Source organism: Clostridium sp. AM34-11AC (genome assembly GCF_003435375.1).
GTDB classification, from domain to species: domain Bacteria; phylum Bacillota; class Clostridia; order Lachnospirales; family Lachnospiraceae; genus Pilosibacter; species Pilosibacter fragilis.
Genome location: NZ_QWGL01000001.1, coordinates 519,043 through 576,713 on the forward strand (window position 1 = coordinate 519,043; position 57,671 = coordinate 576,713).

The following is a 57,671-nucleotide window of genomic DNA, read 5'->3' on the forward strand; positions in this document are numbered from 1 at the left end:
TCGTAATTGTAGGACCGCTGTTCAAAGTTGTTGAACCGGTTTGTCGATGTGTTCCGGGTCTGTCTCGATGCCGCGCCGGATTTTTTCGCCTGTTTCTCCTGACGAAGTTTATCTAAGGCCTCAACGTCCTGTAAGGTCCGCACGCCGTTTTCCTTCCAGCCTGTGAGGATCTTGTCGGCATATGGGAAGCTCGCCGCTCCCGTGGCTGTGAGCGTCCTGTTGCATGCCTCCGTGACGATCGCAGCGTCGAAGCCGAACTCCTTGAACCAGCGGCGCATAAACTCCTGCTCCGCGGTTCCGGCGTTCCGGCCCATGATGCCGAAGGCTTTCATGACAGCGGAGGTGTCTTTTGAGTATCTCGTGGAGTGCTCTCTCGCCTCGTCGCGGGTATGGATCCCGGCCTGATACCAGTTCAGTGCCACTTTTTCTATGTAACGGATGCTGGTGTGACCGCCCTCAGCGCAGTATTCCGCCAGGTATTCCAGAAGCTCGCAGGACATGTGGAGAACGTCATAGAAATAGGCGAATTTCTCGCACTCGATGGCGCTGAACGTCTTTCCGAGGTACTGTTGGACCGCGTAGAGGAGAGCAGAGAATTCTTCATCTGCCGACAGACGCTTCATGCGGTCGTAGCTGTTGCCGGCGTCCGGGATATCCGGGGTTCCGGATTGCTGCTTCGCCATGCCGCGGTCGCTGCTCTGCGGCTGTTTTCCGTTGTCCGCCATAGTCTCTTCCGGCATTCTTCCCTCCACATCAGTATCCCCGTAATTTCTCCGTGATTCCGGTGCCATGTATCCGGTGTCTGTCATGTTTTCTCTCGTAACCGCAGATTCACTCACCACCGTTTCCTCTTTCTCCGGTGCAAGCACACCGGCGCGCTCCCAGTATGCCAAGGCACGGCGGACATCTGCCTCTGTGTGGTTCAAAGCGTCCGCGATATCCGGGATCTCCACGCTTTCCCCGGCGTGGCGCAGAAGATATAAGTACACCTTTACATATTCTCCGCTGGCTGTCCCCATGTATTCGTCAATAAATGTATTGGAAACGGCGGTCACTGCCGCATTTATGTTGTTTTTGTAGCCTAAACCCATTCTTTTTTCACCCTTTATGTTCACGTTCCATTTCAAATCTGCCTGATATATCCGCCTTCTGCCCTATCGGTCGTTCTCTCCATCGGCCACTTACGTCTCACATTTTCAGTTTTCCGGGCAGCACCGCACTTTCCGGCACACTCGTTATCTCTTCTCATCTTGAAATATCATAACATACCCCCACAAAAAATGAAATAGCCGGAATTATCCACTGCGCTGATTGTGGATAATGTGGATAACGTGGATAAATGCGTTACATAATTATCAATGAAACTCGAAAAATTCCCGTTTTTCCTTATTTTTCCCTACTTTCCGGCATTTTCAAATTTACAGTTATGTAAATCAAAAAATCCACAGGGTATTCAACAGGATTCTGTTGAAAACTCTGTGGATAATGTGGATAACTTACTGTCCAAGGAGCTTTTCGCCCACTTTTACAATATCTCCGGCCCCCATAGTTATCAACAGGTCGCCGTTGACACAATTTTCAAGAAGAAATGTCTCGATCGCATCGAAACTCGGGAAATAGTGGGTATCCGTACCGAATGCCGCGATCTTTTCCGCCAAAGTCCCGGAGCTGATTCCCAGATTGTCCGTCTCACGAGCCGCGTAAATGTCAGCGAGGACCACATGGTCCGCTACGGATAACGCCTTCGCAAAGTCCTCCATCAGCGCCTTGGTTCTCGTATATGTATGCGGCTGGAAGACGCACCAGATCTCACGGTGTGGGTAATTTTTCGCCGCTGCCAGAGTTGCCGCGATCTCCTGCGGATGATGCGCGTAGTCATCAATGACGGTCACGCCGCCGATCATGCCTTTTTTCTCGAATCTGCGGTGTGTGCCCGTAAATTTTAAGAGTCCGTTCCTGACCCCCTCGCCGCGGATTCCCAGCTCATGAGCCGCCGCGATGGCCGCCAGGGAATTATATACATTGTGGATTCCCGGAACGCCCAGTGTAATTGTATCAATTGCTTTTCCGTCTTCTAAAAGTGTGTATGTCGCGCAGGCGTTCTCGTTGAATGTCACGTCCGCGGCGCTGTAATGGCTCTTTGCCGGGTCACTTCCGACGGTGATCACCTTGATCGGAAGTCCGTCGCAGATCTCCTTATAGTCGCGGATATCGCTGTTGATGATCAGGATGCCGTTTTCCGGAAGAAGCTCCGCAAATTTGCGGAAAGAATGGCGGATATCTTCGATGTCTTTGAAGAAATCGAGATGATCTGCTTCTATATTTAATATGATCTCCATGTTCGGGAAGAAGGACAGGAAGCTGTTTGTGTACTCACAGGCCTCTGTCACGAAGAGCTCCGGACCGCCGACACGGATGTTGCCGCCGATAGAGTCCAGCATTCCGCCGACAGAGATCGTCGGGTTCTTCTTCTCGTCCATAAGGATCTCCGTCAGCATGGAGGTCGTCGTTGTCTTTCCGTGGGTACCGGATACGGCGATGGATTTCTCATAGTTTTTCATGAGCTGTCCGAGAAGCTCTGCTCTGGAAAGGATCGGCAGATTCTTCGCCGCTGCCGCCGCGTACTCCGGGTTATCCGGGTGGACTGCCGCTGTATATACAACAGCGTCGATATCGTCAGTAATGTTCTCCGCCCGCTGCCCGTAGACAACCTTTGCGCCGTGGGCGGTGAGCTTATCGGTGAGCTCGGATTCATGGGCATCGGAGCCGCTTACTGTAAATCCCCTCTCCAGCAGGATCTCAGCCAGTCCGCTCATGCTGATTCCGCCGATTCCGATAAAGTGAATGTGTTCTGGTTTATTAAAATCGATATGATACATCGTTGTCTCCTTTCGGATGTTTGATCTCTATTTTAAATGTTTTACACTGTATACATTTAAGCACGTATAAAATATGTGTTTAAATATACACAGTCTTTTACACATGATATCACAAAAATTAAAGAAAATCTATCCTCGAGGGAAAATTAACATGCGGCGAAATTCACGCAGATCTTTTCTTTTCTGCGCAGCACTTTCTATATAAAAGGGGCGTGTGAAAAAATGAGAAATCATTTGGCCCTTCTTTTTTATAGGCTATGTTTTTTCACAGCCCCTCGCGCGGTCACTTGCGACAATCTACATCTTCGCGCGAGTGCGCATCTTTGGCACGTTAGTGCCTTTTTATGGAACAGGGAATTTCTCGAAATTTCCTGTTCCATAAAAAATCCCGCATCTACTGGATTTTTCATCCAACAGATACGGGATCACTAATTTTACGCTGCAGCTTTTCCAAAAATCACATGCTGATACCGGATCAGAACGGATAACAGGATCTGACCAAGAAGGCCGATAGCCAGGATCTCTCCGATTCCGACTGTGATCGTGGAAAACCAGATCATGTCCTCAGAACCGTATGCGAAGCGGAGCACCCACGGAACAATGATCATGTTCGCGAGGATCGGCGGAACAGATACCAGATAGCGGTTTTTCCGGAGCAGGTAAGAACCTACCGCACCGATCAGGGTCGCAATACTTCCAAAGATCACATCGAGAGCCGCCGCGCCGCCAAGGAAGTTGGCAAGCAGGCATCCGATAAAGAGTCCCGGAATTGCCGCCGGGGTAAAGTACGGAAGTACGCAGAGAAGCTCAGAGATCCGAAACTGGATCGGTCCAAAGCTGATCGGCAGGAACACCATCGTCAGCACCACATAGATCGCCGCGATAGCCGCCCCGTATACAAGTGTCAGTACCGGGCTGTTTGTTGCGTTGTTTTTCATATTCAGTTTCTCCTTTAGTTTTGTTTTACGAGTGGAAGGTCACGAACACTCGATTCATTTTCGCGCAGCAATGAGTCAGGCGGACATGCTCGTATGTACATCTGACGAATGCCGCGGAAGGCATATACTGCAAGTATATGACCTTACGCCGGGAATCGGCGAAAGCCCTTTAAGACCTTGGTTTTTGCGGGCTTAGCAACGTTTGAAAGTATATCACTGCCTTTCTAAGATTTCAAGTTAAAAATTCAATTTTTCCAGAAGATAAATGGGTACGGTCTCTATTTTTCCTTCCTGCCCCCCTAACGTATCACCTTTCAAATACAATAAACAATCAGCTTTTCCCGATTCCAATACTTTTTTTGCCGTATTTCCAATGTGTTTTCCAGTTTTCACTTCTATTGCATATCTCCGGGAGGACTTCAGACCTTGTACCACAAAATCTACTTCTCCACCCTTAAAAGTCGCAAATGCTGGCATTTCAAAGGCAATTTCTTCTGGAAAATCCTGCCGCTTCTTCAAATTAATATATACAAAGTTTTCACTCAGCATGCCTGCAATTTCTGTTTGTGCAGCCCCAACTCGCGCCATATAATAACTTGCTAATCCCAGATCCATAAAATAACATCTGCATCCTGGTTTAAAATTTAGAATGTCCATTTCTATAATTTTCCCACAAAATCCAATTACGCCGCAAAAACGTAACCAACTAATTGCCCGGTTGCAGACTGCCTTGCTAATATTGCTGGAATAGTCTCTTGTTACCAATTTTTGAAGTTCTTCACTGATACTATCTTCTTCAAGTCCCTTTTTTTCTCTGCCAAGTATCCTGCAAATTGAAAGAAAAATATCCGTAAATACCTGAGTGTCAAGAACATCTGTAAAATAACGAATTGATTCATTCATAAAGGTATCAATGATTCTAATCAATTCACTCCGTGCTCGCTCTATACTTTTTGAATTTAAGTATTCACGAACAACAGATGGATAACCACCAATTTGACAATATATATCATACCATGATTTTAATTCTGCCCCTGTCACTGAATCCAGTTTTTTTCCAAGCAGCTTATATTTTTCAAATAGATCCGTATCTGCTGCTTCCAGAAATTCTTCATATGATAAGGTATAGATTTGAATACTTGTAACATCCCCACTTGAATACCGAAATTCCGGTTCATAGATTCTTCCAAGATAGCTGCCTGTAACAATAAAGCGGCACCGAAACTGTCGTGTGAATTCACGAATTCGGTTATAAATTTCTGCTGACTCTTGAATTTCATCTATGATAATAACGGTGTCCTCTGTGTCTGAAAAATTTTCATCAAACAGACGAAATGCATCATGCAGCGGAGCTTGAGGGCGCGGTCCCTCTCCCGGCTGCCAATCGCATGCCTTTTGATAACAGGAAAGGAACTGTTCTCCGCTCAGTTCAAATAAGTTTATATACACTTTATGACTAAAATTCTCATTTGCAAATTTGTTAATGATATACGTCTTTCCTACCTGCCTCGCACCATTAACCTCTAGTGTCGTATGACAATTGTCATTTTTCCATTTGAGTAATCTCTGGTAAACATGCCTTTTAATATCCATACCTTCACTTCCTATTTTAATTTTATTGGCTTTCCCTTCTTCAGCTGCTTTCATATTTAACAGGTTATATTTTTTTGTACTCAACAGGAGTATAATTTCCTATTACCACTGCTGCATTGAGTGCTGCCAATTTTACAAGAGCGGATACTGACAATTTTTTATCTTCCCAAAACAATTCCATAGGAATATAAAATTCCGGGAAAAATTCTCTTGAATTTGAATGCCAATAGCCATATTTTCTCGCAAACACAGGAGCTACCTCATATTCCAAGTTAAATGCATTTCTATGAGTCTCATCTCCGCCTGATCTTCCCCGCGTCAAAGAAAGCACAAATGCACAAATCCAAACAGCAGCAAACTCTTCTTCCTTTTCACAAGAACATAACAAGGCAGCCGTTCTAATTGTTCCTTTGCTCCACCCTGCTTCAATTTCCATTCGTCCTGAAGTTAGGGCCGCTACATCAGATTCAATAGATTCCTTCTCTCTTTCTTTTTCAATCCAGTTGAAGCTGTAACACGGTCCAAATCGCGGTTTAGAAATTTCTGTTTTAAACAGTACTTTTGAGCTGATAAAACAGGAAATTTACACATTTCCCATTTCCAGACTTTATAAATGTCTTCCCATTTCATTGTATCATTTTTATTCATACTATCTCCCTAAATCTTACACTATCTCTTATTCATTATCCATATAAAATTGCTGTTCATTCCAATGCGTGAAAAAATACGGATGATCTTCCTCTAAATTACTATTGGAATATAAAAAAGTAATAATATCTTCATCATCAAACATGTCAAAAACCCAGTCCTCTGAATAGCCCAAATTTTTACTATCTGTTGCTACCCGTTCATCGCTGACTTCCATAAACGCCATTGCTTCCTCATTACATAAATAAATAATGAGTTCTTCCATAACTGTATGTGCTTTAACCATTCTCCCAGTACTTAAACTTCTGCGCAAATGAACAAGTGTACATTTCATTTGATAAAGAAAATCATACGTATATCTCATCAGAAACTGTGCAGGAAGATCCATCTTAATAAACGATGTGTTTAATTGACCAATATGAGAATCCACAGGCATAGATGCAAGATCTGATAGATCCTGTTCAATATAATCAAGCAGGACATCACTGCCTACGGCAAAAGACACAGCTGCTTTAACTCCATAGTTATCTGCTAAAAACTGTGACCATGCTTTATGTCCCTTGTATTCTTCAATCAAATTTTTCCCCGGCTCACTGCCTGCATTGTCAGGAAAACTGCGCCAGTTTAGAGCCTTACAAATTCCTTTACATTTATCTTTTCGAATAGAGCCTCCTGATTCATAGCGGCACCAGGTTTTTACACCTACGCCCGCTCGCGAAGCCGCTTCTTCAATTGTGAGTCTAAGTTCATTGCGCCTGACTTTTATTTTTTTTCCAAGATCCTCATTGCTTAATATTGTTTTAGGAGCCATATTCACTTTCCTCCTTGGCATTTATTGACATGTTATTATATAGTCATTATGTCATTATGTATTATAATTGTCAAGTTAAAATTCTCCTCAACTATAAAAGACCTCCATTCCCAATTGACATTTCCCTACTAATCTGCTATGCTGAATAATATTGGTTAGTTATAGCTAATTGAAAGGAGTTTTACTTTGACTTATCTATGGATCAATCCAGTATCGGAGAGGATGATCTCGGTGGAGGCACTGGAGAGGATGCTGGAAAAGCATGACCTGACGCGAGTGGTCTGTCGGGAAAGCTGGGGCGAGATCGTGCTTCGGAAGTATCGGGAGCTTTTGGAACATGCAGATGGAACTTTTGCGGACGCGAGATGTCCGGAGGCGGTATCTCTGGTACATTCCCTGCAGCCTGAGATCCAGATCGCGGATATTGAGCCGATTCTGATCCACTGTGCGAGAGAACTGGCAGAACGTCCGGATCTCGCGGACGGTGAAAAGATCATCACAACTCCATGCCGGATCTTAGCCGACATGGGAAATAAGTTGGAATTAAAAGACACACATTTCGTACCATGGAACCGCTTTCTCGCTGCACTTGGCGAGCCAATGGAACCCGCGCCGGACGCAAGTCCGATTCCACCGGGATTCTTTAAGGATCTGCCGTTTTCCGTTGTCAGCCGATCCGGCCGTCCGGCTATTGAATCCTATGTGACCGGAAATGACTGGAAAAACGCAAAACTGATCGAGCTTTTGTACTGTGTTCAGGGCTGTCACAGAGGAGATGGAGTGCGATGAATCAGAGGTTTAAAAAATATTTCCCACCGCTCATCGGTATCCTGGCGGTCTTCGCCGTCTGGTATATCGTCTGCCGCGCGGGCATCTTAAGTTCCTATGTGCTCCCGTCCCCGGGGCGGGTCTTCCAGAGCTTCTGCAAAATGCTGCAAAGCGGTGAACTCTTCCGTGACTTAAGGATCAGCTTCCTGCGCGTCGGAAAAGGCTTTGTAATCGCCTTTATCCTGGCATTTGCCTTCGGCATGCTGCGGGCGATGATTCCGGCCTCCGCAGGTTACTATGAGTACCTGGTGCAGTTCTTCAAGAACGTACCGCCGCTCAGCATGATCCCGCTACTTATTTTATGGTGCGGAATCGGCGAAACTACAAAGACGGTCATCATCGTTCTGGCCTCCTTTTTCCCTATGTACTTAAACATCGTCAAGGGATTTACGGGCTGTGACCGGAAGCTTCTGGAGGTTGGAACCATGTTTGGCTACACAGAACGCCAGAAATTTTTCCGCATCATGCTGCCCTACGCCATGGCGGACATTCTCGTAGGAATGCGCATCGGTCTGGGCTACAGCTGGCGCGCTATCATCGGTGCGGAGATGGTCGCAGCGTCCACCGGTCTGGGGCACATGATCCTGTTTGCCCAGCAGATGTCCCGAACCGACAAGGTCATCGTCGGCATCTTCGCCATCGGCATCGCAGGTTATCTGACAGACCGGATCTTCGGTCTTCTCATCAGCATCTTTCTGAAAGGAGCCGGTGAAAATGGCTGGAATTAGATTAAAAGACATTCATAAAACATATCAGGTTGACGGCCGGACGTTTCCTGTCTTAAACGGCGTCGATCTCGAGATCCCGGAAGGAAAGATCACCGTGATCTTAGGTCAGAGCGGCTGCGGAAAAACGACTCTGCTACGGCTCACCGGCGGTCTGGAATCCGCCGACAGCGGTGAGGTTCGCTGGGACGGCGCCCACAAGACCGCCTTTGTGTTCCAGGAACCGCGGCTCATGCCATGGCTCAATGTCTGGAACAATATTATTTTCGGTTTGAAGAAAAATCAGGTCGATCAGGAGAAGATCCAGGACATCGTCTCCACGGTGAACCTGTCCGGCTTTGAAAAGGCATACCCATCACAGCTTTCCGGCGGCATGCAACAGCGCGCGGCTATCGCGCGGGCACTGGCATATGAACCGACCTTCATCCTGATGGATGAACCATTTGCGGCTCTCGACTATTTCACGAGGGAACAGATGCAGAGGGAACTTCTCCGCGTTCAGCAGAAGGAACATTCCAGCATCATGTTCGTGACCCACAGCATCGACGAAGCACTGATCCTCGGTGACCAGATCGTGATGATCGAAAAAGGGCTTGTGAAGCATGTTTATCCGGTGAAGGCGCCGTCCAAGGAAAGAAATCTTCTGGATGAGGAGTTTATTGCGCTCAAGAGAGATATCATTGAGAATCTGAATTTTATAAATTAAATATATTTTATATGTAATTTAATACATTCTAATTTTTATGATATTATTCTTACGCTATTTCCAGCAGATATAACATTCAAAGCATAAACATAATGTTATGAGCTGTCCCACAAAAAATTTTAATAGATGGTTTGTAACTGTTCGGTAGGTCTGCGCACTTGCTGCGCTGACCGTAAGAAAACATAAGCCGGAAAGCAAAAATCCCATCGGCGCAGCCGATTTGAATGGATTTTTGCTTGTAACTATGAAGGTACTGAATAGTTACAATGGTTTCCTTATTTAAAGGATTCCTATCATTTCGTTAAGTTCGGATATCTGCCTATTAACTTAGGCGTATCATACACTTATTTTTCAACTTACATGAGGAGGACAAAACAAAATGAAAAAACTGATCGCATTAGGACTCGCGGCATGCATGACATTTTCCCTTGCAGGCTGCTCCGGATCTGCGGGCAAAGAGACTGAGGCTGCTTCTGCTACCGAGACAACCGCTGAGACTTCCGCTGAGGCTGAAACTTCTGCCGAGGCTACAGCTGACGCTGAGACATCCATCGACAAACTCACCGTTACCTATGTAACGTCCCCGTTAAATGTACCGACTATCATCGAGAAGGACCAGGAAATCTTCGCGAAAGAACTCGGCGTTCCGGTTGAGTACGCAGAGCTTACTTCCGGTGCTGACCAGACACAGGCTCTCGCTTCCGGTGATGTTCAGGCTCTCTACGCAGTAGGCGCAACTTCCGTGATCCTGTCCGCAGCAAACGGCGCAGATATCAAGGTCTTAAACATGTACAGCCGTTCCCCGAAGGCATTCTGCATGTACTCAAAGGATGAGTCCCTCACAACTCCAGAGAGTTTAAAAGGAAAGACCATCGCAGGCCCGACCGGCACAAACCTTCATGAGCTCCTTGTCTCCTATCTTGCGCAGGCTGACATGACTCTTGACGATGTAAATTATGTAAACATGAGCATTCCTGACGCAAAGGCAGGTCTTGATGGCGGCAGCGTTGACGTTGCCCTGCTCGCAGGCGCAACTGCTTACAATGCAGAACAGCAGGGCTATCACCTTGTTGCAGACGGCGAGGGCCTGATCAGCGCACTGATCGCAGTTGCAACGACCCAGAAGTTCTACGACGAGCATCCGGATGTCATTAAAAAATTAAACGCTGCACAGGAAGAGATCGCATCCTACATGGCTGATAACCAGGAGGCAACCATGGAGACTGTTGCCGCAGCACTTGACCTTGATGTTGACGCGGTAAAGGAAATGTACGGTTTCTATGACTTCTCCACAGAGATCACAGACGCCGACAAAGAAGGTTTCCAGAAGACAGCCGATTTCATGTATGAGTCCGGCATGATTGAGAATGAGCTTGATGTGAACACGCTGTTCATTCAGTAATTTCGACATTCGGGAATCTTCCGCCGGAGTATTTTAAGCAGTACGGGAAAAGAGATCTAGCATATTTTGTCTGGGTCTCTTTTTGTTTCTATTCTGCAATCAGCAAAACCTCTTTCTATTCCTACGATTTTACGGTATACTAAACCATGCGCGCATTTTCCTGCGCCAGTCTGAACCTCAATTTACCAGAAAAGATAGAAAGGACACGTACATGACACATTCCCCCCTCACAAGACTCCAGAAGTTCCGTCTTCTGTCCCTGATCCCCCTCTATTTCATGATCGTCGGACTGTTTTTACAGCCTATCAAGGAAATTCTTCCGGGACTCTGGACACTGATCAGGGAGCCGGACTTTCTGATCACAGACTATTTTCTGGTCGGCGGCATCGGAACTTCCTTTATCAACGCCGGACTGCTGACACTTTTATGTATCTGGACCATCTATTTCCTCGATATGGACATGGACGGACATACAATCACGTCCAGCTGCCTGATGTTTGGCTTCTCCCTGTTCGGAAAGAACCTCTTAAACATCTGGGCGATCCTGCTCGGTGTGTATATCTATGCCCACTATCACAAAATGCACCTGTCACGCTATGTTTATATCGGTTTTTACGGTACCAGCCTGTCCCCGATCATCACGCAGATCATGTACATCTCGAATCTGCCCTATCTCCTGCGGCTTCTCATCAGCCTCTCCGTCGGGCTCATGATTGGCTTTGTGCTGCCGCCATTATCCACCCATGTTCATTATTCCCACAAAGGTTACTCCCTGTATAACGTAGGTTTTTCCGCCGGGATCATCGCCACCGTCGTGGTCTCCGTGCTGAAGTCCTTCGGCATCACCACTGAGTCTCGCCTGATCTGGTCAGAAGGCAACAACCAGCTGCTCTTTGCTATCCTCTGCGGTCTCTTTGCTGCCATGATCCTCGCGGCGTTTCTCTTTGGAGGGAAGGAGGTCAGCGCGTCCTACCGGAATATCCTGTCCTGCTCCGGAATCGGTGGAACCGATTATCTCCGGGATAACGGGGGCGCGGCAACAATCCTCAATATGGCCATCAACGGCCTCTTTGCCACGATCTTTGTTCTCGGAGTCGGGGGTGAACTGAACGGACCGACGATCGGCGGAATCTTTACGATCGTTGGCTTTTCCGCCACAGGAAAACATATCCGCAACATCTCCCCGATCATGTTCGGTGTGCTTTTCGCAAGCTTTACAAAGCATTGGACCATCAATTCTCCGTCGCCGATCCTGGCACTTTTATTTTCGACAACACTGGCGCCGATTGCTGGGGAATTCGGAGTCTTCATGGGGCTTCTCGCAGGTTTTCTTCACTCCTCTGTCGCCCTGAATGTCGGAATTGTGTATGGTGGCATGAATTTATATAATAATGGATTTGCTGGTGGAATTGTAGCAATTTTCATGGTTCCGGTGATCCACTCGATCCGTGACCGGAGAGCGAGAGCGAAAGGAGAGATTTCGCTGTAATGCATATGATATCTGAAAAAGGAAATATGAAGCATAAAAAAGATTATCCCGCTGCCGTAAAGCTGCTTTTCTGGCTTCCGGCAGCATGCATCGCCGCCGCCATCTTCTGGTTTTCCGCCCAGCCGGCGGCGGAGTCCACGGAGATGAGCGACACCGTAAGCCACTTAATTCTTTTACTCGGCACAAAGCTCGGCTTTTTCCACGGAAATCCGGCGCAGTATGCTGACCTCATCGAGCTCATGAGCTTCCCCGTCCGAAAAACCGCCCACATGACGGAATATCTTGTATTTTACTGTGCTGTCCGTTTCGGACTCCATTTTACATACCAGCCATTAAACGTGAAACGCCGTCTTCTCACCGCTCTCGCCATCGTCTTCCTCTACGCCTGCACCGACGAATTCCACCAGTTCTTCGTCCCTGGCCGCGCAGGACGGTTTACAGACGTGCTGATCGACTGCTTTGGGTGCGCAGTCGTAACGCTGATTTGTACAATAAAAAAGTCTTCTTCCCAGCGATGACCATTTTGCTGACGTCAGCAAAATGGTCATCTGTTTTTATTTCATTATTTTCTTATCGCATAAAAATGGGAGTCCCACATTTCAGAGACTCCCGCACCAAACAATCTTATTTTATTTTCATTCGCTTCTCTACATCTGCAAGCAACGGCATCGATGGAATTCCACCGAAATTTTCTACACATAGTGATGCCGCTGCATTTGCAAATCCGGCATATTCTACCGCCATATCTAATGTAATTTTTTCGATAGATTCATTTGACTGACTGAGTTTATAAAGAAATGTTCCCCAAAATGCATCTCCAGCTCCGGTCGTATCTACCACATTACTTTCAAATCCGGGAACTCTCTTTCCGCCTTCTGCATTTGCTATATATGCGCCATCTTTTCCAAGGGTAACTGCTACAAGTTTTACTCCCTTCTCCATCAGCACTTTTGCAGCCTGCTCCGGTTTCTTCTCATCTGTTAGAAGTTCTGTTTCCTCATCCGAAATTTTCATTACATCCACAAATGGAATCAAACTTTTCATTTCGCGCTTTGCTGTTTCCACATTCTCCCACAACGTTGCTCTGTAGTTCGGATCATAAGAGATGACTGCGCCTGCTGACTTGGCTGCCTTTATTGCTGCAAACGTAGTGCTGCGTGCCGGTTCCGACGTCAAAGACAGAGAACCAACATGGAATATCTTCGTGTTCCCAAGAATTTCCATATCCAGTTCTTTCTCTGTGATCTGCGTATCTGCCCCTGGCTTTCTCGCAAATGAGAAGGTACGTTCTCCTTCCGGTGACAGATCCACGAACGCGAGCGTTGTAAAATATCTTTCATCCAGAATAAAGCCTCTCGTATCGATCTGTTCCTTCTCTAAAATCTCCTTTAAAAACCGTCCATGCATATCCGTTCCGGCTTTTCCCAGAAATGCGGTTTTTGCCCCAAAACGAGCCGCTGATGTCAACGCATTCGCCGGCGCTCCACCTGGATTCTGTGCAAATAGTTTTTGTCCGTTTCTGCCGATTCCCTGATACGTAAAATCAATCAGGATTTCACCCAATGCTGTTATATCGTACATGCCTTCTCCTCCATAAATTTTACTCTCTCCAGAGCTGTCCCGGACAAGTAGTCATTTCCTCCGAGAATAAGCCTCTCAATTACCGGATGTCTCTGGACAGAAAGTTCCGGTAAATCATGAAATTTATAAATCTCAATTACCGTCTCACCGGCAGCAACCATACAGCAGAGAATCGTATGTCCGTCCACATGATTTACAACCGGATCAAAGCACGCGGTGAATCCCAGATTCTCATAAAATTGAATTGCAGCAGACAGGTCTGAAACCTGTAGTCCCACATGTTCAAGACCACAGATCGGTGTCCTGTTCGGCGGAATCTTTTTGTGCAGCTTCTGGCTGACCTCTATCGTAAATCCATATCCCGATATAATGTTGAAATAATTCATTCCTGTTCCATATACTTTTCCACTATACCGCGGTCCTCCGTTTTCTCCGAGCTGCAGATTTAATCCCCGGCTTTCGCAATATGCAATCGCCGCCTCGATGTCATGTGTCTCCAACGCAATATGTCGGAATCCCAGACACATATCATCCGGCCCGTATTTGTCTGCAAGATGTTCTTTGTCTTCTCTTAAAACCAACCGGAAATTTCCATTACGCAGACAAATCATCCCTTTATGATCTTCTTCCACAAAAAACAAATTTTCACAAAGCCACCTTTTCGCACCGGGCACATCTTCTACCAGAAGCTGCACTCCCCAAATGTACCTGTCGCCCATCCACTTTCACCTCTATATTCTCTGTCAGCCTGCCTTCTCTGTTATATTTCTGTTTCAGCCGTCATAGCGGATACTTCCGTCTTCATTTCTGCGGAAATGGCACATAAAGTGATCCCACGTAAGCTGCGCCATTTCTGCTGTGTAGGTATGCGGGCAGCTTCGAATGACTGTAAAGCACACCATCGGAGCATGATTTTGATCATACATTACCAATGTATGATATTTTCCATTATCGTACCAATTCTCAAACCTCGGTTCTACTCCGTTGCTGTGGCAGTAATTTTCAAGTGTTGCTCTCGCAATTGTGCCCGGATCCAGCGATACGGAAGCGATGTCATATTCTCCAAGCATAAACCATACCGGTCTCTGTGCGCAGCCTTCCAATGGCCGTACCTGTGGAGCCCAACCGTCCATTGCTCCGGTTGGTGCAAAAGCTGCAAACCGTTCCGGGATCCTCCGCGCCAGTTCCTGCGTCATATGTGAACCGTTAGAATGTCCTGTCACATAGATCCTGGATGGATCAATCGAATATGTCTTTTCCATGTAATCCAGCATTTTCTCAAAATAAGGCACCTCATCATGAAGCGGAACTCCCATTGATTCCAACGCCCAGTGCGGAACCGGAAATTTTGCCAGTCCGTCATTATAAGGATATGCCGACGCAAAGCATACAAAGAAATCTCTCTCTTCCGCAAGGCGATACCAGTCACTGGTACGTTCAAAATATTCTGCATTGCAGGACATGCCGTGAATCGCCACAACGAGAGGATACTTTTTTCCATCTCCAGATCGATATCCGGACGGAACATAGATATTCCAATATCTTGGCAGACCTTCTACGATTTGTTCTACTCGTACAACCCCAATCTCCTCCTGCGTTCTCATAGGCCTTAAACAGTTATTTCCAAAACTGCCCCAGCGTGAAAACCGCAGGACAAATTTTATCATTTCTTCATTAAGTGTTTCCCGTGATACCTCACTCACACTCTCGGAATTTCCAAGCCATGCCTGTGCAACAGGCTGTGCATTAACATAATACTGTCCGCGCTCCGGCTGCTCCAGATAAACTTCTCCATATGCATTTGCCAGACCTTCTTCTTTAGCCCGAAGAATCGTCCTCATATATTCGAATGTTTCCTTTGCTTTTCCACTTCGGTCAATCAGGAATCCGGGAATCGCAATATCTGTTTTCTTTAATGTCAAATCTCCATCCGATGGAAGTTTTCCGAGTATCTCCAGCAATTCAGGATCTACCGCACAGTTTCCATCAGCCGCAAAAGCTGCAAACGTCGCACTGTACGTCAGGGCAAATGCCGCGGCAATTTCCGCACCGGCACCGAATCCCATAACATACATATAGGATTCACAGATATCGACTGTCAGCCGCTGCACAAATTCTAATGTGATGATCTCCCACGCATAATCAAATTCTTTATCAATCTGTTCTCTGTCCCATTGGCTGCTTTCAAATACTACCAAAGCTGTATGATATTTTTCCGCCAGTGCGATCCAGTTTTCAGAATGAATAAATGCTTCCGCGTTCGTCCCATTTTCCGGGAATACAAAAATCCCTGCTCCCTTTGAGATCATTCCATCCGGCACATAGATTGCATATTTCCGCTCCTGGCCATTTATCACGATCGTTTTTTCTGTAATTCCAAGATTACACTGATAATACGGGCTGCTATGATTTAATTTATCTTCCGGGATCGGCGGAAACAATTCTCTGTGTCTGTTCCGTTTCGGCGGGTGATATTCTGTTCCTCTTGGTGCCCGTGGCATTAAGATCGATCGGTTATTTTCCGGGCTAAAATGAAAGCTCTCATATTTTCCCATAATCTTTACCTCTTCCTGCATTGCAGCAGTCATTATCCATGATATTGAATACTTCCGTCAGCCTCTCTTGTAAAATGGCATAAGAATGTATCCCAGGTAAGCTGTGCCATCTCTCCGGTATAGGTATGCGGGCAGCCTTTCATGATCGTATATCGGATCATAGGAACATGATCCTTATCATACATCACCAACGTATGATAAATTCCATTATCATACCAGTTTTCAAATTGCGGCGTCATATGGTTTGCACGGCAGTATGCTTTCAAAGTCTCTCGGGCAATACTTCCTTCCTCCACTGACGGAGAAGCCATATCATACTCGCCCATCATAAACGCAATTGGGCATTTCATATGATCATCGATCGGTTCGATTGCGTCCGCCAACTTGCCGCCCAGTGCACCCGTCGGCCCAAATGCCGCAAATCGTTCCGGCATTGTCCTTGAAAGCCTCTGTGTCATCCGGCCGCCATTAGAATGTCCAACTGCATAAATCCGTTTCTTATCGATCGGATACTTTTCTTCCATATCATCCAGCATTACCTTGAAATATTCGGATTCGTCCACACCTTCCTGATCCATCGGCCAAACACACCAGCCTGGAAGTGGAAATCTGCTTCTCCCTACATTTCTCGGATACGCGGCTGGATAAACTACAAAAAATCCACGTTCCTCGGCAAGCCGGTGCCAGTCACTTGTCTGTTCAAAATATTCCGGGCTGCAGGAAAATCCATGAATTGCTACAACAAGCGGATATTCCTTTTTGTCATCCGGCCTATAGCAGGAAGGTACATAGATATCCCAGTACCTTGGCAGTCCTGCGATTTCTTTCTCTACTCTTATTACTCCGATTTCCTCCCAGCTTCTCTTCGTCCGCAGATGGTTATTTCCAGATCCGCCCCACAGGGAAAAACGAAGGACAAACCGAAGCATCGCTTCATTTATTTCATTCTGGTCAAATTTCTTTGTACTATTTTCATCCGCAAGCCATACCTGCGAAATCGGCTGCTCGTTTACATAATAAGCTCCGCGTCTCGGCTGCTCCAGATATACGCTTCCATACTGATTGATCAGATTTTCTTCTTTCACGCGGTTGATCTCTTTTATATACTCGAATACAGCTTCAGCATTTCCCTTCTTATCAATGAGAAATCCCGGCATTGCAATTTCTGTTTTCTTCCATGTATCAATTCCATCGGACGGTAATTTTCTCAACACATTAAGGAGTTCTGGATCCACGCTGCAGTCTCCGCATACCGCAAATGCCGGAAATGTCGCACTATATGTAAGCGCAAACGCGGCAGCTATGCCAGCGGCGTCCCCCAAACCGATCGGATAGAAAAACGACTCACAAATATCGACCGTTGGTCTCTTACTGAATTCGTGATAAACAGTCGTCCATGCATAGTCAAATTCTCTTTCAATCTGTTCTTTTTCCCACTTCGGGCTCTCCAGGATCAGCAGCGAGACAAGATATTTATCTGCTAGTTGTTTCCAGTTTCCTGTCTTTATAAATTCTCCTGCTGTAACACCACTTTCCGCAAAAATTACTACACAGGCACCTTTTGACCAAAGATTCTGCGGTGCATAAAGTCCATACGGCCGTTTTGCGCCTTCCAGTTCTATCTCCTTCTTGAAAAATCCGGAATTCAACAGGCTATATGGATCTCTTCCCTTCAGTACTTCCTCCGGAATCGGTTCAAACGGGTTTACAAGCCTGCTGCTGTCCACATGATACTCTGTTCCTTTTGGAATTCTAGGCATCAGCATCGAACGGTTATTAAGCGGACTGAAATGAAAGCTCTGATATTTTTCCATGATGACCTCCCTGTTTATCTCAACTCACAACTTTTAAAGAGAATTGATCTCACGTACTCTGCAGCAGGATACAAAATGTCCTGGTTTGATCTCCTCAAGTTTCTGTGGCTTTCTGCAGTTTTCTGTCGCATAAACGCAGCGATCTGCAAACCGGCAGCCCGGCGGCGGATCGATCGGTGATGTGATCTCTCCCTTTAATACGATTCTTTCCTTTGGATGCAGAATATCTGTTGTCGGAATTGCGGACAAAAGAGCTTTTGTATACGGGTGAAGCGGCTCCGCAAACAATTCTTTCGTCGGACTTGTCTCTACCAGCTGCCCCAGATACATAACAGAAATATTATGTGAAATATGGCGTACTACAGACATATTATGCGTAATAAACATATACGCAAGTCCATGTTCTTCCTGCAGATCCATCAAAAGATTTAAAATTTGTGCCTGAATGGAAACGTCCAGTGCGGATACCGGCTCATCACATACGATGAACTTTGGATCCAGAGCCAACGCTCTCGCAATTCCTACTCTCTGTCTTCTTCCGCCATCCAGTTCGTGCGGGTAGCTCATCTTGATTCGTCTCGCAATACCCACCATATCCATCAGACGTTCTGTCTCTGCGTCTACATTCTGCTTGTCGCATTTTCCACTAATTAAGAGCGGTTCCTTAATCGTATCCTCGACTGTCATTCGAGGATTCAGGGATGAATACGGATCCTGGAAAATGATCTGAACATCACTTCTCAATTTTTTCAGTTCCTGCGGTGTCGGATTTGTAATATCTTTTCCATTAAAATGAACAGATCCCCCCGTACTCTTCTGAAGATGGATGATCGTTCTTCCAAGAGTTGACTTTCCACAGCCGGATTCTCCTACAACACCCATTGTCTCTCCGGCATCAATATTCATCGTTACGTCGTCTACCGCATGAACAGCACCTTTGGGACCATAGAAATATTTTTTTAAGTTTTTTACCTCTACAAGTGCCATACTAATCCTCCTTTTCTGCTGCTTCACAATATGGGCAGCTGCAGAAATGCCCCGGTCTTACTTCTGTCAGCGGGAATTTTATCGTTCTGCATTTATCCGTCGCATGCGGACATCTCGGATTAAAACAGCATCCTGTCGGAAGATCTGTCGGATCCGGTGGGAGTCCTTCAATATTGGCAAGTCTCCGCGTATCTACAGAAAGATCCGGAATTGCTCCGAAAAGGCCGATGGTGTATGGATGCTGCGGGTGAAGGAATATCTCCTCTTTTGAACCATATTCCAAAACTTCACCGGCATAGATCACTGCCACATTGTCGCACATTCTTCCAACAACACCGAGATCATGGGTGATCAGGATCATGGCTGTATTGTATTTCTTCTTCAGGTCATCCATCATATCGAGAACCTGAGCCTGAATCGTTACATCCAACGCGGTCGTCGGTTCATCTGCCAGAAGAAGATGTGGATTGCAGGCCAGTGCCATTGCGATAACAACTCGCTGCTTCATTCCACCTGAAAACTGATGCGGGTATTCTCCATAACGTTCTCTCGGAATACCAACCATAGCAAGCATATCTTCGGCCATCTCTCTTGCGGTTTTATCTTCTCTTGTCTGATGTTTTCGAATTACTTCCGCAATCTGCTCTCCAACCTTCATGATCGGGTTTAACGCTGTCATCGGATCCTGAAATACCATCGTGACCTGTCCGCCGCGGACCTTTCTCATTGCTGCCTCGCTGAGAGATAAAAGATCCACACCATCCAGAATGACCTTTCCACTCTTGACCTTCGCCTGAGCGTCCGGAAGAACACGAAGAATCGTTTTCGCAATGGTTGTCTTTCCTGCGCCGGTCTCGCCCACAAGTCCTAAAGTTTTTCCTCTTTCCAATTCAAAGGAAACATTGTTGACTGCATGTACAACTTTTCCACCTGTACGATACTCAACAACGAGATCCTCCACCTTTAAAAATTTTTCGCTCATAACATGTCCCCCTCTTTAGTCCTTTAACTTCGGATCAAGTGCATCGCGCAGTCCATCACCAAACATGTTCAGGCAGAGAACTGAAATTGCGATAAATAATCCAGGGAAAATCAGCATGTACGGATAATCACGAAGGAATCCTCTTGCGCCTGCCAGCATTGCTCCCCATTCAGGAGTCGGCGGCTGTACGCCAAGACCTATGTAACTCAAAGCTGCCAGTTCCAGGATCGCTTTTGCAACGCCCATTGTCGCAGAGACAATCAACGGAGACCAGCTGTTGGGAATAACATACTTCATAATTCTTCTTGCGGTACTGCAGCCGATTGCTTCTGCAGCTTCCAGATACTGGTTTTCACGTGTCTGCATAACCGTTCCTCTTAAGAGGCGGACATTGCCAGGAATCGTTCCGACTGCAATCGCAATAATTGTTTTATCAATTCCAACACCGAGAGCCGCGGAAATAATGATCGTTAAAAGCATAGACGGAATTGCCTGGATAACATCCAGAAGTCTCATAATGACCGTATCGGCTGCACCACCGAAATATCCTGCGATTGCTCCAACGACTGTACCGATAGCGGTTGAAAATAATACTGCCGCAATACTGATACTTAAGGAATATCTTCCACCGTAAAAGACTCTGGTAAAAATATCTCTTCCGAGATCATCTGTGCCAAACAGGTGCGCAGATGACGGTCCCTGCTTGATTGCCATGACGTCCATCTTATCATACTGATACGGAGAAACGATCGGGACAATGATAATCGCCAGAACCAGGATCACAAATAATGTCAGACCAAACATTGCGTTTTTGTTTCTGGACATCCGTTTTGCGAGGACCAAAAACGCATTTTCTTTTTTATATGTATTGTCCTTCGCCATCATTTTCCCTCCTTGCTCGGTTTCTTCTTTTTGCCCTGATTCTCGTAACGCGCCTTAATTCGCGGATCATTAAACGCGTAACAGAGATCAACTAACAGCATAATTACCGCGAATACTACTGCAAGCATGACAACGCAGCCACGAACGATCGGATAGTCACGCTGATTGATCGCTGTAATCATATACTGGCCGATTCCTGGAAATGAGAATACGTTTTCGATAACAATGGAACCGCCGAAAATAACCGCAAGGTTTGTTCCTGCCAGTGTAATGATCGGGTTCAATGCATTCGGAAGTGCATGTTTTAAGATAACTTCTCGCTGGGTCAGTCCTTTTGAACGCGCTGTGACAACATAATCCGCACGGATGACCTCAAGCATACTTGATCTCGCCTGTCGTGCCTGAGTGGCAAGACCACCGAAACAAAGTGAAACTGTCGGAAGTACATAATACTCCCAACCGCCGATTCCGCTTGCCGGGAACCAGCCAAGTTTTAATGAAAATAAGAGTACAAACAGCATTGCAAGCCAGAATGTCGGAATCGAAACGCCGAGAAGTGCAATGATCATGCTGATTCTGTCTCCCCAGCCATTCTGGTGAACCGCTGCCGTTACGCCAAGCGGGATTCCGATACCAAACGCTAATACCATTGAGGCAATTCCCAGAATCAATGTTCTCGGAAGTCTCTGCATAATTTCTCCCGCAACCGGAGCACCTGTCAGATAAGATTCACCCAAATCAAAATGAAGAAATACATCCGATAAAAATTCTCCAAGCTGCACGATAAATGGTCTGTTTAAGCCAAGCTGTTCTCTCATCTCCGCAAGTTCATATTCCGACGCTGTACTCCCCAGCATGATCTGCGCCGGATCACCGGGAACCAGGTACAGAATACCGAAGATCAATGTCGCAACGAGCAGTACTACAGGTATCATCTGCAGAATTCGTTTGCCAATAAATCTGATCATTCTTCTTCCTCCCAAATACCTCTGTTTTTAGGAATCGGCGTGCCGAATCCAAATATATGGTTCCTGCACGCCGATGCTTGTTGTCATGTAACTATAAAAACTGCATTGCAATTTTCATTGATTTTTATTCCATAAGCTTAGTTCCAAACGTAAGTAGATGCGCCCGGAAGGAAGTTGGAACGGATGCTGTATTTTGCACCTGTAATCTTATTCTTATTTGTAATATAGTAGTTGTCTTTATGGAAGAGACCATAATGGTAAGCTTCCTCGACCATGTACTGCTTTGCGGCATCAATGTCCGCAGCGTCCTGAGAAACGGCTGCTGTCATCAGAAGATTGTCCAGTTTGTCATCTCTTACCATTGCCATGTTATGCTCTGCGTAACGTGTGCTGTTTAACTGGTTCCAGATACGGGTAATATAACCGTATGCGGAGTTATAAGAAATATTAAGATCGAACTTAGTCGGGTCTGTCTGATATGTATTCCAGAGAGCCTGTTCAAAGGATGTAACCTCACTGTCAATTCCAACTTCTTTTAAGTATGCCTGAATGATCTGTGCAGTCTTTACACGAACCTCATCTGTATCGCAAAGAATTGTAAGTTTCAGACTTCCATCAGCAACTCCGGCTTCCTTTAAGAGTTCTTTTGCTTTTTCCGGATTATAGTTATAATAATCCTCTGTTTTCCATTTTTCCTGGAATCCAATGTTCAAATCACTGCCATAGCAGTAAACCGGCTCACCATGGCCTTCCATAACCACATTGATCAGTCCCTGCTGGTCAATTGCGTAAAGAACAGCCTGCGCAATTTTAAGATCGTTTAACGGACTTTCTGTAGAACGGTTGATCCACATCTGCTGAATGTAGTTATCGCGGGCTTCTTCTACATTAAAGTTCGCAGCACTCTCTCCGCCCTCCATAAAGCGGCCTGCATTTGAATAGTTCAGAGAGGTCGCAACATCATAAATACCGGTCTCAAGTCCGATTGCGATCTGAGAGGACTCTGTAACGAAATAATATTCGATCTTATCGACATTCTGTTCCTGACACTCAACACGAAGATCTTCCTTCTGCCAGTAGTCTTCATTCTTTACAAGTGTAAGGGAAGAACCTGTTACCCAGGACTCAACCTTGTATGGGCCGGTTGCAACCGGCATGGTTCTCATGCAGTCTCCGCTGTCCTTGTATGCTTTCTCTGAAACGATCATAACCTGAGTCAGCATATTCTCAACTTCTCCTGCTGCCTCACTATTGCACACAAGTTTTACTGTATAATCGCCGGTCTTTTCAATTGATACAAGGGAACCGGTCAATGCTGTATGCTGGTTTCCCTTACCATTTTCAAGACACTCGTTAAAGCTGAATACTACATCGTCTGCGGTAATATTGTTTCCCGCTGTATCTTTAATATAATCGTAAAGTTCGATATCCCATACCACGTTTGTCGGAGTAGATTCCGCTTCGTTCTTTGCCCAGTTTTTCGCAAGTATTCCGTAGTACTCACCATCACCACCCATATAGATCAGGTTCTCATATGTATACGCCAGAACTGTCCAACGTCCGCTGGAAGATCCCTCATCGAATGTTCCAAGGGAACCCGGGTCTGAAGTATATGCAATTTTAACAACCTTCTCCTGATCACCTGCCGGTGCTGCTGTCTCAGTTCCAGCTGCTGCCGTTGTTGCCGCCGCCGTTGTTTCCGTTGAACTGCCTCCGCCGCATGCTGTCAACGAAAGCATCATTGCCGCTGCCATAGCGCCTGCAAAAATTCGTTTCGCACTCTTCTTCATATCGTCCTCTCCTTTTTTGTTATCTAGTCCCCGATGGACCATTACTCGTTCTGTCAAACGTTTGCGTAAACGTTTAACTTGTTCTGTGGTTTCATTATACCCCCGCCATATATGTATTGTCAATTATTACTAATTTACAAATGCTTTTTCGCTTTTTTGTGTACTTTTTACATATTCCTCAGTTTTGCGTTATGGTTAATTTGTCTTGTTTTATTTAATTGACATCAATATTTTTGGGTGATATACTTATGTTAAACGTTTTACAGTGTTGTGAAGGGGGAATAAATGCATATGTCAAAAGTTAGTATTCGTGATGTCGCTGCCCTTGCCGGCGTATCTACTGCCACCGTCAGCCATGTCATCAATAATACCCGTTATGTAAAAGAAGAAACGAAACGGCTTGTTCTGAAAAGTATCGAAGAACTTCACTACAGTCCTGATGCGACTGCACGAAGTTTTAAGACGGGAAAGAGAAATTTAATTGCATTTATTGTACCTGATATTTCAAATCCCTTCTTTGCGACAATGATCGAGGAAGTTGAAAACGTTATCTCCAAAGAAGGCTTCAAGCTTCTCGTTATTAATACAAAGGAAACGAAAGAGCGCGAGATCGACAACCTGAGAATTTTATCCAGCGGTATTGTCGATGGTTTTGTTCTGGCCTCTACGGTTGAAAACTACTCTGATATTTCAGGAATCGTTCCTCCCAGTATTCCTGTTGTCTTAGTTGACCGCTCCCCTTTAGGCGCTCCCTATGATTCCGTGATCTCCGCAAACTATCAGGCCATGTCCGATGGAGTGGAATACCTTATAAAGAAAGGACATTCTAAAATCGGATTCATCACCGGGATTCCCCGCATTTCCACAACAAAAGAACGTCTTGATGCCTATCGCGATACGATGGAAAAACATGGAATCTTTTCTGAAGCCCTGATCCGTACCGGAACGTCTATGACTTCTCTGGTAGTTGAGAATCTCGATGCGCTTCTGGCGCTTGGCTGTACTGCTCTGGTTATTTCCAACAATATTATGGCGATTGAGACTATGATGATTTTAAATCAGCGTGGAATCCGCCCCCACCATGATATTGATCTGATCGGTTACAAAGACAGTGAACAGGCACAGTATGGTCTTCAGCATATGAGCCTGATCAAGCAGCCAGTTGCCGAAATGGGGCGCGCGACAGGAAAGCAGCTTCTGGAACGCCTTTCCCATCCTGATATGCCGATTCAAAGAATCATACTCCCAGCAGAATTTCTTCCGGTCGATTGAGTCCTCCCATTTTTATATCATTTTCTCATACATAGGCAGTTCTATTTGAACTTCCACGCAAACAAAAAAGCTTTTTCAGCATCAGTTTTATTCCTCTAAAACATGTACTGAAAAAGCTTTTTGATTTACAGCATCGGCACCACCACATTCCCCCAGAACCAGCTCACCGGCATGACGAGCACCATCGCGGGGATCATATCGGCGACCGGGAAGTTGTGGATCTTTGCGATGCGGAAACCTGTGGCCAGAAGAAGAAAACCACCGCAGGCCTTGAAGTCCGCGATCATATCCGGTGTGGTAAGCGGAAAGATGAACTTCGCCGCAGCGAAGATTGCGAGAAAGATCACGCACTGCGGGATTGCAACAGCCGCGACCACCATTCCCAGGGTTCCTCCAAAAATCATCGCAGTAAAGAAGTCCAGAATGGACTTGGAGATCAGAATCGTGTGGTCACCACTCATTCCGGAATCCAGAGATCCATAGATTCCTGTTCCGCTGGCACAGAACAGCACGATGATCGTCACGAGCATCGTCATATACTCTTCTCTGGACATGGACGCATTCTTATTCGGGAAGATCTTTCCGACCGGCTTCTCCATGCACGCCGCGCCGCTGTTGATGATCCCGCCGAGATTCACCGCCAGCCCAAACGCGGTCCCAATGATCACCGCAAAGATAACGGCGGGCATATTTTTCATAAGGCCGATGGAGCTCACGCCCATTCCCATGGAGCAGACGCCGAAGATCTTCGTGAGCTCTGAATTGATCCTTGTGGGCAGCTTATGCCCAAATAAAGCCCCGACCACACCGCCGCTGGCGACGGACAGGGCATTGATGATAATTCCTACTGGCATACATCTTTCTCCTTTGCAAAAAGGAATGTGCCTTGGCACATTCGTGCGTCTCGCGCGGTTGCTTGCGACAACCTACATCTTTGCGCAAGTAACACAAACAACTGCGGTGCAAAGGAGTCCCTGCACCGCAGAATTGACAGTTCGTTATTTAATTTTAGCACAAAGTACGGTACAACGCAAACACTTTACCTCGCAAAAGTGCATGTGAAGTGCATGTTCCCAATTACCATTTTGACAACATTCTTCTCATTTAAGTCGAACGACCGTGAAACTTGGCGCGTGATTCTGGTCAGCGAAGCTGACTTATTCCTATCAAAATCACTGCGCATCCTCGCGGAGCGTTTCCCAGCCGCTTCTTAGATCCCATGCACCGCGTCACACATGGACTTCACATACTCTTTCACATACGGAACCGCATCTTTTCCATACGTTCCGCAGAGCTTCACGATCGCGGAACCAACGATAGCGCCGTCGGAGAGACCTGCCATCTTCTTTGCCTGCTCCGGGGTGGAGATTCCGAAGCCAACCGCGCACGGGATATCTTTCGCCTTTTTCACAAGCTTCACCATCGCGCCGATATCCGTTGTGATCTCGCTTCTCGTTCCGGTAACGCCAAGAGAGGATACGCAGTATACAAAGCCGGACGCCTCTTTCGCGATCATGCTGATTCTCTCATGGGAGGTCGGGGCAATGAGGGAGATCAGATCCATATCATACTTTTTGCATACCGAATCAAACTCTTCTTTCTCCTCATACGGCACATCCGGCAGGATCAGTCCGTCCATGCCAAGCTCAGACGCCTTCTTAATAAAGCGCTCTGTTCCGTAGGAGAACACAACATTCGCGTATGTCATGAATACCATCGGAATTTGTGTATTTTTCCGAATTTTTTCAACCATTGCAAAAATTTTGTCGGTGGTCACGCCGCCGGACAGGGCGCGGATATTTGCCGCCTGGATCACCGGTCCCTCTGCCGTCGGATCGGAGAACGGGATACCAAGCTCGATGAGGTTTGCGCCTGCCTCCTCCATTGCGTATACAAGCTGCTCCGTGACCTCTAAGGACGGGTCACCGCAGGTGATAAACGGGATAAATGCCTTTCCATTTCCGCCTTTGAAGGCGTTTGCGATCTTACTCATGAATATCCTCCCCTCTGTATCTTGCGATTGCTGCACAGTCCTTGTCTCCTCTTCCGGAAACATTGACAACAATGATCTTATCCTTTCCCATCGTCGGTGCGAGCTTCATTGCGTATGCGATGGCATGGGCGCTCTCGATCGCCGGGATGATTCCCTCGATTCTGGAGAGATACTCGAACGCATCGACTGCCTCGTCGTCAGTGATCGCCACATACTGGGCCCGTCCGGTATCGTAAAGGTTCGCATGTTCCGGTCCGATTCCCGGGTAATCAAGGCCTGCAGAGATGGAATATACCGGGGCAATTTGGCCGTACTCATCCTGGCAGAAGTAAGATTTCATGCCGTGGAAGATTCCGAGACGTCCTGTGGCGATGGTCGCCGCTGTCTCTGCCGTGTTCACACCGCGTCCTGCTGCCTCACAGCCGATGAGCTGAACGTCTTTATCTTCAATAAAGTTGTAGAATGCGCCGATGGCATTGGATCCGCCGCCAACACAGGCAAGAACTGCATCCGGAAGACGTCCCTCTTTCTCTAACATCTGCTCCTTGATCTCCTTGGAGATAACCGCCTGGAAGTCACGGACGATAGTCGGGAACGGATGTGGTCCCATACAGGAGCCGAGAACATAGTGGGTGTCCTCGATCCGGTTCGTCCACTCTCTCATTGCCTCCGAAACAGCATCTTTGAGGGTTCCTGTTCCGGTTGTCACCGCATGCACCTTTGCTCCGAGAAGGCGCATTTTGTAAACATTTAATGCCTGACGTTTTGTGTCCTCCTCGCCCATGTAGATCTCGCATTCCATGCCGAAGAGCGCTGCCGCTGTCGCTGTCGCTACACCGTGCTGGCCTGCGCCTGTCTCAGCGATGACACGGGTCTTTCCCATCTTCTTCGCGAGAAGCACCTGACCGAGCACGTTGTTGATCTTGTGGGCACCGGTATGGTTTAAGTCCTCTCTCTTTAAATAGATCTTCGCTCCGCCGAGATCCTTTGTCATGTGCTCCGCGTAGTAGAGTCTTGATGGTCTGCCCGCGTATTCATTTAAAAGTATTGTGAGTTCTTTCTGGAATTCCGGGTCATTTTTGTAATGGTTGTATGCCTCTTCGAGTTCCAGTACCGCATTCATAAGCGTCTCAGGAATGTACTGACCGCCATGCGCGCCAAATCTGCCTTTTGACATATTTTTTTCCTCCTCGTGTAAACTGGTTTATTGTCTGTAACTGTCCATACCCATATTTCCGGAGTGATTTTTCAAATCTCCGCCAGACAGTCATCGAAATCGTGATTTTGTAGCAGCGGAAATGTTACTTAACCGTTATCATATTTTCTATTTTTGCAGACCACAGGTGTGAAAAAATCACGGCTGCCGACTGACTTTTATCTGCTGTAAAACTCTCTTACCAACGGATAAATGTTCTTATATTTCTGATAGATCCCGTGGTATTTCTCCGAGACTGCCGGATCCGGCTCCACCGTATCACAGTGTCCCTGGCTCTCCAGTGTCTCGATAAAGGACTTGTAATCCGGGATCACGCCCTCCGCCACAAACACCGCCGAGGCGATGGCCAGTGCCGGTAAAAGGTCCGGATCCTTGTATACAAAGATCTTCTGTCCCATGACATTGCTTAAGATCCGGCACCATCGCCGTTCCCTCGCTCCGCCTCCGATCAGCGTGATCTTTAACGCCGGATGGTCGAACAGTTCCAGTCCCTGACGGATGGAAAATGCCACGCCCTCGAGGACACTCTGTGCCATATCCGCCGCCGTGGTCTCCTGGGAGAGACCTAAGAAGCTTCCCCGGACGCTGCTGTCCATGATCGGGAACCGCTCACCTGCCACATAGGGCAGGAAGAACAGTCCGTGACTTCCGGGTTCCGCTTTCTCAAGAAGCTCTGAGATATACCCGAAATCCGGTGCCCCGTCGGGATCCCTGGACAGGATCTTCGCGATCAGCCGGTGGGCGTTTCCGCCGTTTAGGAACGGGACTACATTGATGAGCAGGTCCTTCTGCATCGCCGCCAGATTGAATCCGCCGCCTTCACTCTCCATCCTTTGGTTGGACACGGCTGCCACCCAGCCGGAGGTTCCGAGGTTGATGTTGTACTCCCCCGGTGCCAGGATGCCGCTGGCAAGTGTCGTCGCTCCCGCATCCCCGGTTCCGGCATAGACCTTTGTTCCTACCGGATAACCACTCTCCGTCGCCCCGGTCTCCGTGACCGTGCCGACACACTCATGGGCGTAAAAAAGTTTTGGGAACTTCTTAATATCGACTCCCGCCGCTCCAATCAGCTCCTCCGACCAGATCTTCCTGTCCAGATCCATGGCCCCCGCCGTGGAGCAGGCGGTCATGTCTCCGGCGAACACACTGGTAAGTCTACCTATTATATAGTCCTTCGAGCTGATGAGAAAACATGCGGTCTTCTCATAAATCTCCGGCTCATTTTCTTTTAACCACAGGATCTTCGCAAGCGGCATCGATCCGTCAAAGTGGTTTCCCGTAATCTCCGCAATATACGCATCCCCGAGAGGCACTACATTCCGCCTTGCCGCCTCTCTTATGATCACCCGTGCCTGCTCGTCCGCCCGACCGTCGGAATAAAGGATCGCATTCCGGAGTGCTTTTCCTTCTGCCCCAACCGAGATCACATCCTGCATCTGTCCGGAGAAGATAATAGCCCCAATCTCCTTTGGCGGGATGATCTCAAACATCTCTTTTGACAGCTTACAGAACGACCCATACCACTCATCCGGATCCTGTTCCTTGAAGTTTCCCGTTTCGATGGTGTGGATCACGGAGCTTCCGGTAAAGACGGGCTCTCCATTTTCGTTCACGACCACTGCCTTGACGGCTGTCGTTCCGATATCAAAGGTTGCTGCTAACATCTATTCCCTCCCCGTTCCGTACCGTTACACAGTACTGGGGATTTTGCCAATCCTTCGCATCCTAAATTGGTAAAATCCGCTCTCTCAATGTTATTTTACGGTATTTTCGGTACCAAAAATCCCTACCGTGAACCATGACCCGCGCCGAGTTTCTGGAGCACGACCGCGAGAATGATGATTCCGCCGGTGATAATGTTCTGCATGAAGCTCGGCATCTGAAGGATCGTGAGTCCGTTCGCCAGAACCGCCAGAATGATGGTTCCGACTAAGGTTCCGACCACGCAGGGAACACCGCTCTTTGAAACGGTGCATCCGATAAATACCGCTGCGTAGGACTGCAAGAAATATCCCTGCCCCGCTGTGGTATTCGCGGAACCTACACGAGATGCCACGAGAGCGCCTGCAAGACCTGCCATTGCCGCGCTGAGCGCAAAAGCGAGAATCCGGTAACGGAAGATCCGGATGCCTGCCGTCTCCGCAGCCTCCTTGCTTCCACCGATGGCATAAAGCTTTCTTCCGGCTGACATGTGGTTCATAAACATGTGGAATACGATGTAAAGCACCGCCGCAACAATGGTGATAAACGGGATGCCCGCGATTTTTAAGATCCCGGGGATCGTAAACGCCTTCGGGATCCCATGAAATACGGTCGTTCCTCCGGTAAGTCCGTAAATCACGCCGTCCAGCACGGTTCCCATACCAAGTGTTGTAATAAAGGAAAGGATCCCGAACTTTGCTACGATCCCTCCGTTCACGCAGCCGACGATCAGACCGGCCACTACCGCTGCCAGAAAGCAGACTGGGATCGGAACACCCTGAATCGATAAAAGCGCTGCAACCACGCCGCCAAGGCTCACGATATTTCCGATGGAAAGATCGAATTCATTGATGGTCATGACAAATGTCGCTCCTAAAGCCACCATGGCGAGGGGCGCTGCCTGACGCGTTATATTAAGGAAGTTTTTCAGTGTAAAAAACGACGCAGGTCTCAGGAGTCCGAAAATTCCGATGATGACAACCAATGCCGCCACCGTTCCGTAATTCTTTAATGTTTTTCCTTTCATCAGTCGCTTTCCTCTCTCTCCGCCTCATAACAGCACGCCAGCACGTCCGTCGGTTTCAGGTCTTTATTCTCAAATGTCTTTCGTACTCTTCCGTATGCCATGACGGCAACCTCATCGGCAACCTCTAAAAGTTCCGTGAGATCGGACGACACGTAAAGGACGGCTTTGCCCTTTTTTGCCTCTTCCTTCAGAAGCCTGTGGATCTCCTGCCGTGTTGCCACATCCACCGCCTGAGTCGGCTCATCGCAGAGCCAGATCGACGGCTCTGTAAGGAGTGCCTTCGCGAAGACAACCTTCTGCTGGTTTCCGCCGGACAGCTCCTTCGCCGGCTGGCTCACACCAACACATTTGATCTTTAATGCCTCGATCATGTCCATCGCCTTTTTGTCGGCCGCCCGCTTTTGAAACCAGCCGCTTTTCGTGTAGCGATCGATGGATGAAAGCATCATGTTCTCCTCGACGGTAAATGCGGGGATCATGGCTTTTCCTCTCCGGTCCTCACAGATAAACGCCATTCCCTGGCGGATGGATTCCGACGGGGTAGGACGGGTTGTGGTCTTTCCGTCTATCGTAACCTCACCGCCTGCCAGCTTTCTCGTTCCGTAGATGCATTCCAGGAATTCTGTCCGCCCGCTTCCGCAGAGCCCGAACATTCCGGTGATCAGCCCGGTCTTTATTTCCAGATCGACACCGCGGACGATTCCGTCCCCGGAGCGGATCCCGTGGATTTCCAGAGCTGTTTTTCCGATCTTTCCGTCGGCACCTGTTCCCAACAGCTCAGCTCCCTGAATATCCGTCTTTTCTGCTTCACTGCTCACTGTCTGCTTTACTCCGCCTTTACCAGATGCCTTATCTGCCGCTCCGCCCTGAAGCTCCGCCTCAGCATCCTTTCCAGCTTTTCCGACGCCATCCGCGACTTCATTTCCACTCATCAGCCGTACCAGCTCTTTTCTGCTGGTTCCTGCCGTATCCACCGTGGACACCAGCGTTCCGTTTCTCAAGACCGTGACCCGGTCTGCCAGCTCCATGATCTCTTCCAACCGGTGTGTCACATAGAGGACCGAGGTTCCTTTTGCCTTTAAGTTTCTCACGATGGAAAATAACAGATTCGTCTCCTTATCGGAAAGGGACGCTGTCGGCTCATCGAGGATCAAAAGCTTACAGTCACTCATCATCGCCCGGACGATCTCCACGCATTTTTTCTGTGCCGGGGTCATCATGGAAACCGGTTTCTTAAGGTCAAGATGGATCCCAAACTCCTCTGCTTTCGCCGCGGCTTCCCGTTCCATCTCTTTCCATCGGATCAGCCCGCCTTTTACCGGATAGGGTCTTCCGAGACAGATATTTTCCATTCCCGTAAATGCCGGGATCAGGACGTTGTCCTGAAAGATAATGTTGATCCCCAGCTTCCGGCTCTCTTCCGGTCGGATCACCTCCGGAAGATCTTTTCCGTTCCACAGGATACTGCCGCCGTCTCTCTTGTAGACACCGCCTAGGATCTTGATGAACGTGGACTTTCCGGCTCCGTTCTCACCGATGAGGCCATGGACCTCCCCCTCACCGAGAGAGAAGTCCAGACCTTTTAATGCGTATACACCGTTAAATTTTTTATCTACGCCCTTTACATCCAGCAACATCCTGTTTACCTGCCTTAATTTTTGTTTCTATTCTCCGTTTTATGCCTGTTCAGCGTTTTTAGTATCATGCCCGTTGAAACAGCACTTCTAAAATTTTTCGACATTTTTATCCGGATTCATTTGCTTACTGTGCATTCTCCTGCGTGATCAGCTCTGCCGGTGCATACATCTCACCTTTTTCGATCTCTTCACCGTCAAAGTACTTCTCCATCTGCTCACAAACGATACCAGCCATTCCTTCGAAGTTCTGCTTTACCGTCGCTTTTAAGTTTGTTCCGTCCTTGATCATCTCGACTGCCTGCTCGTTTCCGTCAACGCCTGTGACGATGACCTCGTCACGTCCTGCCTCCTGAAGTGCCTTTGCAGCGCCGATGGCCGGTTCATCCCATGCCGCAAATACGGCTGTGATGGAATCCTTGTCCGGATTTGCCGTTAAGAGATTTGCAACGATGTCCTGCGCGTCGTTGATCGGCTGCTCTGCCGGAACGTGCTGCTCTGTGATCAGCTTGATATCCGGATATTCCTTAATAACATCGTCAAATGCCTCGCTGCGCTTTACAACGCCCGGATGCGGTCTGTGGGTCAGGGCGATCACGGTTCCCTTTCCACCCATCAGATCGTCAAATAAGTACCTCACAATGAGCTCGCCCATCTGGTAGTTGTCGCTTGTCGCATTGATCTGCATTCCATCGATAAATCCACTGTCACATCCGAATACCGGGATGTCCGCGTCAAAAGCGTCCTGAAGCTGGTTTGCTACCTGGTTCGGGTCAGCGCTCACAAGGACGATCCCATCGGTTCCGGAAGAAACAACATCCTCGATCCGGCTCGCAAGCTCCGCAAAATCGTTTGCCGTATCGATCACGAATACTTCCGCGCCCTCAGCTTCCAGATCTTCCTTAATATATCCTGCCATCTGGTTGGTCGTGACAGATGTGAGATACGGAGTCATAACGGAGATCTTCTTTCCGGCAAGTGCACCGCCTTCCGTCTTTTCTTCCGTTGCTGTCGAACCGGCTGTTGTTGTCTCCGCTGCGGTCGTTGTTGTCTCTGTCACTGCCGTCTTCTCATCCGCCTCTGTGGAGCATCCGATAAGCAGGATTCCTGCAAGAGCTGCGGCTGCAGCAAGGCTCATGATGGTTTTCATTTTTCTCATAATCATTTCCTCCTCGTTTTTGTCGACTGCCTCTTGCGGGAATCAGTAAGGGGGTAGAACAGCACGTTGAAAATAAGTAAAAAAGAATGTGCTTTGGCACGTTAGTGCCTTTTTATGTAACAGGGAATTCCTCGGAATTTCCTGTTACATAAAAAAAGTCCCGGACATAGTTTTCACTATGCCGGGACGAAATTGTTCGTGGTGCCACCCGATTTCACAGATCAGTCTTCCTCGAAAGCCAACTGCTCCGTGCCTACGGCACTCCCACAGTTGCCGCCTCCATTCGTAATCCGGGCTATCGCCCTACTTACTCATGCAGGCTTGGTTGTCAAATGTCTATCCAGCCTGACGTGCAAGCACGTCATTCTGGCTATCCGCTTGACAACACTTTCAAACAAAAATAGCAGCTATCCCACATCGGAATATCTGCCACCAATCTGTCTCATTTCAGAGTACGGAAATCTCTTTCGATACTCTTATCCTTTAACGCAGGAATCACGGCCGCAGCTACTCGGATCTCTTTCACCTGGCGTCTCACAAACCCATTCCATAGGGAATTCCATACTGTCTTCCACCACCGACAGCTCTCTGTGATTTCATTCCGAATGTACTCTCTTTGCTCATCGACTTTTTGTTTTTAATTTTTATGGATTAAAGATTAGCACACTTCTTTCCATATGTCAATTTTATTTTCAGAATATTTGCTATTAAAAATTCCTATACCCAGTCACTATTTTTTCCAATCATATCCGGTTCGAACAAAAATCGGCTCCTGAAAGACTTTCCAAGATCAGATCTATCATCTCTTTGTTGACAGTTTTTTCCATTTTGTAGAAACAAAAGTTACATAATTCTCATTTTTTGATTATTATGCCGAATTAAGTAAAGTGAATTTAAAAAATACTTGACTTTTTTAAGTTATGGTTTTATTCTTTAGCACATAATTTTATTAACGATCCATTCCAACTATCAAAGGCGATAACTTCTGACAAAAGTGCGCCTTTCTTTTTTACCCGGACTTAACTGTAAGACTATCGAACAGTTTCTCCGGTTCTCCGGAAGCGACTGCCGGATACCCACCGGCACCGGAGATTCCCCACCCGGATCGTTCGTAAAAGGAAAGAGAGAGGAGAGATTCATTTATGAAGAAGAGACGACTTATTGCACTCGCAGCTGCAGCCGTTATGGCAGCATCTTCCCTGGCAGGATGCGGCGGTTCCCAGACATCCTCAACAACAGCAGCCGGTTCCACTGCTGAAACAGCAGCGGCTTCCTCCAATGCGGTATCCCCGGACGCAAAGTCCACGGATCAGACACTCGGAGGCGGTATCGCGGTCGGCTCAAGTGACGGTGAGGCAGTAAAAGGTGGAACGCTTGTTTTGTCAATGCCTTCATCCCCACGCACCCTTGATCCGAAAGCCTACTCAACCATGTACGAAAACCACATTATGTACAATGTTCTCGATACCCTGTTTGTCTGGGATAAGGATTACAAAGAGGTGATTCCGAGTCTGGCAACTGATTACACTGTCAGTGATGATGGCCTGACCTACACCATCAACCTCCGTGATGATGTATACTTCCAGAAAGGTAAATTCCAGGACGGAAGAAAGATGACCGCGGATGATGTTGTATACTCTCTTGAACGAAGCAAGGAAGAGAGTACCACAGACCGTATCTGCCGTGATTTCTTCGATTACTGCGAAGCTGCAAGCCCGACACAGGTCGTTATCCATATGAAATCTGTTGCAGGACCGTTTATCTCTCAGTTAGCCGGTATCGGAAACGCAATCCTCCCGAAAGAGGAAGTTGAAGGCTGGGGAGAAGACTTCGGTTCCCACATCGTCGGCACAGGTGCTTTCACACTGGAAGAGATCGTAACCGATGAAAAAGTCACATTAAAGAAAAATGAGAATTACTGGGGCACAGAGCCGAACGTAGACGGCATCGAGTTCCGAATCATCTCCGATTCCAATCAGGCGATCAACGCAGTCCAGACCGGTGAGGTCGACATCGCGATGTATCTTCAGGGCGAAGCCATCAAGCGTGCGCAGGATGCGGACCTCTTACTTCAGGCACCGAGTTCCGCTGTCACCTTTGTCCGCTTCAATATGCAGAACGGACCGACCGCAAACGCTGATGTCAGAAAAGCACTCACAATGGCTGTCGATATCGACTCCATGGTAGCCGGTATCTATCAGTACGGCGAAGGCACAAGAGCTTATCAGCCGCTTCCGGTATACTCCTTCGCTTATGACACGGCATACAATGATCTTGTACCGTCCTACGATCCGGAAGGTGCAAAGAAGCTCCTCGCAGAAGCAGGCTACCCGGATGGCTTTACCATGAGCCTTTACATTGGTTCCACTACCTATCGCGAGAAGATGGCACAGATGTTACAGTACTACTGGAGCCAGATCGGTGTAACACTTGATATCAAGTCTTCCACCATGGCCGACTGGTCCGCAGCGGTCGTTGATTCCTGGCAGTCCGATGTTGTAAACAGCTACGGAGTAAGCTGGAACAGCGATCCGGATCCTTACGGTTTCCTTGGAAAGTTCTTCAGCTCCCAGACACTTCACGCCTCCTCCAACGCAGGCGGCTACAACGATGCGGAACTGGATGAGCTCTTAAATGAAGGCTTTGGCTCCACAGACAACGCAAAGCGCGCGGAGTCCTATAAGAAAGTCATTGAGAAGGTTATGAACGAATACACCGGTATCTACTACGCATACGAGTGCCGGAACTGGGCCGTATCCCCGAAGGTACATAACGCAGTTCTCCGTGCCGATAATCAAATGTTAGTCGCAACACCATTCAACAATATCTGGGTTGAAAAATAGAATTTGACGACCAAACCGGTTTGAGTAAGCAGGGTGATAGCCCGGATTACGAAAACCGGCGGTCGCTGCGTGAGTGCTAAAGACACAAAGCAGCTGGATTCCACACATAGAAAGGGGGAGGCAAATCCTAAGTTTGTTTCCCTTTTTCTGTACACTCACAGAGATTTAACTGTTCCATTCTCTTCACATTCTTCCCGGTGAAGAGAACAGGACAGCTATGAAAGGATTGGATTTATATGGGAAAGATCATCATAAAACGATTATTGCAGACGATTCCCACACTTCTGGTCGTCGTCACACTTACCTTCTGCCTCACACGAATGCTTCCGGGCGATCCGGCAGTGGCGATCTTAGGTATCGAGGCAAATGCGGAGGACATCGAAGCTATGAGAGCCGAGATGAACCTCGACAAATCGCTCCCTGAGCAGTACGCCCTCTACCTGGGTGGACTTGTCCACGGTGACTTTGGTTACTCCTACAGCTACCGTCAGGACGTTCTTCCACTCATCACTTCCAGAATTCCGAACACATTAACCCTGACGCTGACAGCACTTCTCTTCGCTTTCATCATCGGAACCAGCGTCGGTATCATTGCTGCATTAAAGCAGAATACGATCTTCGATTACATTGTCATGGTCATCACGCTCGTGGGTGTGTCCATGCCGATCTTCTGGCTGGCACTCATGCTGGTTCTTCAGTTTTCCGTTAAAATGAATCTTCTGCCTGTTATGGGTATGGGCGATCTCTCCAAAGGCTTCGGCGATGTTGTGAGCCATATGATCCTTCCGGGCTTCTGCCTTGCGACGATCCCGATGGCAACCTTTGCGAGAACCATGCGTTCCAGCATGATCGACATCATGAGCAGCGACTACATCCGATGTCTTAGAGCCCGTGGAATCAAAAAACTCAAAGTCATCCTGATCCACGGATTAAAGAATGCTCTCCCGCCGCTCATCACAGTTTTAGGTCTTCAGATCGCCGGAACCTTCACCGGTGCCATCATCACCGAGGGAATCTTCTCCTGGCCGGGCATGGGAACCATGATCAACACCGCGATCAACAACCGCGATTATTCCCTGATCCAGGGTGCGGTCCTGTTCTCCGCGATCATGTTCGTCTTCTGCAACATGCTGGTCGATATCGCCTACGCGATTCTGAATCCGAAAGTTAAACTGGAAAAGGGGTGATGAGTTATGACATTATCAAAAAAGAAAAAACCTGCTGCCGCGTCCTCCGTTGTTTCCGGTGAGGCGCTTGGAATGGATGCCAATATCGCAATGCTCGTAAAAGAGCGGAACGCGAACAATGCCTGGCATAAATTAGCGAGAAACAAAACAGCCCTCGTTGGCTTCTTCATCGTGGCTTTTATGGTAGTCATCGCCGTATTTGCCCCGCTCATCGCGCCATATGACCCGAACGCGATCAACCCGGTCCTGCCCTTTAAGGGAATCGGCACTCCCGGACATCTCTTCGGCACGGATGACCTTGGCCGTGATATCCTGTCCCGTATCATCTACGGCTCCCGTATTTCCATGATCGTCGCCGTAGGCGCCACCATCGTCGGCGCGATCATCGGCGTTCTCATCGGACTTACCGCCGGATATTTCGGTGGATGGATCGACGCGGTGCTCATGAGGATCATGGACGGCATGTTCTCCTTTCCGTTCATCCTGTTAGCCATGATCCTGATCACCGTTCTCGGAAACGGCGTCATGAACGTCATTCTGGCCATCGGTATCGCAAGCGTACCGGGATTTGCCCGTGTCACAAGAGGCCAGGTACTGATCGTAAAGGAAGAAGAATACTGCAACGCCTGCCGCGTTGTCGGTGTTTCCCCGGTAAGACTTCTGTTCTTACATATTTTGCCGAACTGTGTATCCCAGATCATCGTTTACGCGACACTCCGTATCGCAAGCGCTATCATCTCCGAGGCATCCTTAAGCTTCTTAGGACTCGGCATCGCGCTTCCGACCGCCTCCTGGGGCAGCATTCTCCGTGTCGGCCGTGACTGCCTGACAACCGCCCCGCACGTTGCGGGAACCGCAGGCGCGTTTATCCTCGTGACTGTTATCGGTTTCAACCTGTTGGGCGATGGTATCCGTGATGTCATGGATCCGAAAATGAAACAGTAGGAGGTGCAGGCTATGAGTGAAAACGATGCAATCTTAAAAGTAAATGGATTAAAAACATATTTCTATCAGGCAAGCGGCGTTTCCAAGGCTGTCGATGGCGTAAGCTTCAGCCTGCGTCAGGGCACGACCATGGGGATCGTCGGTGAGTCCGGTTCCGGAAAGAGCGTCACAAGTGCCTCCGTGATGCGGCTCATGCCGTCAAAGACCGGAAAGATCGTAGATGGCTCCATCATCTTCGACGGTGTGGACATCCGGAATCTCTCCGAGGCACAGATGGAAAAGTTCCGCGGCGATGAGTGCTGCATGATCTTCCAGAACCCGATGACTTCCCTCGATCCGGTATTCAAGATCGGCCACCAGATGGTGGAAATGATCAGAGAGCATGAAAAGGTCAGCAAAAAGGAGGCCTGGAACAAAGCCGTTGAAGCCTTGAAGCTTGTCGGCATCCCGGAAGCCGAGAAACGGATGGATGCCTATCCTCACGAGCTTTCCGGAGGTATGTGCCAGCGTGTCATCATCGCCATGGCTGTCTGCGGACATCCGAAGCTCATCATCGCTGACGAGCCGACGACCGCCCTCGATGTGACCGTACAGGCACAGGTTCTTGAGCTTTTAAAGGATCTCCAGAAGAAGCTCAACACAGCGATCTTACTCATCACCCACAACCTTGGCGTTGTCTGGGAGATGTGCGACACCGTCATGGTCATGTATGCAGGAAATACCGTAGAATACGCGGATACAAAGACGCTCTACAAAGAGCCGCTTCACCCGTACACCTGGGGTCTTTTAGACTCCATGCCGAAACTCAGCAGCTCCACGAAGGAGGACTTAAAGACGATCCCGGGCGCACCGCCGGATCTCCGCCTTACCGGCCACTGCTGCAACTTTTATAACCGCTGTCCTTACGCGACGGAGATCTGTAAACAGCAGGTACCACCGCTTAAGGAAGTCGCTCCCGGACATTTCGTGGCATGCCACAGACAGGACGGCGAGCACAGATTAACACGAGGGGAAGTGAATGTGACATGCAAAAAAATGTAATCATGAGCGTCGATCATCTCAGTAAGGATTTCGTGATCCGCGGAAAAAAAATAGGGGAAAAGAGTAAGCTTCTCCACGCATTGAGCGATGTTTCTTTTGATATTTATGAGGGTGAAACCCTTGGCATCATCGGTGAGTCCGGATGCGGCAAATCCACACTTGGACGCTGTCTTGTAAAGCTCCACAAGCCGTCCGCCGGAACGATCACCTACAATGGCAAGGATCTCTGGAATCTGCCGGTCTATGAGCGTGAGGCAGCCCGCAGGGACATCCAGATGATCTTTCAGGATCCGTATTCCTCTCTGGACCCGAGAAAAACAGCTTCCTACTCTATTGAAGAAGCGATGAAGGTCCACCACATCGGTGACACCGCAAGAGAGCGCCGCCAGAAAGCATTAGAGTCTCTTCAGGAGGTCGGTCTCGACATCCAGCACATGGAGCGCTATCCCCACGAGTTCTCTGGCGGCCAGAGACAGCGTGTGAACATTGCCCGCGCCCTCTCCATGGAGCCGAAGATCATCGTCTGCGACGAGCCGGTATCCGCACTGGACGTTTCAATCCAGGCACAGGTCATCAACCTCTTCCGCCGCCTGCAGAAGCAGTTTAACCTGACTTATGTTTTCATCTCCCATGACCTCGGCATCATCAAGTACATCAGCGACCGGATCATGATCATGTATCTGGGACGTGTCATGGAGTTCTACACTTCGGAGGGAATCTACGCAGATCCGAAGCACCCATACACACAGGCGCTGCTCTCCGCGATCCCGCCGGAAAGTCCCTTTGATAAAAAAGAGCGTCTGCCCCTCACCGGCGACATCCCGAGTCCCATCGGGGATCAGGTTGGCTGCCCGCTCGCAGGCCGCTGCCCGCACTGCACGGAACGCTGTAAGAAAGAGATTCCGAAGCTTGTGGACACCGGTGACGGACATATGGTGGCTTGTTTCCTGTACGAATAAGCTTTCACATCCGCAGCACCTGTCCGGGCAGGAAAGTACCCGTTTCAGCTTTTTCTGCACCTGGCAGATTCATAACTGGCTTTGTAACTGTTCATTCCTCACAGTTACGCACAAAAATCCATTCCACATCGGCTGTGCCGATAGGATTTTTGCCTTCTAGTCTAAGTTTTCTTACGGTCAGCGCAGTAAATGCGCAGACCTGCTGAACAGTTACCTGACTTTTTTATAAAGGAGTAATAAAACAATGGTAGATTCTAAAAAATTAATTTCTCTCGTCGAAAAATACGAAAAACTGATCTATGACACCGCTGATCATATCTGGGCACACCCGGAGACGGGATACCGCGAGTGGAAGACTTCCGCCTACATGGAACAGCATTTTGAGGAGCTTGGATACGCACTTACAAAAGCCGGCAACATCCCTGGATTCTACACAGATCTCGACACAGGAAAGCCGGGTCCGAAGATCGCGATCCTCGGCGAGCTGGACTCCCTGATCGTTGCAAACCACCCGTGCTGTGATCCGGAGACCCATTACGTCCACGCCTGCGGCCATCATGCCCAGTGTGCCGTTCTTCTCGGAACTGCCGCTGCCTTAAAGGAGCCGGGCGCTCTCGACGGTCTCTGCGGATCCATCCGTTTCATCTCCGTTCCGGCTGAGGAGCTTATTGAGCTTGGATACCGCGAAAGCTTAAGAAAACAGGGCATCATCAAATATTTCGGCGGAAAAGTTGAATTCATCCATCGTGGATACTTTGACGGTGTCGATATGGCGATGATGATCCATTCCGGCAAGCTCCCGGAAGGAAAAGCGCTCTCCATCAGCGACGGATGCAACGGCTGTGTCACAAAAAATATCACATTCAAAGGAATTTCCGCCCACGCAGGCGGCTCGCCGGAGAACGGCAGAAATGCCCTCTACGCCGCAACCTGCGCTTTAAACTCCGTCAATGCCCTTCGTGAGACATTCACAGACAATGACCATATCCGTTTTCACCCGATCATCACAGAGGCCGGTCTCGCCGTCAATGCGATCCCGGAGACAGCGAAGGTGGAATCCTATGTGCGCGGAGCTTCCTTCGACGCGATCCGCAAATACAATACAAAAGTAAATCAGGCTCTCGCCGCTTCCGCCGCCGCCATCGGCTGCAATGTGGAGCTTGATGACCATCCGGGCTACTTCCCGTTAAATAACGATAAAAATATGGCCGCTGTCATGAAAGAGGCTATGGAGACTGTTGCAGGCCCTGACAGCGTCGTTGAGGGCGGCTGGGGAACCGGCAGCACCGATATGGGCGATGTGTCCGCTATCATGCCGGTCCTTCACCCGCACGCAAACGGTTCCATCGGAACAGGTCATGGCAAAGATTACTATGTTCAGGATAAGAAGCTCGGCTGTCTCTATCCGGCAGAATGCCTTGTGCTCACCGCCGCAAAGCTTCTTGCGGACGATGCCTCTCTCGGAAAGAAAGTCATCGCGGAAGCAAAACCGTATTTCAAGTCAAAAGAAGAGTATCTTGCCGCTATCGATGCGATCACCATGGATAAGGATGCTGTTGTATACAACGAGGACGGTACGATCACTCTTAACTTTACAAAATAGATTTCAACCGGTCTTATCAAACATTTATTCTGCTTTTATCTGCGTTAGATTTACGGAAAGGACGGGAGATCTTGTATGAAAAACTTTGTTATCACAGTTGCCAGAGGATTCGGCTCCGGCGGACGTGCAATCGCCGCCAAGCTGGCGGATGAACTGAATATCCACAGCTACGACAATCGTATCCTGACGCTCGCTTCCCAGTACAGCGGTTATCCGGAACATTACTTTAAAGAGGCCGACGAGACCTTAAACGGCAGTCTGATCACGAAGCAGCTTCAGGCACTGCCGAAACGCCATTCACCGACCGGTGAGTTATCGAGATTTACTTCAGATGACCGGCTCTTCGAGTACCAGAAGATCATTATTGAGAAGCTTGCCTCGTCGGAGTCCTGTGTCATCGTCGGCAAATGTGCTGATTATATCCTTAAGGACTATGACAACGTGGTCAGCATCTATGTGGAGGCACCGAGAAGCTATACCCTGCGCCGTGTCATGGAACGCATGGATGACATTACTGTCGAGGAAGCGCACCATCTGATCACGAAAACGGACAAGTACCGCGCGGACTATTATAAGTATTACACCGGCGGCAACTACTGGACAAATCCGGTCAACTATGACCTGACCTTCAACAACGCCAGACTCGGTGACGATCGCTGCGTGAAGCTTGTTCTCGAGTGTATGAAGTTGAAATTTGGGGATGATTTCAAAGAATATATGAAGAGTATCGGAAAAGATATTTGATATGCTATTTCACTTAATTTTGTAATACCGGCACCGGGGTCTTTCCAATCCTGTCCCCGTGCCCGGGTTCCCCGCCGCGTTCCCCTCTCTCTCGCGCGGCGGGGATATTTTATTTCTCTAAATTCTCAAAATACGCTCTCAGCTCATCCACCAGCTCACCGAACTCTTTTCCGGTCTCATCCAGTGTGATGTCCGCATATTTCTCGTAGTACGGAAGTCTCTCATTGTAGAGATCCCGGAGTGTCATGCCGTCCTTTAAGACAACACCGCGGTCCACAAGGTTCCCGAGACGTGATTCCAGATCCTCATAGCGAAGCTTCAGGTACACGATCGTCGCGGTCTCTTTGTAGTGTTCCATGGCCTTCGCCTCATAGATCACACTACCGCCCGGCGCGATCACGGACTTCTCTACATCCAGCTCCAGGTTTGCCTGCTCCTCGACACGCAGGAAACCGTCATCGCCCTCTTCCGCGATGATCTCCTTCAAAAGCTTTCCGGTCTTCTCCTGGATCACAAGATCCACATCCACGAAGGAATATCCAAGACGCTTCGCAAGAAGCACGCCGATGGTGCTCTTTCCGGACGCCGGCATTCCGATCATCAGAATATTTTTTTTCTTCATAACTTATGCCTCGCTCTTTTGTCTGTCGCTGTAATTATCTCTGGTTAACTGTTCCGTATGACTGCAGTCACTCTGCAGACTACTTCTGTCTCTTCTTATCATTCCGCGGACCGTCGGATTTCTGACTATTCGCCTTTCTGGTTTGTTCCGGCCGGGTAGTTGCTTTCTTTCCGCCGTTCACGTCTGCAGACTTTCGAACTTTCCCGGCACCTCCGGCTTTTTCCGCTGATTTTGAAGTTTTCCTGCCAGCCTTCGCACCCTTTTCCGCTGATTTTGAAGTTTTCCTGCCAGCCTTCGCACCCTTTTCCTGCTTTCTCACGCTGTACCCGAAGCTTCCCAGCTCCTCGCCCATCCCATAATATCTTCCATGGGAATAGGCTAACGGCTTCGCCATGGAAAGATGGAAGGTGTCCTTCTCATCCATGTACGCTTCGTCCACATCCACCGCCACGACATCGGCGATAAACATATGATGGCTTCCCAGCTCTTCCACCTTCACAACGCGGCACTCGATGTTCACCGGGCTCTCTTTGATCACCGGTACATCCACCACGTTCGCCTTCTCCGGGGTCAGCCCGGTCTCTTTCCACTTATCCACGTCGCGCCCGGAGCGCACGCCGCAGTAGTCTGTCGCCCAGGCCATAGACTCCGTCGTCAGGTTTACGACGAACTCCCCAGTTTCCTTCATCATATGGTAGGAGTGTCGTTCCGACCGGACACTGATGGACAGCATCGGCGGATTCGTACAGATGGTTCCCGCCCATGCCACCGTAAAAATATTCGAATTTCCTTCCCGGTCAGCCACCGTCACAAGGACAGCCGGAACCGGGTACAGCATATTTCCTGGTTTAAACTGTCGTTTTCCCATCTTTACAGATCCTGCCTTTCTTCAATCGCGACCTTTCCGGCCTCTCACACCTGCAGTGTCTGCTATCCGCACTTCCTTTCAAATGCGTAACAACTGCTGCTCCCAACTTATAAATACGGCAGCCCGGTCATGACTTCTCCCGATCCGACCGTGTCAGACAACCGGGCTGCTGCAAAAAATTTGCTACTGTAATGCCATCATGATCTGCGGCGCAAGCTGTTTCTTTCTGGAAACAACGCCCGGAAGCTTCACGATTCCGGTCTGTCCGCTGACGTTCTCCATATCCTCATCCTTTACATGGAACGCATTGGCAATAAGCTGCTCCGCTCCCTGTCCGGTGCAGATCAGATCTGTGGACTCTGTCAGAATGTTTGTGAGCATGAAGAACATCATGTCGATCTCATGCTGCTCTCTCTCTTTCTCCGTGTATGCGGACATTCTTGTTCTCAGATCCTTGAGCTCCACTGCATTTAAGGAGGTGATCTGGCCGATTCCGAATACGGAATTTCCTACTGTGAATCTCTTAAAATCCTGGTAGAAAATATCGCCGTCGGATTTTCCCTTCAGGTTGCTTCCTGCGGAGAACATGTCGATGGCATACTTCTCGATATCGAGACCAGCGATCTGCGCAAGGGCGAGTCCGGCTGCCTTATCGATCGGCGTGCAGGTCGGGGAACGGAATAACAGGGTATCGGAGATGATCGCACTGCATAAGAGTCCTGCCGTTGTCTTGTCGATCTCTATGTGGTTCTCCTGGTACATCTGGTAGATGATGGTCGCGGTGCAGCCGAGGGGCTGGTTTCTGAAGAATACCGGGGACATGGTCTCAACAGTTCCGAGACGATGGTGGTCGATGATCTCGCGGATATCGGCGCTCTCCATGCCCTCTACGGCCTGGCTCTTCTCGTTGTGGTCCACAAGGATGATACTCTTTCCCTTTGCGCCTAAGAGGTTACGTCTGGAGATCATGCCGATGTACTTTCCGTCAGAATCAAGAATCGGGAAATCGCGGTGTCTCTTGCTCGCCATGATCTCGCGGATATCGTCGAGGTAATCTTCCTCAGAGAATTCGATGATGTTTTCCTTCGTCATAAAGTAGCTGATCGGCATGGACTGGTTGATCAGACGGGCTGTTGTGTAGGTGTCATACGGTGTCGTAATGACTGCACAGCCGCGCTCCTGTGCCAGTTTGCGGATCGTAAGGGATACACCTGCGCCCTCGCAGACGATAATGCAGCCTGCTTCCATCTCGATGGCACAAAGCTGGGACTCATAACGGTTTCCGAGGATGACCAGGTCATGTTTTTCGATATAGTTCTCCATCAGGTCCGGGTTTGCGGCCGCGATCAGGACTTTTCCGCGGTCAAAATATGCCTCAGAATCGCCGACTACCATACTTCCTTCCAGAGTATCAAGGATGTTCGCGTACTTCGTGCACGCTTTTGAGATAATGCTGCTGTCATATAAGTTCATGTAGGACTTGGTGATATCGCCGATCGTGATAACGCCCTCCAGGAGACCTTCCTCCGTCACACACGGAAGTGTGACGACGTTGTTCTCCTGCATGAGTCCCCATGCATTCTTTAAGGAAATTCCACGGGACACGCCTTTTGTCTTGCGGATCTCGATGTCCTTGACCTGCGTCTTGACGTTCTCCACGAGGCGCGGGGCCTTTAATTTAAAATAATCTAACACATACTGTGTCTCCGGGTTTACATTTCCGGCACGGCACGGCTCATAATTCTCGCCGGTAAGCTGATGCTTGAAACCAGCATAGCAGATGGCTGAGCAGATGGAATCCGTGTCAGGATTTCTGTGTCCCAGGACAAGTGTTTTTTTCAGTTCTTCAACTGCCATTGATCTTCTCCTTCTATTGCGTTTTTCTCAGACGTACAAATAAGAATGTGTTACAATAACTTCATAGTTCGTTCACAATTTGTTCACATTTGTTTTTTATACTTATTGCATAAACAAAAAGTCGTTTGACTTAACCAACTAGACAAATTGCACATAGATTTTTCATAATTGCCCCGGTTGTCGCGACCGGGGTCTCCTCTTTTTTAGAGGTAATGTGTGTCCGCTTATGGCGGACACTTTTCTTTTTCACCCATACATGCGCTATGTGCGTTCACAGCAAAAAGGGAGTCCGTCACCGGACTCTCTCTTCTTTATCCGATGATCAGCTTCGCGGCACCGTAGATTCCGGCATCATTTCCAAGCTTCGCAAGAACGATGTCCGCCTTCTTTGTTGCCATCGGAGATAACTCATCGTGGTACCTCTTAATAATATCAGTCAGGAATGTTCCGGCCTTGGATACACCGCCGCCGATCAGGAATGCCTGTGGATCCAGAACCATGGAGATCGTCGCAAGAGCCCAGCCAAGGTAATAGCAGGACTTATTGAGGGATTCCAGTGCAAGCGCATCTCCCGCCTTCGCTGCATCCAGCACGTTCTTCGCGCTGATGTTCTTTAAGCTTCTGAGAGTGGACGGGCGGTTATCTGCCGCCAGCATTCTTCTTGCGGTTCTGGCGATTCCTGTCGCGGAAGCCACCTGCTCTAAGCAGCCGTGTCCGCCACAATTGCACGCCTCTTTCTCACCTTCCATCACATGGATATGGCCGATCTCACCGCCGACCCCCTGTTCGCCGGTCCAGATCTTTTCATTCAGGATAATGCCGCCGCCGACGCCGGTTCCCAGAGTTACCATGACAAGGTTTTTGTAGCCTTTTCCGCCTCCCTGCCACATCTCACCGAGAGCCGCGACGTTCGCGTCATTTCCGCTTTTTACGACCATACCATCCAGCAGTCTGCTGAGCTCCTGCTGTGGATTTCCGGCCTTCCAGCCGAGGTTTACACACACTTCGCAGTGTCCGTTCGGAAGAACCGGTCCAGGGAATCCCATTCCCGCTCCGGAAAAATCAGAGAGCTCCAGACCGCTTTCCTTTGCCATTCTGCGGATCGAAGCCGCAATATCGCCCAGGATATACTTTCCGTTCTCCTCTTTTCTTGTCGGAATCTCCCACTTCTTTACGAGAGTTCCGTCTTCCTCAAAGATACCGAGCTTCACGCTTGTTCCGCCGATATCGATTCCAATACACTTTAAACTCATGTGTGCTCCCCTTTTCCCTGATTTTCCGCTATCCGTCCAACAACGGCTTTCAGCCATCTGTCCGGACAGCACACGACCTTGCGGAGCTGCCGCCCCATAGTCCAGGCGCCAGCCCCTATTTTTCACAGCCGCCCATTTCACATCGGGCTGCCGCATTTTCCATCTATCTGATTAGAACAGCGTCTTTACAGTATTTACAACGTTCTCAACAGTAAATCCGAACTTCTCGAACAGTTTTGCTGCCGGACCGCTTGCTCCGAAGCTCTTCATGGTCACATAAGCTCCGTCGAGGCCGACATACTTGCCCCAGCCGAAGTCGGAAAGTGCCTCAACGACAATTCTTCTTCTGACTTCCTTCGGAAGTACGGACTCCTTGTACTCTGCGCTCTGCTCCTCGAAGATATCCATACACGGCATGGATACGACGCGGATCTTCTTGCCTTCAGCTGTAAGTTCTGCTTTCGCCTTAACCGCAAGATCAACCTCCGAACCGCTTGCGATCAGGATTGCGTCCGGTGTTCCCTCGCAGTCATCGATCACATAGCCGCCCTTTAACGCGTCCTTGCTGCTTCCCGGGATCGGATTGAGGTTCTGTCTGGAAAGGACAAGCGCTGTCGGTGTCTTCTCAGATGTTACTGCAGACAGCCATGCTGCGGATGTCTCTGTCGCGTCACACGGACGGAATACATGGAAGTTCGGCATTGCGCGGAACATAGCGAGCTGCTCGATCGGCTCGTGGGTCGGTCCGTCTTCGCCAACGCCGATGCTGTCGTGAGTCAGAACAAATGTCAGCGGAACTCCCATCAGTGCAGAAAGTCTCGCCATCGGTTTTACATAATCACTGAACACGAAGAATGTCGCAACATAAGCGCGGAGACCGCCGTGAAGCATGATACCGTTGCCGATCGCTGTCATTGCAAGCTCTCTTACGCCGAAGTGGAGGTTTCTGCCTGCCGGGTTCTCTGCGGAGAAGTCGCCCGCATCCTTCATGGCTGTCTTGTTGGACGGAGCAAGGTCAGCAGAACCGCCGATCATGTTCGGCATGATGTCCTTTAAGATGTTGATCATCTTGCCGGAAAGGGAACGTGTTGCCTCTGCCTTGTCTTTTGTGAGCCAGAGTGCCTCGTTCTCGATCAGTGCCTTTGCGTCCGGAGCTGTGTGGTACTGCTCCCAAAGCTTCTCCATCTCTGGGTACTCGTCGCAGTATGCGGCAAACATAGCGTTCCATGCTGCCTCAACGTCTGCCTTCTCCTCCGCGAGACGGGAATAATGCTCATAGACCTCTTCCGGTACAAAGAACGGCTCCTCATACTGCCAGCCGAGAGTCTCTCTCATTGCTTTGATGTTGTCAACACCTAACGGCTCGCCGTGGGCGCTTGCCTTGCCCTGTTTAGCCGGGCAGCCGAAGCCGATCTCAGTCTTGATGGTGATGAAGGACGGATGCTCAGTATCAGCCTTTGCAACCTCAATTGCTGCGCCGATGGCATCGATATCTGTTCCGTCTTCAACGGTAATTGTCTGGAAGCCGAATGCTTTCATGCGCTCTTCCACGTTCTCGCGGAATGCGATGTCTGTGCTTCCCTCGATGGAGATGCGGTTGGAATCGTAGAGAACGATAAGTTTACCAAGTCCAAGTGTTCCTGCAAGGGAGAATGCCTCAGAGGAGATTCCCTCCATCATGCAGCCGTCGCCGCCGAGTACATATGTGAAGTGATCGACAACCGGGTAGCTTTCCTTGTTGAATACGGATGCCAGATGCTTCTCAGCCATTGCCATACCAACAGCCATGCCCATACCTGCGCCTAACGGTCCTGTTGTCGCCTCAACGCCTACGGTGTGGCCGTATTCCGGATGTCCCGGAGTCAGGGATCCGACCTGACGGAAGTTCATAAGGTCTTCCTTTGTAAGACCGTATCCGAACAGGTGAAGCAGGGAATACAACAGCATGGAGCCATGTCCGCCGGATAAGATAAAGCGGTCACGGTTTGCCCACTCCGGGTTTGCCGGATTGTGGTTCATGTGGTGTGCCCAGAGCTCATAAGCCATCGGCGCACTGCCGAGGGGAAGTCCCGGATGGCCGGAATTTGCCTTCTGGATCGCATCTGCGGATAAAATTCTGATGGAATTGATCGCCAGATTGTCGATTGTGTTCATTGTTTCATTCCTCCTGATAATCCATAGGTGTGGTAACTGTTCATTTTCTTCACAGTTATCAGTGTTGTAACATGTTTTCACTATTACATTTATTTACCTTAATTTAATCTCTTTCATTACCTCGCTGCCTGCGGTAATCAGAGAATTGGTACGATTTTTGCCTGCTCTTACGAGCGATACAGAAAAGTCAAACTGTCCGTTAAACCTCTCGTGTCCGTCCAGGTTGTATTCCCTGCACGATTCCTCATTATACAGGATAAGCCTGTCCCCGTCAATGAGGACGCCTGTGTAGGCGTAGTCAAAATCAATGCTTGTAACCTTCTTTCCATCCGTGTTGTATACATCAAGCCGGTACGGACTTCCGGAGGTACTGTCGACAACGACAGCCGCATATTTATCTGAGTAGCAGATACTCTGGATCTCTTCATCCACCGGAACAAACGTGACATTTGTGTCCGGGATCACATTTTTTACAGAGATAAAGGTCAGCCCTTTATCGGAAAAGGCGCAGACCGTCTGATCATTTAAGTAGCGGATGCGTCCCACCATCTTGTCATCAAATTCTTCTTCAAAAGCGGCGATAAAACGGTTGTTGACATTTTTTCCGATCTCAGAGAAATCGTAGAACGCCACCTTGTTCTTCAGTGCGCCATTTTTCATGTACATAACGGACATGACGATCTGTTTTCCGTCTGGAGAAAGCGCGATGTCCACCGGATATCCATCTCCGGATAAGAGCATCTTGATGTTGATCCCCAGCGACTCGCCGTCCTTCTTGAAGTAGAATATGTAGCTCGCCGTGCTGTCCTCAACAACTGCCGCCGCAACGCCGCGGGCAGATACCGCTGCTTTCGTGATCGGAAGCTGTGTCTTCGCCGTTCCGGTACATCCCTCTTTGCTGCAGATGTACATCTCGTTTCCCTGCTGGTCCGCGATCACAGCGTAGTCCCCGTTGATGTTGATGATCGGTGTTTTCATCTCATAGCTCTGGGTCCAGATCGTTTTGCCGGAGGCATCGATATAGGAAGCGCCGTCCTTTGTATACTTGATCACGTTGTCGCCGAACATGGCGAACTTCACAAAGCTGCTATCGCCGACCGTTTTTGACGCTTCTGCCAGTGCAGAAGTTTCCGCGGACGCCGTCTCATCTGGGGTTCCGCTTCCCGCCCCGGAAGCGCCGGAGCTTTCTGCCGAAGCAGTCTCACCAGCTCCGTCTGTCCCTGCACTGTCAGCCGCAGCACTTGTCTCTGCTACCTGTGTTTTCTTATCCGCGCCAGAGTTTTCTGTGTAGCGCATGGACCGCTCCCACTGGACGCTGTAGCCGGTATACTCATATTCATTCATGTACCGGTAGCCGGTAAAACCTAATGCCGCAAGAAAACAGACGGCCGCGGCCGCGATGATCCGCTTTTTTCTTTTATATTTGGCAAGCCGGCCACCATCCATCGGTTCTTCCGATCCGTTGTCCGGCATCTGTACGATATTCTGTCTGAGCTGCCTTTTTTTGTTCTCTCTGTCCATAGATTGCATATCACTCATAAAAATCTCCTGAAAATGGACATATATAGGCTAGTATACACCATTTTCAGGAGATGCGCATTAAATTCTTTGTTTTTATTGCAGTTCATTTTGCGGGGCGGAACCAATCTTGACCTGCAAGATAATTTTTCAAAATTTTTACAGGTTCTGATACATTTTTAACAGGAGAAAAGTCTGAAATTTACGGCAGAACCAGCTTCTGCCCTGCCACAATATGGTCCACATTGTCCAGGTGGTTCAGTTCGCAGATTTCGGACAGCCGCTTCAAATTTCCATACTCTTTCCAGCAGATTCCGTATAACGTCTCCCCGTCACCGATCTCATAGATCCGGTAGCCGTTTGCGGACGCGGCAGCGTAATCGACGGGTTCCTTCTTGGAACTTTCCGTGCTGCTCTGTTCACTCTCTTTTCCCATTCCGACGCGGGGCTGGGTCGGAGACTCGGCGCTGGTGGACGGAACTGCCTCCTCTACAGCACCGGATGCGGCGGCGGTCTCATTGCTGGCTGCCGCCGCGGTGTCTGACGGCTGGCTCACTGTGCCCGTCTGCCCACCGGAACTGCCTGGCGTGGACTGCGCCTGCTGCCCATCTGTACTGCCTGTACTATGATTCTGCGTCTGACTGTCCACGCTGGCGGCCTCCGTATCCGTCGCGGCTTCCGTCGTCTCCATAGTCTCCGCCGCATAACTTTCCCCGGTCTCACCGCTGGCCTCTGTCGGGAACACATTTCCCGGGCGCTCCTCGATGACAAAATCCGGCTCCTGATTCAGCTTGTCCAGGTAATCACTCCAGTTCGCCGTCCCCGCAGGCACCACAGAAGTCAGCACAGACTCCATCTGCCGCATCTTGTGATAATTGTTGACGAGGACCACACCTCCTGCCAGCACCGCCACCGTGAGGACCCCGCAGGCCGTCCCCAGGATTCCAGACATATGCCGTCCGGCATCCGCCTGTTCTTTCCGAACCGTCATCCGCTGGCGGAAATCCTTAATGACCTTCTCGTGGGACCCGGACTCCACCCGGCGAACATCTTTCCGCGTCACCATGTAATCCTGCATCATCTGATTCCGCTCATAGTAGATACAGTGGCCCTTTAACCGGTAAAATCCGTCCTCCGACGTGACATAGACCGCCTCCTCGCCTTCCAGTCCATGATTCAGGTACATAAGCTTGTTCTTCCCATTGAAATACTGGTTGTGCTGCTTCCAGTAATTCAGCGGACTCAACTGGCTCGACGGTGCCCCGCAGATAAACCATCCCTGGACCGTCCGCTTCGGAAATGACTCCTCAATTCCCCGGTATGCCTTCTTCCAGGCATTCTCCGAGAATTCTATCTTCTCCCCGGACACCTCCACGTCCTCCATCTCGATGGCCCCATCGATAAAGATATACGGCGTCCCGTCATAATTTTCCGTGCTGCCCAGCAGAAGTCCCACCCGCAGCGTCTGGTTTCCCGCCGGATACAGGCGCTTTAAATATGTATTTACATAATCCTCCACATACAGCCGGACCACCTGGTCCGTGTCACCGATCTGGCGGATATTTTTCGGAAGTTTCGGAAACGGATTGTATAATTCTCCCATGCTGTCACCTCGTTCTATCTTCAGGCGGCCGGCATGTCCAGATACCGGCCGCCTCTATATTTACGCGAACCACGAAACCGTGCTTCGTCGGATTCTTTCCGAAGTATAGCATGATACACCCGCAAAACATGTCAAAACGGTGCAGCCTGACTGGAAAAGTTTTCGACACGTCTCCCAATGATCCGCATCCCGAGACAGATGCTACGGCTGATGCAGTCCGCCAGGCGCATGACCATGGACAGGCGGATGCTCTGCAAAAACAGGGGATCCCCGCTCTCCGCCCCGCCGACGATCCCGGTAATGGAGATGTCACCCACGGCGGCAAGCTCCTTTCGAACGCCCAGTCCCGGGCGGAGCGGTCCTTTTTCCAGTGTCACGAGCCCCACATGATCCCAACGGCCAACGGCGGCATCCACGGCGATGATGATCGCGTCCGGATAATGTTCCTCGATATGCTCCAGCGTCCGGTCAAGATTCACCGCATGGACCGGATGTTCCAGTGTCCCGATCACCACCACATTGCTGATCTCCTCCGCCTCCAGCCGTGAACCAATGAGCGGCCCCAGGCTGTCCCCCGTGGACCGGTCCGTCCCGATGCACAAAAACACCACCTGGCGGCGGCCAGATGCCCGCATCTCATTCATCAAAAGAAGCAGAAGTCTCGCCGCAAATTTCTCCGCTTCAAATCCCGCTTCCGTATCATAATAAGTGATCTTCCGCCTCCCGAATCTCATGGTAAACACTCCGTTTCCTGGCTGGTTTCTATGAGACATTATAGGCAGAATACGCAGAGATTATACATGTTATTCCCTCTCCGTTCTGTTCGTTACTTTTCACGATATTTTTATGTAATATGGAATTTCTCAAAAATCTCCCATTATAAAAAAGAATGTGCCTTGGCACATTCTCGCGCCTCGCGCGGTCACTTGCGACAATCTACATCTTCGCGCGAGTGCGCATCCTTGGCACGTTAGTGCCTTTTTATGTAACAGGGAATTCCTCGGAATTTCCTGTTACATAAAAAAGAGACCAGGTACCCTCAAATACCCAGTCTCTCATCAAATCTCTATTTTGCTTAGTAATCAAAGTGCATCATATCCGCTCTGCTGAATCCGGCTCCCCAGTTCCATCCATGTTTTCCAAATGCCTTCACGACATCACTGTCACGTCCAATGGAATACGGATTCACGCCCGGCTCCCATTTATTTCCGACGAGAACTGTTGTACCGTCTACATCGATCTGCGGGTTTGCGTCAGGATTGATATCAATGGCAGTTCCAGAACTATGGTTGCTTCCAAGTCCGTTGCTTCTCCAGTTGTATCCGCCGACACTCTCGATCGGGAACTGCTCCGGTCCATTATAGATCTCTGTAAAGATCTCCTTTACATCATTCGCGATGGAACTTAACACCTGCACATGCGCTGTTCCGGCAACCTTCTGGCCATTTCTCAGTCTCCATACCGGAATCTCCACACTGACCATCTCAGCGGATGCGGTCGCATCACACGGATTGGCCGCGATTCGGTCAACCTGTTCTCTCACTTTTGCTATTTCATCCGGATTGTAAGCATCCCAATTATAATATTTTGAAGAATAGTGATAAGCTGCCTTATCTATTTCGCTCAAGTAATCAGCTTTCAGATACCAGTCCGGATCATAATTATAGCCGTAATTCCAATAACCGGAATTATTCGAATTGCTGTTACTGTTGGAACCACCGCTACTGTTTCCGGAAGTTCCAGAGCTGCTGTTCTTCGTCTCCCCACCGGCTTTCTGCTTTACCTCGCCGCCAACGACCCAGGCACCGATCCTGTTTACCTGATAGCCGTCCGGTGTTGTCGTATTTCTCAGGACATAGCCGTTTTCATCAAAATAGAAGCTCTCTGCCATTCCATCATTGTCCGTATCGATCCATGCCCATCTTCCCTTCGGATAGGAACCGTCATCAAACTGGTACCACATTCCGTTCGCGTCGGATTTCCATGTTCCCGCAAATGAGGCAAATGGCATTGCCATGCAGAATACCGCGGCAGCAACCGCAATCTTCATTCCAAGCTTTCTCATCTTTTGTTTTCCTCCCCTGTGATGCCGTTCTTCCTGTCTTTTTCGCACCACTTTAAAATATACTTTTTCTCCAACTATCCAGTACCTTTATAGTTACAAGCAAAAATCCATTCCGGATCAGCTGCGCCGATGGGATTTTTGCCTTCCAGCTTATGTTCTCTTGCGGTCAGCACAGCAAGTGCGCAGACCTACTGAACAGTTATCTTTTTCTTTTCCATTCGTTTTTTATACGAATCGGTATTTTCGTCGGACTTGCTGAGCGTTTTTTACTTTGCCGTCTCTTCCTGGCTCTTATAAATAGCAATCGCGTCACTTATATTGGACGCTGCTCCGCTTCTCACGATATCCGCCAGCGCCTGCAGCTTCTCAGAAGTCATATAGCCTTTTCCTATATATACCTCGTAGTTATCCGTAATAAACAGCGATTTCTCCTTCGCCGCTGTACGCGTACTGCGGAGTTTTTCCGACAAAGAAGCAAGATCATCCTCCATCCGGCCGATCTCTTCTTTATTGTTTGCCGTGATCTCGTCGGAGATGATCGTCCGCGTTACAGTATCGAAGGTCGTCAGCGCTTCTTTCTTTTTCCGGTTGATCTCAGCCACATCCTGATCGAGCTGGGCGATCTCATCATCGAATTTCTGGAGATTGTAGATCGTCTCGTTCTTGTCCCGGCGGATCGTCTTCGCGATCACTTTCATCTCTTTTTTATTCGCGCGGATCTTTGCACGGATGCCAAGTCCCTCTTTTAACACATCCATGTAGCGCACCTTGGTCATATTTCCCACCGTCACATAGATTCCGCCGAAAACGAGGATCGCTGCCACATAAATTCCAACGAGATACATGGTCCGTCTCTCCGGGATCAGAAAATACACGCCACAGGGAATCGCGAGAAAACAGATCAGGATCGTCACAAGAAGTGCCAGAAAATCCTTAAATGTCCTCGTAAAGTAGAGTGCGTAGTAATAATTTCCCCGGCAGAAACCCGGAACATGGTTTGCCTTAAATAAGGTCTTGATCTGATCCGCCAGTTCTTTATTTTCCCGCACAAGTCCCCGGGTGTCCTCCTCGATCCGTTCCTTGACGCCCTGGTTTTTTGCTTTTTCACGCTTCGCTTTTACTTTTTTAAGCCGCTCCTGGGCCTTTCCGAGTTCCGCGTCATAGCTTTTTGTGATCTCTTCTTTCCGCTGCTTCACCGTCTGACTGATGGTTTCTGTAACAGAACGCTGTTTTCCCTTAAGGGAACTCTCTAACTTTTTCTCATCCGCTTCGAGCTGCTCCACTTCTGTATTCAGAGCTTCCAGTTCCTGTACTGCCTGTCCTGCGCTGGCAAAAAAAGCAGCATAATCTGTAATTGGCTGTCCCATCTTTTGTCCTCCTGGCTCTGGTTCAAGTATGTCATCAAAATGTCCATATAGATATAGATTACTACAATTTTTCTGACGATACAAGGCATTTTGGGCAAAATGTTGTGCCTTTACTTTCTGGAAAAAATCCGTTATACTGTTTTTCAAATCATGATCGTGAAAGCAATCGAATGGAGGACGTTTTTATGTTCCGGATCTGGGGAAAAATATGGAAAGATAACCATCTTGTGCGAGATATGGTTTCCTGCAATAACGACTATTCCATGTCAAGAACTGCCATGGTATTTCAGGCACTGGATGAGATCTGCCATGAATTTGACTTAAGCCAGCCAATCTGGCTCGACTCGAATATCCGCGACTTTCAGCTGCATGATAAGACGCGGTTTACGAAGGACAGTTTTATTGAATCGATCGATTTTGATTATCTGGAATTTCAGGTGATCGAGGAGTAAGCTCCGGTTCATGCACCGTGCAGGCAAAAACCGGAACGAAAGCAGCTGACATATTCTTTACAGAATCACTGCGCATCCTCGCGGAGCGTTTATCTCAGTTGGAGATTGGACTCCCACTGAGACTAATTTGTTATGACTCACCACCTGAAATGGTGGGAGTCTTCTCGACTGAGATAAAAATCAGCCCAACATCCTATCGTGTATTTCCTGTCTGGAGAACACCTGGATATCGGGCTGATTTTTATTTTCATCTCTATCTACGGCTGACTTTTTGCGAATGTTTTTTCTCTTTCTGCCATCTGCATACTTCGCCTCACAAGCCGCATAAAATATTCGTCCTTATAACTTATAATCTCTTGAGAAGCGCCTCTCTTGCCTCCTCATAGCCTGGTTTTCCAAGCAGGGCGAACATGTTCTTCTTGTAGCTCTCAACACCCGGCTGGTTAAACGGGTTGACACCAAGGATGTAGCCGCTGACGCCGCAGGCAAACTCGAAGAAGTAGAACAGCTGGCCAAGGCTGTAAGCATCCTGCGCCGGGATCTTCACCATAAGATTCGGCACGCTGCCGTCTGTGTGCGCGAGGATCGTTCCGTTCATGGCGCTCTTGTTTACAAAATCAACCGTCTTTCCTGCCAGATAGTTCATACCATCTGTGTCGACATCCTCTTTCTGAAGGACGATCTCCGCCGGAGATTCTTCCACGTTCAGAACGGTCTCGAACATGATACGTGCGCCGTCCTGGATAAACTGCCCCATGGAGTGAAGGTCTGTTGTGAGATCAACGGCTGCCGGGAAAATACCTCTCTGGTCTTTTCCTTCGCTCTCACCGAAGAGCTGTTTCCACCACTCAGATACATAATGAAGGCTCGGCTCGTAGTTTGCTACGATCTCCACCTGTTTTCCTTTTCTTAACAGGATGTTGCGGACCGCGGCATATAAAAGTGCCGGGTTCTTCTCATACTCTGTCTCAAGAGCGACCTTTCTTGCGTCCGCTGCACCTGTCATCAGG

48 protein-coding genes and 1 other annotated feature (2 of these 49 only partly in view) are annotated in these 57,671 nt (G+C 48.8%); of the genes, 15 read left to right on the forward strand and 33 right to left on the reverse strand.

Going from position 1 to position 57,671, the window contains the following annotated elements; genetic code table 11:
• The 6 genes from DW826_RS02375 to DW826_RS02405 form a co-directional block, all read right to left on the reverse strand.
• Positions 1–1,091 carry the 5' portion of a DnaD domain protein gene (locus DW826_RS02375; protein WP_117483599.1) on the reverse strand. Its footprint begins 37 nt before the window's first position, so only the first 1,091 of its 1,128 coding nucleotides appear in the window; its start codon is at positions 1,089–1,091; its stop codon lies off the left edge, out of view.
• Positions 1,092–1,496: 405 nt separating this feature from the next.
• A complete protein-coding gene (gene murC / locus DW826_RS02380) occupies positions 1,497–2,879 on the reverse strand; it encodes a UDP-N-acetylmuramate--L-alanine ligase (RefSeq protein ID WP_117551913.1) in 1,383 nt (460 codons plus the stop codon).
• A gap of 434 nt (positions 2,880–3,313) precedes the next feature.
• Positions 3,314–3,817: a QueT transporter family protein gene (locus DW826_RS02385; protein WP_117503557.1), complete on the reverse strand. Its 504-nt coding sequence runs from the start codon at positions 3,815–3,817 to the stop codon at positions 3,314–3,316.
• Positions 3,818–4,054: 237 nt separating this feature from the next.
• Positions 4,055–5,410 carry an AAA family ATPase gene (locus DW826_RS02390; RefSeq protein WP_117552004.1) on the reverse strand — a complete coding sequence of 452 codons (1,356 nt, stop codon included), beginning with the start codon at positions 5,408–5,410 and terminating at the stop codon, positions 4,055–4,057.
• A gap of 64 nt (positions 5,411–5,474) precedes the next feature.
• Complete coding sequence (locus DW826_RS02395) at positions 5,475–5,846, reverse strand: hypothetical protein (protein ID WP_117551914.1); 372 nt, start codon at positions 5,844–5,846, stop codon at positions 5,475–5,477.
• Positions 5,847–6,086: 240 nt separating this feature from the next.
• Positions 6,087–6,869 (reverse strand): helix-turn-helix transcriptional regulator, encoded by a 783-nt coding sequence (locus DW826_RS02405; RefSeq protein ID WP_117551916.1) that lies wholly within the window; start codon positions 6,867–6,869, stop codon positions 6,087–6,089.
• A 186-nt stretch (positions 6,870–7,055) separates the two neighbouring features.
• On the opposite strand from DW826_RS02405, the gene DW826_RS02410 reads away from it, so the two are divergent.
• The 6 genes from DW826_RS02410 (at position 7,056) to DW826_RS02435 (ending at position 12,537) form a co-directional block, all read left to right on the forward strand.
• On the forward strand, positions 7,056–7,658 hold the full coding sequence (locus DW826_RS02410; protein WP_117551918.1) for a hypothetical protein: 603 nt from the start codon (positions 7,056–7,058) through the stop codon (positions 7,656–7,658).
• Complete coding sequence (locus DW826_RS02415) at positions 7,655–8,425, forward strand: ABC transporter permease (protein ID WP_117551919.1); 771 nt, start codon at positions 7,655–7,657, stop codon at positions 8,423–8,425. Before DW826_RS02410 ends, DW826_RS02415 begins: the two co-directional genes overlap by 4 nt.
• A complete protein-coding gene (locus tag DW826_RS02420; protein ID WP_117551920.1) occupies positions 8,412–9,128 on the forward strand; it encodes an ABC transporter ATP-binding protein in 717 nt (238 codons plus the stop codon). Before DW826_RS02415 ends, DW826_RS02420 begins: the two co-directional genes overlap by 14 nt.
• Before the next feature lie 379 nt (positions 9,129–9,507).
• The gene (locus DW826_RS02425) at positions 9,508–10,530 is read left to right on the forward strand and encodes an NrtA/SsuA/CpmA family ABC transporter substrate-binding protein (protein ID WP_117551922.1); all 1,023 of its coding nucleotides are present in this window, start codon (positions 9,508–9,510) and stop codon (positions 10,528–10,530) included.
• A gap of 211 nt (positions 10,531–10,741) precedes the next feature.
• The gene (locus DW826_RS02430; RefSeq protein ID WP_117551924.1) at positions 10,742–12,019 is read left to right on the forward strand and encodes a DUF1576 domain-containing protein; all 1,278 of its coding nucleotides are present in this window, start codon (positions 10,742–10,744) and stop codon (positions 12,017–12,019) included.
• A gap of 26 nt (positions 12,020–12,045) precedes the next feature.
• Positions 12,046–12,537 carry a VanZ family protein gene (locus DW826_RS02435; protein ID WP_181967963.1) on the forward strand — a complete coding sequence of 164 codons (492 nt, stop codon included), beginning with the start codon at positions 12,046–12,048 and terminating at the stop codon, positions 12,535–12,537.
• Between the two features lie 106 nt (positions 12,538–12,643).
• On the opposite strand, the gene DW826_RS02440 is transcribed toward DW826_RS02435, so the two are convergent.
• The 9 genes from DW826_RS02440 to DW826_RS02480 form a co-directional block, all read right to left on the reverse strand.
• The gene (locus DW826_RS02440) at positions 12,644–13,600 is read right to left on the reverse strand and encodes a carbohydrate kinase (RefSeq protein WP_117551928.1); all 957 of its coding nucleotides are present in this window, start codon (positions 13,598–13,600) and stop codon (positions 12,644–12,646) included.
• Positions 13,588–14,181, reverse strand: a complete 594-nt coding sequence (locus tag DW826_RS02445) for a VOC family protein (protein ID WP_147352456.1) — start codon at positions 14,179–14,181, stop codon at positions 13,588–13,590. The genes DW826_RS02440 and DW826_RS02445 overlap by 13 nt, the downstream gene beginning before the upstream one ends.
• Positions 14,182–14,373: 192 nt before the next feature.
• Positions 14,374–16,155, reverse strand: a complete 1,782-nt coding sequence (locus DW826_RS02450; RefSeq protein WP_181967964.1) for a PHB depolymerase family esterase — start codon at positions 16,153–16,155, stop codon at positions 14,374–14,376.
• A gap of 32 nt (positions 16,156–16,187) precedes the next feature.
• Positions 16,188–17,969, reverse strand: a complete 1,782-nt coding sequence (locus tag DW826_RS02455; protein ID WP_117551932.1) for a PHB depolymerase family esterase — start codon at positions 17,967–17,969, stop codon at positions 16,188–16,190.
• Positions 17,970–18,002: 33 nt separating this feature from the next.
• Positions 18,003–18,956: an oligopeptide/dipeptide ABC transporter ATP-binding protein gene (locus tag DW826_RS02460; RefSeq protein ID WP_117551933.1), complete on the reverse strand. Its 954-nt coding sequence runs from the start codon at positions 18,954–18,956 to the stop codon at positions 18,003–18,005.
• A 1-nt stretch (position 18,957) separates the two neighbouring features.
• The gene (locus DW826_RS02465) at positions 18,958–19,938 is read right to left on the reverse strand and encodes an ABC transporter ATP-binding protein (protein ID WP_117551935.1); all 981 of its coding nucleotides are present in this window, start codon (positions 19,936–19,938) and stop codon (positions 18,958–18,960) included.
• 15 nt (positions 19,939–19,953) lie between these two features.
• Positions 19,954–20,820 carry an ABC transporter permease gene (locus tag DW826_RS02470; protein ID WP_117515182.1) on the reverse strand — a complete coding sequence of 289 codons (867 nt, stop codon included), beginning with the start codon at positions 20,818–20,820 and terminating at the stop codon, positions 19,954–19,956.
• A complete protein-coding gene (locus DW826_RS02475) occupies positions 20,820–21,788 on the reverse strand; it encodes an ABC transporter permease (RefSeq protein ID WP_117515180.1) in 969 nt (322 codons plus the stop codon). Before DW826_RS02475 ends, DW826_RS02470 begins: the two co-directional genes overlap by 1 nt.
• A 137-nt stretch (positions 21,789–21,925) precedes the next feature.
• Entirely contained in the window at positions 21,926–23,578 is a 1,653-nt protein-coding gene (locus DW826_RS02480; RefSeq protein ID WP_181967965.1) for an ABC transporter substrate-binding protein, read from the reverse strand.
• Positions 23,579–23,869: 291 nt separating this feature from the next.
• Here DW826_RS02480 and DW826_RS02485 point away from each other — a divergent pair, with 291 nt between their 5' ends.
• Positions 23,870–24,850: a LacI family DNA-binding transcriptional regulator gene (locus DW826_RS02485; RefSeq protein WP_181967966.1), complete on the forward strand. Its 981-nt coding sequence runs from the start codon at positions 23,870–23,872 to the stop codon at positions 24,848–24,850.
• A 125-nt stretch (positions 24,851–24,975) separates the two neighbouring features.
• Here DW826_RS02485 and DW826_RS02490 read toward each other — a convergent pair whose 3' ends face one another.
• From DW826_RS02490 to DW826_RS02520, 7 genes are all read right to left on the reverse strand, one after another.
• Positions 24,976–25,704 (reverse strand): DUF554 domain-containing protein, encoded by a 729-nt coding sequence (locus DW826_RS02490; RefSeq protein WP_015552930.1) that lies wholly within the window; start codon positions 25,702–25,704, stop codon positions 24,976–24,978.
• 356 nt (positions 25,705–26,060) lie between these two features.
• Positions 26,061–26,843, reverse strand: coding sequence for a tryptophan synthase subunit alpha (gene trpA / locus DW826_RS02495; protein ID WP_015552929.1), 783 nt, complete (start codon positions 26,841–26,843; stop codon positions 26,061–26,063).
• A complete protein-coding gene (gene trpB, locus DW826_RS02500; protein ID WP_015552928.1) occupies positions 26,836–28,020 on the reverse strand; it encodes a tryptophan synthase subunit beta in 1,185 nt (394 codons plus the stop codon). Before trpB ends, trpA begins: the two co-directional genes overlap by 8 nt.
• A 197-nt stretch (positions 28,021–28,217) precedes the next feature.
• Positions 28,218–29,723: an FGGY family carbohydrate kinase gene (locus tag DW826_RS02505; protein ID WP_117515175.1), complete on the reverse strand. Its 1,506-nt coding sequence runs from the start codon at positions 29,721–29,723 to the stop codon at positions 28,218–28,220.
• Positions 29,724–29,845: 122 nt separating this feature from the next.
• Positions 29,846–30,787 (reverse strand): ABC transporter permease, encoded by a 942-nt coding sequence (locus DW826_RS02510; RefSeq protein WP_117515173.1) that lies wholly within the window; start codon positions 30,785–30,787, stop codon positions 29,846–29,848.
• Positions 30,787–32,424, reverse strand: a complete 1,638-nt coding sequence (locus DW826_RS02515) for a sugar ABC transporter ATP-binding protein (RefSeq protein ID WP_117551937.1) — start codon at positions 32,422–32,424, stop codon at positions 30,787–30,789. The genes DW826_RS02510 and DW826_RS02515 overlap by 1 nt, the downstream gene beginning before the upstream one ends.
• Before the next feature lie 124 nt (positions 32,425–32,548).
• Entirely contained in the window at positions 32,549–33,580 is a 1,032-nt protein-coding gene (locus DW826_RS02520) for a sugar ABC transporter substrate-binding protein (RefSeq protein WP_117515167.1), read from the reverse strand.
• Positions 33,581–33,759: 179 nt separating this feature from the next.
• Positions 33,760–34,213 (reverse strand) — a binding site (T-box leader).
• Between the two features lie 509 nt (positions 34,214–34,722).
• Here DW826_RS02520 and DW826_RS02525 point away from each other — a divergent pair.
• The 7 genes from DW826_RS02525 to DW826_RS02555 all read left to right on the forward strand — a co-directional run bounded on the left by DW826_RS02525 (position 34,723) and on the right by DW826_RS02555 (position 42,902).
• A complete protein-coding gene (locus tag DW826_RS02525; RefSeq protein ID WP_117551938.1) occupies positions 34,723–36,423 on the forward strand; it encodes an ABC transporter substrate-binding protein in 1,701 nt (566 codons plus the stop codon).
• Positions 36,424–36,659: 236 nt separating this feature from the next.
• Positions 36,660–37,610: an ABC transporter permease gene (locus DW826_RS02530; RefSeq protein WP_021905090.1), complete on the forward strand. Its 951-nt coding sequence runs from the start codon at positions 36,660–36,662 to the stop codon at positions 37,608–37,610.
• 6 nt (positions 37,611–37,616) lie between these two features.
• Positions 37,617–38,555, forward strand: coding sequence for an ABC transporter permease (locus tag DW826_RS02535; RefSeq protein WP_242990670.1), 939 nt, complete (start codon positions 37,617–37,619; stop codon positions 38,553–38,555).
• Between the two features lie 12 nt (positions 38,556–38,567).
• Positions 38,568–39,596 carry an ABC transporter ATP-binding protein gene (locus DW826_RS02540; protein ID WP_117551939.1) on the forward strand — a complete coding sequence of 343 codons (1,029 nt, stop codon included), beginning with the start codon at positions 38,568–38,570 and terminating at the stop codon, positions 39,594–39,596.
• A complete protein-coding gene (locus DW826_RS02545; protein ID WP_117551940.1) occupies positions 39,581–40,555 on the forward strand; it encodes an oligopeptide/dipeptide ABC transporter ATP-binding protein in 975 nt (324 codons plus the stop codon). Before DW826_RS02540 ends, DW826_RS02545 begins: the two co-directional genes overlap by 16 nt.
• Before the next feature lie 244 nt (positions 40,556–40,799).
• Positions 40,800–42,158, forward strand: coding sequence for an amidohydrolase (locus DW826_RS02550; RefSeq protein ID WP_117551941.1), 1,359 nt, complete (start codon positions 40,800–40,802; stop codon positions 42,156–42,158).
• A 75-nt stretch (positions 42,159–42,233) separates the two neighbouring features.
• Positions 42,234–42,902, forward strand: coding sequence for a cytidylate kinase-like family protein (locus tag DW826_RS02555; RefSeq protein ID WP_117515155.1), 669 nt, complete (start codon positions 42,234–42,236; stop codon positions 42,900–42,902).
• A gap of 109 nt (positions 42,903–43,011) precedes the next feature.
• On the opposite strand, the gene DW826_RS02560 is transcribed toward DW826_RS02555, so the two are convergent.
• The 10 genes from DW826_RS02560 to DW826_RS02605 form a co-directional block, all read right to left on the reverse strand.
• Positions 43,012–43,524 (reverse strand): shikimate kinase, encoded by a 513-nt coding sequence (locus DW826_RS02560; protein WP_117471033.1) that lies wholly within the window; start codon positions 43,522–43,524, stop codon positions 43,012–43,014.
• Between the two features lie 79 nt (positions 43,525–43,603).
• Positions 43,604–44,392: a flavin reductase family protein gene (locus DW826_RS02565; protein ID WP_117515153.1), complete on the reverse strand. Its 789-nt coding sequence runs from the start codon at positions 44,390–44,392 to the stop codon at positions 43,604–43,606.
• 183 nt (positions 44,393–44,575) lie between these two features.
• The gene (locus DW826_RS02570) at positions 44,576–46,249 is read right to left on the reverse strand and encodes a putative manganese-dependent inorganic diphosphatase (protein WP_015552914.1); all 1,674 of its coding nucleotides are present in this window, start codon (positions 46,247–46,249) and stop codon (positions 44,576–44,578) included.
• Positions 46,250–46,560: 311 nt separating this feature from the next.
• A complete protein-coding gene (locus DW826_RS02575; RefSeq protein ID WP_015552913.1) occupies positions 46,561–47,502 on the reverse strand; it encodes an ROK family glucokinase in 942 nt (313 codons plus the stop codon).
• A 171-nt stretch (positions 47,503–47,673) separates the two neighbouring features.
• Positions 47,674–49,656 carry a transketolase gene (gene tkt / locus DW826_RS02580; protein ID WP_015552911.1) on the reverse strand — a complete coding sequence of 661 codons (1,983 nt, stop codon included), beginning with the start codon at positions 49,654–49,656 and terminating at the stop codon, positions 47,674–47,676.
• A 93-nt stretch (positions 49,657–49,749) separates the two neighbouring features.
• Entirely contained in the window at positions 49,750–51,195 is a 1,446-nt protein-coding gene (locus DW826_RS02585; protein WP_117551942.1) for a DUF5711 family protein, read from the reverse strand.
• Between the two features lie 181 nt (positions 51,196–51,376).
• Positions 51,377–52,777, reverse strand: coding sequence for a LysM peptidoglycan-binding domain-containing protein (locus DW826_RS02590; RefSeq protein ID WP_117551943.1), 1,401 nt, complete (start codon positions 52,775–52,777; stop codon positions 51,377–51,379).
• Between the two features lie 131 nt (positions 52,778–52,908).
• The gene (yyaC, locus tag DW826_RS02595; RefSeq protein WP_015552908.1) at positions 52,909–53,511 is read right to left on the reverse strand and encodes a spore protease YyaC; all 603 of its coding nucleotides are present in this window, start codon (positions 53,509–53,511) and stop codon (positions 52,909–52,911) included.
• A 341-nt stretch (positions 53,512–53,852) separates the two neighbouring features.
• The gene (locus DW826_RS18430) at positions 53,853–54,842 is read right to left on the reverse strand and encodes a M15 family metallopeptidase (RefSeq protein WP_207659883.1); all 990 of its coding nucleotides are present in this window, start codon (positions 54,840–54,842) and stop codon (positions 53,853–53,855) included.
• A 266-nt stretch (positions 54,843–55,108) separates the two neighbouring features.
• Positions 55,109–56,209: a hypothetical protein gene (locus DW826_RS02605; RefSeq protein WP_117551944.1), complete on the reverse strand. Its 1,101-nt coding sequence runs from the start codon at positions 56,207–56,209 to the stop codon at positions 55,109–55,111.
• Positions 56,210–56,394: 185 nt separating this feature from the next.
• Here DW826_RS02605 and DW826_RS02610 point away from each other — a divergent pair, with 185 nt between their 5' ends.
• Positions 56,395–56,661, forward strand: a complete 267-nt coding sequence (locus DW826_RS02610) for a hypothetical protein (RefSeq protein WP_015552905.1) — start codon at positions 56,395–56,397, stop codon at positions 56,659–56,661.
• A 346-nt stretch (positions 56,662–57,007) separates the two neighbouring features.
• On the opposite strand, the gene DW826_RS02615 is transcribed toward DW826_RS02610, so the two are convergent.
• Positions 57,008–57,671, reverse strand: the 3' end of a protein-coding gene (locus DW826_RS02615) for a glucose-6-phosphate isomerase (RefSeq protein WP_117503583.1). 686 nt of this gene lie beyond the right edge of the window; only the last 664 of its 1,350 coding nucleotides appear in the window; its start codon lies off the right edge, out of view — the gene reads right to left on this strand; the stop codon is at positions 57,008–57,010.

Excerpts from the sequence above, each read along its gene's own strand:
- murC (WP_117551913.1), bottom strand. The coding sequence starts at position 2,879 with ATGTATCATATCGATTTTAATAAACCAGAACACATTCACTTTATCGGA.
- DW826_RS02385 (WP_117503557.1), bottom strand. The coding sequence starts at position 3,817 with ATGAAAAACAACGCAACAAACAGCCCGGTACTGACACTTGTATACGGG.
- DW826_RS02390 (WP_117552004.1), bottom strand. The coding sequence starts at position 5,410 with ATGGATATTAAAAGGCATGTTTACCAGAGATTACTCAAATGGAAAAAT.
- DW826_RS02395 (WP_117551914.1), bottom strand. The coding sequence starts at position 5,846 with ATGGAAATTGAAGCAGGGTGGAGCAAAGGAACAATTAGAACGGCTGCC.
- DW826_RS02405 (WP_117551916.1), bottom strand. The coding sequence starts at position 6,869 with ATGGCTCCTAAAACAATATTAAGCAATGAGGATCTTGGAAAAAAAATA.
- DW826_RS02415 (WP_117551919.1), top strand. The coding sequence starts at position 7,655 with ATGAATCAGAGGTTTAAAAAATATTTCCCACCGCTCATCGGTATCCTG.
- DW826_RS02420 (WP_117551920.1), top strand. The coding sequence starts at position 8,412 with ATGGCTGGAATTAGATTAAAAGACATTCATAAAACATATCAGGTTGAC.
- DW826_RS02425 (WP_117551922.1), top strand. The coding sequence starts at position 9,508 with ATGAAAAAACTGATCGCATTAGGACTCGCGGCATGCATGACATTTTCC.
- DW826_RS02430 (WP_117551924.1), top strand. The coding sequence starts at position 10,742 with ATGACACATTCCCCCCTCACAAGACTCCAGAAGTTCCGTCTTCTGTCC.
- DW826_RS02435 (WP_181967963.1), top strand. The coding sequence starts at position 12,046 with ATGAAGCATAAAAAAGATTATCCCGCTGCCGTAAAGCTGCTTTTCTGG.
- DW826_RS02440 (WP_117551928.1), bottom strand. The coding sequence starts at position 13,600 with ATGTACGATATAACAGCATTGGGTGAAATCCTGATTGATTTTACGTAT.
- DW826_RS02450 (WP_181967964.1), bottom strand. The coding sequence starts at position 16,155 with ATGGGAAAATATGAGAGCTTTCATTTTAGCCCGGAAAATAACCGATCG.
- DW826_RS02455 (WP_117551932.1), bottom strand. The coding sequence starts at position 17,969 with ATGGAAAAATATCAGAGCTTTCATTTCAGTCCGCTTAATAACCGTTCG.
- DW826_RS02460 (WP_117551933.1), bottom strand. The coding sequence starts at position 18,956 with ATGGCACTTGTAGAGGTAAAAAACTTAAAAAAATATTTCTATGGTCCC.
- DW826_RS02465 (WP_117551935.1), bottom strand. The coding sequence starts at position 19,938 with ATGAGCGAAAAATTTTTAAAGGTGGAGGATCTCGTTGTTGAGTATCGT.
- DW826_RS02470 (WP_117515182.1), bottom strand. The coding sequence starts at position 20,820 with ATGGCGAAGGACAATACATATAAAAAAGAAAATGCGTTTTTGGTCCTC.
- DW826_RS02475 (WP_117515180.1), bottom strand. The coding sequence starts at position 21,788 with ATGATCAGATTTATTGGCAAACGAATTCTGCAGATGATACCTGTAGTA.
- DW826_RS02480 (WP_181967965.1), bottom strand. The coding sequence starts at position 23,578 with ATGAAGAAGAGTGCGAAACGAATTTTTGCAGGCGCTATGGCAGCGGCA.
- DW826_RS02485 (WP_181967966.1), top strand. The coding sequence starts at position 23,870 with ATGTCAAAAGTTAGTATTCGTGATGTCGCTGCCCTTGCCGGCGTATCT.
- DW826_RS02490 (WP_015552930.1), bottom strand. The coding sequence starts at position 25,704 with ATGCCAGTAGGAATTATCATCAATGCCCTGTCCGTCGCCAGCGGCGGT.
- trpA (WP_015552929.1), bottom strand. The coding sequence starts at position 26,843 with ATGAGTAAGATCGCAAACGCCTTCAAAGGCGGAAATGGAAAGGCATTT.
- trpB (WP_015552928.1), bottom strand. The coding sequence starts at position 28,020 with ATGTCAAAAGGCAGATTTGGCGCGCATGGCGGTCAGTACATTCCTGAG.
- DW826_RS02505 (WP_117515175.1), bottom strand. The coding sequence starts at position 29,723 with ATGTTAGCAGCAACCTTTGATATCGGAACGACAGCCGTCAAGGCAGTG.
- DW826_RS02510 (WP_117515173.1), bottom strand. The coding sequence starts at position 30,787 with ATGAAAGGAAAAACATTAAAGAATTACGGAACGGTGGCGGCATTGGTT.
- DW826_RS02515 (WP_117551937.1), bottom strand. The coding sequence starts at position 32,424 with ATGTTGCTGGATGTAAAGGGCGTAGATAAAAAATTTAACGGTGTATAC.
- DW826_RS02520 (WP_117515167.1), bottom strand. The coding sequence starts at position 33,580 with ATGAGAAAAATGAAAACCATCATGAGCCTTGCTGCAGCCGCAGCTCTT.
- DW826_RS02525 (WP_117551938.1), top strand. The coding sequence starts at position 34,723 with ATGAAGAAGAGACGACTTATTGCACTCGCAGCTGCAGCCGTTATGGCA.
- DW826_RS02530 (WP_021905090.1), top strand. The coding sequence starts at position 36,660 with ATGGGAAAGATCATCATAAAACGATTATTGCAGACGATTCCCACACTT.
- DW826_RS02535 (WP_242990670.1), top strand. The coding sequence starts at position 37,617 with ATGACATTATCAAAAAAGAAAAAACCTGCTGCCGCGTCCTCCGTTGTT.
- DW826_RS02540 (WP_117551939.1), top strand. The coding sequence starts at position 38,568 with ATGAGTGAAAACGATGCAATCTTAAAAGTAAATGGATTAAAAACATAT.
- DW826_RS02545 (WP_117551940.1), top strand. The coding sequence starts at position 39,581 with ATGCAAAAAAATGTAATCATGAGCGTCGATCATCTCAGTAAGGATTTC.
- DW826_RS02550 (WP_117551941.1), top strand. The coding sequence starts at position 40,800 with ATGGTAGATTCTAAAAAATTAATTTCTCTCGTCGAAAAATACGAAAAA.
- DW826_RS02555 (WP_117515155.1), top strand. The coding sequence starts at position 42,234 with ATGAAAAACTTTGTTATCACAGTTGCCAGAGGATTCGGCTCCGGCGGA.
- DW826_RS02560 (WP_117471033.1), bottom strand. The coding sequence starts at position 43,524 with ATGAAGAAAAAAAATATTCTGATGATCGGAATGCCGGCGTCCGGAAAG.
- DW826_RS02565 (WP_117515153.1), bottom strand. The coding sequence starts at position 44,392 with ATGGGAAAACGACAGTTTAAACCAGGAAATATGCTGTACCCGGTTCCG.
- DW826_RS02570 (WP_015552914.1), bottom strand. The coding sequence starts at position 46,249 with ATGGCAGTTGAAGAACTGAAAAAAACACTTGTCCTGGGACACAGAAAT.
- DW826_RS02575 (WP_015552913.1), bottom strand. The coding sequence starts at position 47,502 with ATGAGTTTAAAGTGTATTGGAATCGATATCGGCGGAACAAGCGTGAAG.
- tkt (WP_015552911.1), bottom strand. The coding sequence starts at position 49,656 with ATGAACACAATCGACAATCTGGCGATCAATTCCATCAGAATTTTATCC.
- DW826_RS02585 (WP_117551942.1), bottom strand. The coding sequence starts at position 51,195 with ATGAGTGATATGCAATCTATGGACAGAGAGAACAAAAAAAGGCAGCTC.
- DW826_RS02590 (WP_117551943.1), bottom strand. The coding sequence starts at position 52,777 with ATGGGAGAATTATACAATCCGTTTCCGAAACTTCCGAAAAATATCCGC.
- yyaC (WP_015552908.1), bottom strand. The coding sequence starts at position 53,511 with ATGAGATTCGGGAGGCGGAAGATCACTTATTATGATACGGAAGCGGGA.
- DW826_RS18430 (WP_207659883.1), bottom strand. The coding sequence starts at position 54,842 with ATGAGAAAGCTTGGAATGAAGATTGCGGTTGCTGCCGCGGTATTCTGC.
- DW826_RS02605 (WP_117551944.1), bottom strand. The coding sequence starts at position 56,209 with ATGGGACAGCCAATTACAGATTATGCTGCTTTTTTTGCCAGCGCAGGA.
- DW826_RS02610 (WP_015552905.1), top strand. The coding sequence starts at position 56,395 with ATGTTCCGGATCTGGGGAAAAATATGGAAAGATAACCATCTTGTGCGA.